Raw genomic sequence first — 56754 nt, 5'->3', positions numbered from 1 at the left:
GCCTGCCCAACGTGCTCGCCCGGCTGACGCCCGACGTCACCGTCATCGCCCCGAGCGACCGCACCGACCTCATCCCCGGCCTGCTCCTCGCACACCAGTCCGGCACGTTCCCGACGCTCGCCGGCATCATCCTCACGGGCGGCTACCCCATCCCCGAGACGATCTCGCGCCTCTCGGCCGGCGTGCAGCAGGACCTCCCCATCGCGCTGACCGACGACGGCACGTTCCGCACCGCCGAGCGCCTCATGCAGGTGCGCGGGCCGATGACGAAGGGCTCGCGCAACAAGATCGAGACGGCCCGCCGGCTCTTCGCCGAGAGCGTCGACCAGGCGGCGCTGCTCCGGGCCGTCGACGTGTCGGCGAGCGAGGTGCGCACCCCGCTGATGTTCGAGTTCCAGCTCATGGAGCGGGCCCGCTCGGACCGTCGGCACATCGTGCTCCCGGAGAGCCAGGACGACCGCATCCTCGAGGCGGCCGACGTGCTGCTGCGGCGCGGGGTCGCCGACCTCACGCTCCTCGGCGACGAGACGACGGTCCGCGCGCGCGGCTCGGCCCTCGGGCTCGACCTCGACGCGGCCACCGTCGTCTCCCCCACCGACCCCGAGCTCGTCGAGCGCTTCGCGCAGACGTATGCCGCCGCGCGGGCCCACAGGGGCATGACCCTCGAGCGCGCCCGCGAGGTCGTCGTCGACGTCTCCTACTTCGGCACGATGATGGTCCACCTCGGGCTCGCCGACGGCATGGTCTCGGGCGCCGTGCACACGACGGCGCACACCATCCGGCCGGCGCTCGAGTTCGTCAAGACGGCCGACGGCGTCAAGACCGTCTCGAGCGTCTTCCTCATGTGCCTCGCCGACCGGGTGCTCGTCTACGGCGACTGCGCCGTGATCCCCGACCCGACGTCCGAGCAGCTCGCCGACATCGCCGTGTCCTCCGCCCAGACCGCCCGGCAGTTCGGCATCGAGCCGCGGGTCGCGATGCTCTCCTACTCCACCGGCAGCAGCGGCTCCGGCGCCGACGTCGAGAAGGTGCGCGAGGCGACCGCGCTCGTCGCCGAGCGCGCTCCCGACCTCGCCCTCGTCGGGCCGATCCAGTACGACGCCGCCATCGACCCCGTCGTCGGCCGGGCGAAGATGCCCGACTCGGCCGTCGCCGGCCACGCCACGGTCTTCGTCTTCCCCGACCTCAACACCGGCAACAACACCTACAAGGCGGTGCAGCGCAGCGCGCACGCGGTGGCGGTCGGGCCGGTGCTCCAGGGCCTGCGCAAGCCGGTCAACGACCTCTCGCGCGGGGCGCTCGTCGACGACATCGTCAACACCGTCGCCATCACCGCCGTGCAGGCGCAGGGCGGCGCCCCCGCTGCGGAGGACTCCCGTGACTGACGACCACGTGGCCGAGGGCGCGACCACGCCGGTGCTCGTGCTCAACGCCGGGTCGTCGTCGCTGAAGTACCAGCTCGTCGTCCCCGAGTCGGGCGCGGTGCTGGCCAAGGGGCTCGTCGAGCGCATCGGCGAGGCCGGCAGCGACGTCGCCGACCACGCCGCCGCGATGCAGGCCATGGCGGGCCGGCTGCGGACCGACGGCGTCGACCTCGACGACGTGCGCCTCCGGGCCGTCGGGCACCGGGTCGTGCACGGCGGCCCCGACTTCTCCGCACCGGTCGTCATCGACGACGGCGTGCTGGCGCGCGTGCACGAGCTGAGCGGGCTCGCGCCGCTCCACAACCCGGCCGCCGCCGTCGGCATCGAGGCCGCGCGCGCCCGGTTCGGCGTGCCCCACGTCGCGGTCTTCGACACCGCCTTCTTCGCCTCGCTGCCCGAGGCTGCGTCGACGTATGCCGTGCCCCGCGACCTCGCGCGCCGGCACGCGATCCGCCGCTACGGCTTCCACGGCACCTCGCACGAGTTCGTCTCCCGGGCCACGGCCGACCTGCTCGGCCGTCCGCTCGAGCAGCTGCGGCAGGTCGTGCTCCACCTCGGCAACGGCTGCTCCGCCTCGGCCGTGCGCGGCGGGGTCGCCGTCGACACCTCGATGGGGCTCACCCCGCTCGAGGGCCTCGTCATGGGCACCCGCTCGGGCGACGTCGACCCCGGGCTGCACGCCTACCTCGCCCGCGAGGCCGGGCTCTCTCTCGACGAGATCGACACGGTGCTCAACAAGCGCTCGGGCCTGCTCGGCCTGAGCGGCGTCAACGACTTCCGCGAGCTCGAGCAGCGGCTGGCCGCGGGCGACACCGACGCGCGTCTCGCCTTCGACGTGGCCGTGCACCGGCTCAAGCACTACGTCGGCGCCTACCTCGCGGTGCTCGGCGGGATCGACGCCCTCGTCTTCACCGCCGGGGTGGGCGAGAACAGCGTCTCGCTGCGCGCCGCCGTCACGGAGGGTCTCGAAGAGCTCGGCATCACGGTCGACCGGGCGCGCAACGCGGCCCGGTCGACCGCGGCCCGCGTCATCTCCCCCGACGGCGCGCGCGTCGTCGTCGCGGTCGTGCCGACGAACGAGGAGCTCGCCATCGCGCGGCAGACGGCGCAGCTCGTCGGCTGAGGGCGACTACCCCCGACGCGACTCGAGGTGCTCCCTCAGCGACGTCGGGCGACGTCCCGTCAGCCGCTCCACGGCGTCGCTGACCCCGTCGAGCTCACCGGCGGCGACCGCCGTGTACGTCGAGACCCAGGCGTCCACCTGCCAGTCGGGTGCCCCGTAGGCCGCGCGCGAGGCGTACGCCTCCTCGATCGTCTCGTCGTGGAAGGTGACCGGGCGGCCCGTCACCTCGCCGACGACCTGCGCCATCTCCGCGAAGGTCAGTGCCTCCGGGCCGGTCAGGTCGTAGGTCGCGCCGGCGTGGGCGGCGGGGTCGAGCAGCACGGCGACCGCCACCCGGGCGATGTCGTCGTGCGAGACGACCGCGGCGCGTCCCGCTCCCGCCGGGCCCCGGACGACGCCGTCGTCGCCGACCATCTGGTCGATGAACTCGAGGTAGAGGTTGTCGCGCAGGAACGTCCAGGCCAGGCCCGACGCGCGCAGGTGCGCCTCGGTGGCGGCGTGGTCGCGGGCGAGGGTGAAGGTCGCCTCGGGCGAGGCACCGAAGAACGAGACGTAGACGACGTGGCGCACGCCGGCCGCGGCGGCGGCGTCGACGAAGGAGCGGTGCTCCTCGAGGCGGTCCTCGCTCTCGGCGGCCGAGACCATGAAGAGCGTCCCGACACCCTCGAGCGCCGCCCGCGACGCCTCGCCGTCGCGGTAGGTGCAGGCCGCGGCGACCGCGCCGGGCAGCTCGGGAGCCCGGGCCAGGTCGCGCACGAGGAGGCGCTGGGCCACGCCCCGCCCGGCGAGGTCGCGCGCGACGAGACCGCCCAGCCAGCCCGTCGAGCCCGTCACGGCGAGGGTCGGTGGGTTCGCGGTGTCGTCGGCCATGACCCGACCCTACGCACCCGCCCGGGACCCGGCCGACGAACACGGCCGACGAACACGGCCGACGCGAAGGACGACGCGAAGGACGACGCAAGGGACGACGCTGGGGCGGCCGGTGACGCACGCGGGGCCCGACCCGGCATACGGTGTGCTCGTGACCGACAACCCTGCCGCCCCCTCCGGCGCGCCCGCCGACGACCGGCCCACCCCGGCGACCCGCCCTTCCGACGACACGGAGCTGCCCGGCATCGAGGCGGCCGCCGTGCCGCCCGGCATCAGGGTGGCGGCCGACTGGGCGTGGCGCCTGCTGCTCATCGGCGCCGCCGTCTACCTGCTCTCGATGGCCGTGCGCTCGGTCTCCGAGATCATCGTGCCCATCGCGATCGCCATCCTCCTCGCGGCGCTGCTGCACCCCGTGACGGCCTGGCTGCACCGCCGGATGCCGGCGGGCGGTGCGGCGGGGCTCACCGTGCTCGGCACCATCGTGCTCGTCAGCGCCCTCTTCACGCTCGTCGGCTCGCAGTTCAGCAGCGGCTTCTCCGACCTGACGAGCCAGGTGGCCGCCGGCCTCGAGCGGATCCGCGACTGGGTGCGCACGACGTTCAAGATCACCGACGCGCAGTTCAACGAGTACTTCGACACGCTCCGCGACAAGGTGAGCAGCTCGGGCAACCTCGGCGACACCGCGACCTCGGTCGGCCTCACGGCCACGCACTTCGTCGCGGGCCTGTTCATCGCGCTCTTCTCGCTCTTCTTCTTCCTCTACGAGGGCCAGCGCATCTGGAGCTGGATCGTGCGGCTCTTCCCGAGCGCCACGCGTCCGCGCGTGAACTCCTCGGGCTTCATCGCCTGGCACCAGCTGTCGGCGTTCGTGCGGGCCACGATGATCGTCGCCTTCGTCGACGCCGTCGGCATCTCGGTCGGCGCAGCCATCCTCAAGGTGCCGTTCGCCTTCGCCATCGCGATCCTCGTCTTCCTCCTCGCGTTCATCCCCATCGTCGGAGCGCTGCTCTCGGGGGCCGTGGCGGTGCTGCTCGCGCTCGTCGCGCACGGGCCCGGTGTCGCGCTCATCATGCTGGCCGTCGTCATCGGCGTGCAGCAGCTCGAGTCGCACGTGCTCCAGCCGTTCCTGCTCGGCAAGGCCGTCAGCGTGCACCCGCTCGCCGTCATCCTCGCCATCGCGACGGGCTCGATCGTCGCCGGCATCGTCGGCGCGCTCGTCGCCGTGCCGTTCGCGGCGGTGCTGAACGCCGTGGGCAAGCACCTCTTCAGCGACGAGTCGCGAGCCGACCTCGATCGCGAGCTGACCGCGTCCGCCGACGACGGCGGGGCGCCAGCGCAGGCCTGACCCCGGGTGGCGTGCCCGGCTCGGGCCCGCCGCCGCACGTCCGAGTGCCCAGCTCCCCACGTCGGGGGCTGGGCACTGCGCTGTCCGGGCTCGGCCTCCGGGTTCGGTGCTCTTCCGGGGTCGGTGCTTCCGGTCGGGCGGTCGAGGGGGAACGGCAGAGGGCGGGAACGGCAGAGGGCGGGAACGGCAGAGGGGGCGACCCGCTCGCGCGGATCGCCCCCTCTGTCGAACGGTTCGCTACTGCGAGACGGCCCTGCGGGCGAAGAGGGCCCGGTCGTCCAGCTCCTCGGCCTCGTCGGCGAACTCGGGGGTGTCGAAGACGTCGGCCGGGATGCCGCTGTCGGTCCAGCGCGGCTCGGCCTTGGCCTTCATCGTGTAGGTCGGGCGGGGCACCGGGACGGGGCTCCAGCTGCCCTCGCGCACGGCCGCGTCGTCCTCGACGGCCGCGGGAGCCGCGACGGGCACCTCGCCCGTCATCGCCGCCTGGACGTCGAAGACGCCGGCAGCGGGCTCACGACGCTCGGGGGCGGCGGCGGTGGGAGCGGCGGCGACCGCGCTGCGGATGACCTGCGTCGCATCGATCGACGGCTCGAGCTCCCAGTCGGCAGCGGCGTGCTCGTGCGCGTCCTCGTCGACGTGGCGACCGCGGGCCCGCTGCCCACGGCCGGCGTCGGCGGCTCGGCGACGGTCGGCCTGCGCCTCGGCGCGGAGCCAGAAGAGGACGGCGCCCACCGTGACGAGGGCGAACGGGACCGAGACCCAGAGCAGCACGCCGGTGACGGCGAGGACGAGCGACACCGGCACCCAGGCGAGCGACGCGAGCAGCAGCGCCGCGCGCAGGCGGCGCTGCGCGAGCGAGACCCGGCGAGCGGCCCGCGCACCCGGGCGGGTCGCACCGGGGCGCTCCTGCCGCTGGGCGCGGGGCGTGGTCGAGGGCATACGGTCCACCTCGGCGTGGGGGGCGTGGCCGGCCGCGACCGGCTCGGGGCGGCGCGCCACGAGGGGCGAGCTGCGACGCGAGGACCCGGCCGGCACGGCCCGCTTCACGTCGACGGTGGGGCGGGCGGTGCGCGCGGGCTGGACGGCATACGAGTGCGGGCGCGGTGGGCGCAGCTCGGTCGACGGCAGCAGGGGCCGCTTCTCGAGCACGCGCATCGCCTCGGTGAAGCCGTCGACGGACCGCGTGGCGGCGGCCTCCTCGCGGCGGCGCACCCAGTGCTGCACGAGGTATGCAGCCCAGATCGCCACGATCACGACGAAGATGAGGCTGCTGACTGGCACGGGCACCACCGTAGGTCCCGGCCGCGACGCGACCCCGCACATTCGAGGCGTGTCGCGCAAGAGGCTGGTGTTACGACTGTGACAAGCGGGCCAGCACCGACGATCCGGCCAGGTCCTCGACGGTCAGCGCGAACGACCGGTGGTCGCGCCACGCACCGTCGATGTGCAGGTAGCGCTCGCGAATTCCCTCGTCCCGCAAGCCCAGTCGCTCGACGACGCGCAGCGAGCGCTCGTTGTCGAGCCGGATGTTGACCTCGACCCGGTGCAGCCCACCCGCCCCGAACGCGTGGTCGAGGGCGAGCGCGAGGGCCCGTGTCGCGATCCCCCGCCCCGTCGCGCCGGCGTCGAGCCAGTAGCCCGCGGCCCCCGACTGCTGGGCGGCCCGGACGATCCCGAAGAGGTGCACCTGGCCGACGATGCGCCCGCCGACCTCGATGCACCACGGCATGGCCCGGTCGGCGCGCGCCTCGACGTCGAGGTCGCGAACGAACTGGCGGAACGACACCGGGGCGCGCGCGGCCGAGCCCGGCGGCAGCGTCGGCTCCCACGGGCGCACGTGGTCGGCGTTCTCGCCGCGCACGCGCTGCCACTCGCGCTCGTCGTCGACCCGGAGCGGGCGCAGCACGATGGCGGGCTCGGCGGAGGAGTCGCGCAGCACCACGGGCCAGCGCGCCTGGCCGTCGCGGTGCGGCCGCCACGGCATCCTCACCGCTCGCCTCCCGCCACGAGCCGCTCACGGCACACGCGGTGCTCGCGGTGTTCGGGGCGCGTCACCTCGGTCGCCACCTCAGTGGTCGCTGCCGGGGACCTGGTCGAGCGCGTGCCCGAGCACCGGCTCGAGCACGTCGAGCGCGTCGGCCACCCCGCCACGCGAACCGGGCAGGTTGGCCACCAGGGTGCGGCCCGCGAGACCGACCAGGCCCCGCGACAGCATGGCCGTGGGCACGCCCTTGGCGACGCCGGCCGCCCGGATCGCCTCGGCCACGCCGGGCACGAGCCTGTCGAGCAGGGGCGAGGTCTGCTCCGGGGTCACGTCGGTGGGCGTGAGCCCCGTGCCCCCGGTCGTCAGCACGAGCTCGGGCTCGCCCGCGAGCACCTCGCGCAGGGCCCGGCCGAGCTCGTCGCCGTCGGGCACGACGACGGGGCCGGTCACCTCGAAGCCCCAGGCCCGCAGGCGCTCGACGAGCACCGGCCCCGAGCGGTCCGGGTAGACGCCTGCCGCGGCCCGGGTCGAGGCCGTGACCACGACGGCCCGACGGCCCGTTCCGAACGCCTCACTCATGCCAGTCCCCCGATCGCCCGCCGGACTTCGCGGTGACCCGCACGTCGGTGATGCGGCCGTGCTTGTCGACGGCCTTGACCATGTCGACGAGCGCGAGCGCCGCGACCGAGACGGCCGTCAGGGCCTCCATCTCGATGCCGGTGCGGTCGGCGGTGCGCACGGTCGCCGTGATGTCGACGCCGTCGTCGGCCACGACGACGTCGACCTCGACGCCGTGCACGGCGATGGGGTGGGCGAGCGGGATGAGCTCCGGCGTCCGCTTGACCGCCTGGATGCCGGCGATCCGGGCCACGGCGAGCGCGTCACCCTTGGGCACCGCGCCCGAGCGGAGGGCCGAGACCGCCTCGGCCGACAGGAGCACGCGCCCGGCGGCGCTCGCCTCGCGGGCCGTCACCGCCTTGGCCGACACGTCGACCATGTGGGCGCTGCCGTCGGCCCGGACGTGGGTGAGCCCCGAGGCGGGGGTGGGGTCGGGGGCGGCCATCCTCAGGCCTCCTGGTCGAGCACGAGCACGTCGACGACCTCGCCCGCGACGAGCTCGGTGACGTCCTCGGGCACGACGAAGAGGGCGTTGGCGCGGGACAGGTCGGCCACGAAGTGCGAGCCCTGGCCCGCGACGGGCACGGCCACGAGGGTGCCCTCGGCCGAGCGCGACACGACGGCCCGGCCGAACTGGCGCCGCCCCTCGAAGGACTCGACACCCGAGATGAGGGTGGCGGGCCGGAGCCGTCGCTTCTCCGGCGACAGGCGCATGAGGCGGCGCAGGGCCGGGCGCACGAAGACCTCGAAGGAGACGAAGGAGGAGACGGGGTTGCCCGGCAGGGCGAAGATCGGCACGCGCCGGCCGCCCGGCCCGGTGAGGAGCCCGTAGCCCTGCGGCTTGCCCGGCTGCATGGCCACCTTGACGAAGTCGATGCCCTCGCCCTTGAGTGCGCTCTTGACCACGTCGTAGGCGCCCATCGACACCCCGCCGCTCGTGATCACGGCGTCGGCCTCGGCGACGACCTCGTCGAGCACCTCGAGGAGCTCGTCCTCCGAGTCACCCACGGCGGCGCGGATCTCGGCCGAGGCACCCGCGCCGACGGCGGCCGCCCAGAGCATGAACGAGTTCGAGTCGTGGATCTGGCCGGGCCCCAGGGGCTTCCCCGGCTCGACGAGCTCGGCGCCGGTCGAGAGTACGACGACGTGGGGCCGACGGTGCACCTCGACGCCGGCGTGCCCGCAGGCGGCGAGCAGCGCGATGGTGCGGGGACCGACGACCTCCCCCGCCGAGACGATGACCGTGCCGGTGGTGACGTCCTCGCCGCGAGGCCGGACGTAGCGGCCGGGCCGGGTGGCGGCGCGGCACTCGACCTCGCCGGTCGCCGCGCCGTCGGTGTCCTCGACGGCGATGACGGCGTCGGCGCCGGCGGGCATGGGCGCGCCGGTCATGATCCGGGCCGCCTCACCGGGCTGCACCGTGAAGGTCGGGTCACCGCCGGCCGCGACCTCCCCGACGATGCGCAGGCGCACCGGCGAGCCGTCCGCGCCCTCGAGCGAGGCGGCCTGCACGGCATACCCGTCCATCGACGAGTTGTCGAAGTGCGGCAGGTCGACCTTCGCGCGGACGTCCCGCGCCACGACGAGACCGAGCGCCTCGGTGAGCGGCGTGAGCTGGGTCGGCGACGGCTGGAGCGTCGAGAGGATGGCCTTGAGGTGCTCGTCGACGGTCCGCAGGCCGGTGCCCGTGGCGGGCGGGGCGACCGGCGTGGGCAGCTCGCCGAGCACCGCGTCGTCGAGCACGCGCCGGTAGCCGTCGATGAGGACCTCGCCGACGCACCGCACGTTGCGGCCGAAGACGGGGTCGCCGATGACCCGCAGGCTCGTGCACTCCTTCATCGAGGGCACGCCGTGCGGGAAGCGCTTCTCGAAGTTCGGCACGAAGCGGTAGGCGGAGTCGAGGTCGACGAAGGGCTCGGGACCGTCACCCGCGGCGACGACGTGGAAGCTCTCGTCGAGGGAGAAGAAGTCGGAGCGGATGACGAGCAGGTCGTTGGTCGTCTTGACCGGCCGGAACCGCGAGCGCGGCACGAGGATCGCCTCGCTGCCCTCGAAGACCTCGATGGCCGTGCCCATGGCCGACTCCATCTGGATCACCTCGGGCGAGGCGGGGTCGGCCGGGTCGACGTTCTTGCGGTTGACGATGATCGGCAGCCCGAGCACGCCCTGCATCTCGGTCATCCGCTCGCGCAGCACCCGCAGGTCGATCCAGATGTTGTTCGCGTTGAAGGTGTCGTGGCGCTTGATGTCGCGGAAGAAGCGCTCCTCGCCCTCGGCCACCATCGCCGTGTCGCGCAGCACGATGCGACCGTCGGCCTTGCGCACCGCGAGGTGACCGCCCTTGCGGTCGCTCTTCGTGCGCTTGCAGACCTCGGCGACGAACGGCAGGCCGTGCGCCACCATCCACGCGGCCACCTCGGGATCGCAGGTGGCGCCGAGGTTGTCGGAGTTGGAGAGGAACGCGTAGCGGATCCCCTTCTCCAGCAAGGCGTCGAGCACGCCCGAGGTGACGAGCGAGACGTAGATGTCGCCATGGCCGGGCGGGCACCACTCGAGCTCGGGGTCGGCCGGCCACTGCACCGGGGTGAGGTCCTCCGGGCAGAGCTTCGGCTCCGCGTTCTGGATGAAGTCGAGCGGCAGCCCCTCGACCGGCAGGTCGGGGTACTTCGAGAGGATCTCGAGCGACTCCTCCGACGTGCGGAAGGAGTTCATCAGCACGAGGGGCAGCTCGACGTCCCACCGCTCGCGCAGCGCGAGCACCTGCTGGGCGATGATGTCGAGGAAGGTCAGCCCGTCCTTGACCTCGAGCGCCGACTTCGCGCCCGTCATGCCCATGCCGGTGCCGAGCCCGCCGTTGAGCTTGATGATCGCGGTCTGCGACAGGGCGGTCCGTGCCTCCTCGTCGGAGACGCTCACCTCGCGCAGCCGCTGGACCTCGCGCAGCGGCTCGATGGAGTCCTCGGGGATGGTGCCCTGGGCGCCGCCCTTGAGCTGCTCGTAGTAGTGCTCGAAGACCCGGATCGCCTCGGGACCGAGGCCCCGCTGGCGCATCAGGTCGACGGACGCGCGGAGCCCCTGGTCAGTCATGGGGCTCACCCTACGATGGCTGGCATGTGCGTCAGCCCCGAGCGTGCAATCCCGAGACCGTGAGCGACGCGACCAAGCGTGACCTGCGTCACGCCGCCCGCGCCCGCCGCCTCGCGCTCACGGCGGGCCTCGACGACGGCGCCCGGGAGGCGGCGGCCGCCGCCCTCGCCGCGGCCGTGCTGCGCTTCGTGCCGGACCCGTCGCGGGTGGCCGTCTACGAGTCCCTGCCCGACGAGCCCCCGACCGGCCGCCTCGTCGAGGCGCTCCTCGCGGCCGGGCACGTGGTCATCGTGCCCGTCACGCTCGACGACTTCAGCCTCGAGTGGAGGTATGCCGTGCCGGGCGCGGTCGGCGACCGCGCCACCGTGACCCGCCGGGGTGGGGCTCCCGCCCCGGCCGAGCGCGCCGGGTGGCTGGGCGTCGACGCCCTCGCCGCCTGCGACCTCGTGGTCACTCCGGGCCTCTCGGTCGACCGCCACGGCACGCGCCTCGGGCAGGGCGGGGGCTGCTACGACCGGGCCCTGCGCCACCGCGACCCGGCCGCGCCGGTCGTGACGCTGCTGCACGAGGGCGAGCAGAGCGAGCTCGACCTACCGAGCGACCCGCACGACGTGTCGGTCGACGGCTACGTGACGACGACCGGCCGGGTCGTGCGGCTGCGCTGAGGAGCCGGCCGGACGGCATACCTGCTCGGGCGGCCCGGCCCCGCGTCAGGACGTGGACGAGCTGGCCGGCGGCACGAGCGTCAGCTCGTCCTCCGTGGCCTCGCCCACCGCGGTCGCCGTGAACGGCCACGGGAAGCTCTCGTTCGCCGCCCACGCGTCGATCTGGTCGGAGTAGTGGTCGTCGTAGGCGTGCCCCGACTGACCCGTCGCGTTGACCCAGCGGGAGGCGTCGAGGTTGCCGAGGTCGACGACCATCCGCATCGACGGGCCCGTCGTCACGCCGTAGCCGGGCTGCGAGGCGTTCCAGCCGTTGGCGTTGACGATGGAGCTGCCGCCGCCGAGCTCGATGCCGCCGCGGTTGAAGAGGTCCTGAACGGCGCCGGGCACGCCGTCACCGCCCATCACCTGGTGCTTGAGGTCGAGCTGGTGCAGCCGGCCCCAGCGCCAGGTCGCGGGCACCTTGCCGAGCTCGCGGGCGAGGTCGAGACGCGCCTCGACGAGGGCCCGCTTGACGATCTCGCCGGAGCCCTCGGTGAGGCCGGGCGTCGTCTTGTCGTCCCACCAGTCGTTCTTCGGGTCCTTGAGCAGCTGCTCCATCACGACCATCCAGCGGCTGCCGCCGTCGGGGGCGATGTCCGGCGGCAGCTCGTCGAAGGTGAACTCGAGCAGGTGCTTCCAGACCGCGTTGTAGTACGCCGCCGCCGCCGAGTCGCGCGACTTGTCGTTCGGCTGGTCACCGGTCCACCCCTTGAGGAGGCGCTGCGCCTGGGCCGTGAAGTCGTCGACCTGCACGGCGAGCAGGCGCTTGACGAGGCCCGGCGCGTAGGTGTTCGTCGTGTCGCCCTGGATCCGCGACATCGTCTCCGGCGAGACCTTCGGGGTCGCGGCGAGCAGGTTGCGGATGCGCTGGGCGCGGAAGCCGTAGTCCCACTCGGACGTGAGGAACGGCGTCGAGCTCGACGTGACCGCCTGGTTCGCCGTGACGATGAAGCCCTCGGCGGGGTCGAAGCTGTGCGGCAGGTCCTCGAAGGGCACGAAGCCCTTCCAGTCCCACTGCGAGTCCCACCCGGGCGACGGCCAGAAGCCGGGGGGCGCCGCGGGGGTCGCCGACCGGCGGACCGGGATCTGCCCCGGGGCCTGGTAGCCGATGTGGCCGGCCGTGTCGGCGTAGACGAGGTTCTGGGCCGGCACGGTGAAGAGCGCGGCCGCCTTGCGGAACTCGGTCCAGTCACGGGCCTTGTCGAGGGCGAAGATCGCGTCGGCGGTCGTGCCCGGTGTCAGCGCCGTCCAGGCCAGCGACACGGCATACCGGTTGGTCTGCGGGGCCCCGCGCACGACGGTGCGGTCACCCGCCTCCTCGATGCCGCGCACGACGTCGGAGAGGATCGGCCCGTGCACGGTCGACCGGACGGTCAGCCGCACGTCGGGGCCGCCCGCGACCTTGATGACCTCCTCGCGCGAGGTGAGCGGCACGCTCTCGCCGTCGCGGAGGTAGGTCTCACCGGTGACCTGCTCGAGGTAGAAGTCGGTGACGTCGGGGCCGAGGTTCGTCATGCCCCACGCGATGCGGTCGTTGTGGCCGATGACGACCCCGGGCAGGCCGGAGAAGGTGTAGCCCGACACCCGGAAGGGGCAGGCCGCGCTCACCTGGCGGCACTGGAGGTTCACCTGCGTCCAGATGCCGGGGATGGTCAGCCCGAGGTGGGGGTCGTTGGCGAGCAACGGCTTGCCCGTCGTCGTGCGTGAGCCGGAGACGACCCACGAGTTCGAGCCGATGTCGTCGCCGCGGCCCAGCGTCACGGGCACGGCGGCGAGCGCCGCGAGCGTGGAGTCGACGGCGTCGCGGCCGCCGCCGGAGCGCACCGCCGTGGCCGCCGTCAGCGCGCTCGGCGCAGGGCCGGCCGCCTGGTCGCGCGGGCCGCTGTCGGAGGCGGGCTGCCAGTCCCGGTCGGAGAGGATCGGCGCGTTCCGGTCGGCGGGGTACTGCGGGTAGAGCAGGCCGATCTGCTTGACCGAGCGGTTGCTCCGCGAGAGCCGGGCCCGGGCGAGCTCGTCGTTGTAGTCGCCGCGCAGGTCCCACGCCATGGCCTTGAGCCACGCGAGCGAGTCGACCGGCGACCACGGCTCGACGCGGTAGTTGGGGTTGCGGCGGGCGAGCACGGTGTACTCGAGCGACATCTTCTCCGGCGACTCCACCGTCTTGATGTAGGCGTTGACGCCGTCGGCGTAGGCCTGCAGGTACTGCCGCGTCTCCGGGGCGAGCTTGGGCAGCTCGGCCTCGGCGACCCGGCGCCAGCCCATGGCCCGGATCACCTTGTCCTTCTCGATGCCGGCGTCGCCGACGAGCTCCGACAGGCGCCCGGCCGTGATGTGCCGGCGCAGGTCCATCTCGAAGAACCGGTCCTGCGCGCTGACGAAGCCCTGCGCCCGGAAGAGGTCCTTGGCGTTGTCGGCCGTGATCGTCGGCACGCCGCGCGCGTCGCGCTGCACCGAGACCGAGCTCGTGAGGCCCTCGATCTCCAGCTGGCCCGCGGTCTGCGGGAACGACTGGCGCACCACGCCGATCGCGAGGATCCCCACCCCGACCACCGCCATGACGACGAGGACGGCGAGGAGCAGGAGGATCCGACGGGCGCGCTTCAACCGTGACACGCCCTGAGCCTAGGCCACGAGGTCGGGCATCCCGGGCAGCCTCGGCCGGTGTCCACCGCGCCGCCGAGCCGGTGCGACCGCGCCGCGGACCGGTCGTCGGCGCGATCGGGCGGGATGGTTGGATTGGCCGAGACCGGAGGAGCCGCCCGTGACCGCACTCGCGTCCATCACGTCGACGAGCATGACTCTCGACGACCTGACGCGCGTGCTCCTCATCGGCTCGCTGGTGCTCCTCGTCGCGGTCGCCGCCGTGCGGCTCTCGGTCCGCTCGGGCCTGCCGTCGCTGCTCATCTACCTCGGCATCGGCCTCGCGCTCGGCAACGCCGGCGCGGGCATCCAGTTCGACGACGCCTCGACGACGCGGGTGCTCGGCTACGCCGCCCTCGTGCTCATCCTCGCCGAGGGTGGCCTCACGACCTCGTGGGGCAACATCAAGCGGTCGGTCGCGCCGGCCGCACTGCTCTCGACGCTCGGGGTCGTCGTGTCGGTGCTCGTCGTCGCCGTCGCCGCGCACGCGTTCCTGCCGCTGTCGTGGACCATCTCGCTCCTCATCGGCGCCATCGTCTCCTCGACCGACGCCGCGGCCGTCTTCGCGGTGCTGCGCAACGTCGCGCTCCCCCGCCGCATCTCCGGCATGCTCGAGGCGGAGTCCGGCTTCAACGACGCGCCCGTCGTCATCCTCGTCGTCGCGTTCGCCGCGCAGGGCCTGCCGGGCGGCGAGGCCCACCCGTGGTGGGTGCTCCTCTTCGAGACCGGGGTCGAGCTCGCGGGCGGCGCGCTCGTCGGCGTCTCCGTCGGCTGGCTCGGCGGCCAGCTGCTCAAGCGCGTCGCGGGCGCGTCCTCCGCCCTCTTCTCCATCGGGGTCGTCGCGCTGACGGTGCTGGCGTATGCCGTCGGCGCGGCCGTCCACGTCTCGGGCTTCCTCGCGACCTACCTCTCCGCCCTCGTGCTCGGCAACATGGGACTGCCCAACCGCGCCGCCTTCCAGAGCTTCGGCAACGCCCTGGGGTGGATCGCCCAGATCGGGCTCTTCGTGCTGCTCGGCCTGCTCGCCGACCCGACCCGGCTCGGCGAGATGTTCGTCAAGGCGGTCGTCATCGGGCTCGTCCTGCTGCTCGTCGCCCGCCCGCTCTCGGTGGTCGCGTCGGTGTCGTGGTTCCGCATCCCCTGGCGCGAACAGGTCTTCCTGTCGTGGGCCGGCCTCCGCGGCGCGGTCCCCGTCGTGCTCGCCACCGTGCCCCTCGTCACGGGCACGCCCGACACCGAGTGGATCTTCGACCTCGTCTTCGTCCTCGTCGTCGTCTTCACGATCATCCAGGGCCCGACCCTGCCGTGGGTCGCGAAGCGCCTCGGGCTCACCGAGCAGGTGCACTCCGTCGACGTCGACCTCGAGTCGACCTCGCTCATGGCGATCAGCGCCGACGTCATCCAGGTGACGGTGGGGGCGGAGTCGCGCCTCCACGGCGTCGCCGTCTTCGAGCTGCGCCTGCCCAAGGGCGCCAACGTCACCCTCGTCGTGCGGGGCGGCGAGGGCTTCGTGCCCGAGCCCCACACGACGATCCGCCACGGCGACCAGCTGCTCGTCGTGACGACCTCGAAGGTCAAGGCCCGCACCGAGCGCCGGATCCGCGAGATCAGCCAGGGTGGGCGTCTCGCCGGCTGGCCGTAGACTGGCGGACGGCCCGTTTCGCGGGCCCCTCTGCCACGCCCCACCCGTCCGCTCCGAACGCCCGAGGTTCACCAGTGCCGACCTACTCCTACGCGTGCCCCGAGTGCGGTCACGCCTTCGACATCCGCCAGTCGTTCACCGACGACGCCCTGACGGTGTGCCCGGAGTGCGGGACCCCGCGGCTGCGCAAGGTGATCCACCCGGTCGGCATCGCCTTCAAGGGCTCCGGTTTCTACAAGACCGACTCGCGCGCGTCGACGAAGGGGGCGGGCAGCACGACGCCGTCCGAGAAGTCGTCCGGCAGCGACGCGGGCGCCGCCAAGGAGTCGACCAAGGAGTCGGCGAAGGGCTCGACGTCCGGCACGTCGACGTCCTCGGGCACGTCGGGCTCCTCGACGTCGTCGTCGGGCTCGTCGGGCAGCACGTCGTCCACAGCCCCCTGAGGCTCCGCGAGGTTGTCCCCAGCCGCGGCCGTATGCCGTCCGGCGGGGAGGGCGACCGCCCTAGGCTCGGGGCATGACGACTTCCCCGACGCCGCCCACCGCGACCCCGCCATCTCCCGTCGACGCGGGCGTGGACCCGACCGGATCCACAGCCGGTGCCACGGACGGGCCGCGCGCCGAGATCGGCGTCATCGGCGGCTCGGGCCTCTACGAGTTCCTCGACGACTACGAGACGGTCGAGGTCGACACGCCCTTCGGGCGTCCCAGCGACCCGCTCGTCATCGGTGAGGTCGAGGGGCGCTCGGTCGCGTTCGTCGCCCGGCACGGCAAGGGCCACCGCTTCGCGCCGCACCGCGTCAACTACCGCGCCAACCTCTGGGCCCTGCGCGCCGTGGGCGTCCGGCAGGTGCTCTCGCCGTGCGCCGTCGGCTCGCTCCGCCCCGAGCACGGTCCCGGCACCGTCGTCGTGCCCGACCAGGTCGTCGACCGCACGTGGGGACGGGCGCACACGTTCTACGAGCAGGAGGGGCCGGTCGTGCACGTCGGCTTCGCCGACCCGTACTGCCCCAACGGGCGCCAGGTCGCGGTCGACGCGGGGCGCCTCTCGCCGCTCCCCGTGGTGGCCGACGGAACCCTCGTCGTCGTCAACGGGCCACGGTTCTCCTCGCGCGCCGAGTCCCTCATGCACCAGCAGGCGGGGTTCGGCATCGTCGGCATGACGACGATGCCCGAGGCCGCCCTGGCCCGCGAGCTCGCCCTCTGCTTCACGACGATCGCCGTCGTCACCGACCACGACGCGGGTGTCGAGGGCGGGGACGCCGTGAGCCACGACGAGGTGCTGCGGGTCTTCGCCACGAACGTCGAGCACCTCACCGGCATCCTCCGCGACGCCATCGGCCAGCTGCCGGCCCACGAGCCGGACGAGCTCGCCACCTGCCCGTGCCGCCGCGCGCTCGACGGGCTCGAGCTGCCGCTCACCCTGCCCTGATGCCCGGGGAGCGGCCGCCCGCCCCACGCCCCCCGTCCACGCGGGCGCGCCGGCGTGGGCTCGCCGGAGGAACACGGCGCAGCGGCGCGACGGAGCGGGCCGGGCGAACCGGACGAGCTGGACGGGCTGGACGGGCTGACCGGGCTGACGGGCGTGCCGGACGAGCCGCGCGCGGCTGGCACGGTGGGCGCCGCGCCGGGCGCCGGCCCGACGGGCCGCGCCGGCGGCAGGCGAGGCGAGCCCTCGTGCGCCGGTGGGTCGCCGCCGTCCTCGCCGCCGCCGGAACGCTGGTCGCCGTGGCCAGCCTGCGACCGCCCGCCACAGCCGGCACGGGGGTCGCGACCGTCGTCGTGGCACGAGACGTGGCGGCCGGGGCCGTCATCGGGCGCGACGACGTCGAGCTGGCGCCACGCCCGGTCGGCTCACGACCGGAGACGGCCCTCGACTCGGTCGACGCCGCGGTCGGTCGGGTGGCGGCCGGCCCGCTCGCCACCCACGAGGTCGTCACGGCCTCGCGCCTGCTCGGCCCCGACCTGCTCGCGGGCCAGCCCGCCGACCTCGTCGCCCTCGGCGTGCCCGTGCTCGACACCGCCTCGGTCGGGGTGCGGCCCGGCAGTCGGGTCGACCTCTACGCGACCGGCAGCGGTGACCGGGTGGCGGCCGACGTGGCGGTCCTCACCGTGCAGCAGGGCACCGAGTCCGGCGGCCTCGCGTCCGCCGCGCCACCGCGGATCACCGTCGCCCTCGACCCGGCTCGCGCTGCCGCGGTCGCGCGCAGCCTCAGCGCGCTCGACGCCGGCCAGACCCTCGTCGTCGCGCTCCGGCGCAACGGCTCACCGGGGCAGTAGTCTCGTCCCGTCGGGTCCCGTCCCATGCGGCACACCCGCACCAGGACCATCGGTCCGCGCAGCACACGTCGGCACCCGGGTCGCGGGGGCCCAGGAAGGGGATCTCATGCTCAAGGGTTTCAAGGACTTCCTCATGCGGGGCAACGTCGTCGACCTCGCGGTCGCCGTCGTCATCGGCACCGCGTTCGCCAAGGTCGTCGAGGCCTTCGTCACGGTCATCATGGACCTCATCGGCAAGATCGGCGGCAAGCCGGACTTCTCCTCGTTCAAGCCCGAAGGCGTCAGCGTCGGCCTCTTCCTCACCCAGCTCGTCACGTTCGTCATCGTGGCCGCGGCCGTCTACTTCATCGTCGTCGTGCCGATGAACCGCTTGGCCGCCCTCCGCAAGAAGGGCGTCGAGCCCGAGCCCGAGGCCCCCTCGGAGGAGGTCATCCTGCTCACCGAGATCCGCGACAGCCTGCGGGCCCGCTGACCTGCGCATCGACGACGGGGCGGGGACCGATCGGTCCCCGCCCCGTCGTCGTCGGGCCCGTCACGCTCGATGCCGCCCTGAGCGGGTCGAGGTGATCCGGGGCGCCGGGGCGCGACGGCAGACCTCGACCCACGACGCCGGCGAACGATGGCGGTTCAGCGGTCGCTGACGGGACCGCCGTAGGCCTGGGGACGCTCGTAGTCACCGAGGAGCTCGGCGAGGGCGAGCGGCCGGGCCGCCTCCTCGTGCCGGCCGGCCCGCTGCAGGGTGCGGCCGAGCAGCAGGTGGGCGTAGGCCTCGGTCGGCGACTCCTCGATGATGCGGGTCAGCGTCGCCTCCGCCCGGCCGAACTGGGCCGAGTGGAAGTAGGCGCGCGCGAGGAGCAGCCGCAGGTCGGTCGTGCCGTGGAGCAGGGTCTCGCCCGACTCGGGCGACTCCACCTCGTCGACGAGCTCGGCCAGCGCCGTGGCGGCGGCCAGGTGGTCGCCCCGCTCGAAGAGACCCTGAGCCATCGAGAGGCGCAGCGAGAACGGAGTCGTGGTGTTCATGCGCCCTCCAACGCCGCCGCGGGTCACGGCATTCCGGTGGGCCTCGCCACCCCACCGGTCACTCGTAGTGCGGCGGGCGCTGCTCCTCGAGCCACCGGTCACCGACGCCGGAGCCCGACGGGCGCTCGCCCCAGCCGAGGTCGAGCTCGTCGCTGTTGCGGCGCAGCGCGCCCCCGGGCTCGGCGGCACCGGGCTCCGAGGCGTCCGGCGCCGACGCGGCCTCGCCGGTTCCCTTGCGGAAGACCCTGCGGCGCTTGCGCTTCGGCTTCGGAGCAGCCGCATGAGCCGACGTCGCCGCCGCGCCGGCAGACCGCGATGACGCCTGGTCCGCGCCGGCTGTCGCACCGCCGGCCTTCGTGTGGTGCGCCGTGTCGTCCACCCCGGCGCCCGGCTTGCCGCCGGCCGTGCCGTCCGCGCCGCCGGATGCCGGGGCGTCCTCGGGCTCCGGCGCTGCCGGGGGCGATGCCGTGCGGGCGACCGTGACGAGCCGGGCGATCTCGCGTGCCGGGTCACGGAAGATGTCGGTGCTCCACACCCGCTCGTGCACCCAGCCGAGCCGGGCGAGCTGCTCCGGGCGCAGTCGGTCACGGTCGCGCGTGCTCGGCAGGGCGGCATACCTCACCCCGTCGGTCTCGACGGCGACGAGCGCCCGACCGCGGTGGTAGGGGTCCTCGATGGCGAGGTCGATGCGCTGGTCGGCGGTGCCGTAGTCCTCGTGCACGGTGAGCCCCTCCCGGCGCAGGCGCTCGGCGAGGTCGTGGCGCAGCGGGTCGTGCGACACCGTCGCCGTGGCGAAGAGGGTGCCCTCGTGGCCGCTGTCGCCCCGGCTCTCGGCGTAGGCGAGGAAGTCGCGCAGCATCGTCGCGCCCCGGGCCTTGAGGCGCTCGGGGTCGAGGTCGCTCGCGCGCAGGGCCGAGACGACCGTCATTCGGGCTCGGGCGCGCGTGATGGCCACGTTGAGCCGGCGCTCGCCGCCCTCGATGTTGAGCGGACCGAAGCGGTGGAGCACCCGGCCGTGGGGCGTCTTGCCGTAGCCGATGGACAGGATGATCGCGTCGCGCTCGTCGCCCTGCACGCGCTCGAGGTTCTTGACGAAGAAGCGCTCGTCGCGGGTGTCGTCGAAGAAGGCGGCGACGTCCGGTGCCGTGCGCAGGGCCGCGGTCACGGCGTCGTCGATGCGGTCGGCGTGCTTGATCCCGAGCGTGATGACGCCGAGGGACTCCTCGGGCCTCGTGCGGGCGTGCTCGAGCACGAGCTCGACGACCCGGGCGACCTCGCCGTCGGTCGTCTCGATGGTGTCGACCCCGGGCTGCACGACGGCCTGGCCGTCGACGGGCTCGAAGGTGACCGCCGACTCGATGGAGGTGCCGGGGAACGTCGTGAGGCGACCGTCGTAGACGGCGCGGTTGGCGAACGCGATGAGTCGCTCGTCGCGGCTGCGGTAGTGCCACGTCAGGTCGCGGGTCGGCAGGGCTGCCGCGAGCACGTCGAGCACCGACTCGAAGCCCTCGGTGAGCACCTCGTCGGCCTCGGCCGGCTGCGCACCGTCGTCGTCGGAGACGACGGTGAAGAAGTTGGTCGGCGGCAGCTGCCGCTCGTCACCGGCCACGACGACCTGGCGCCCGCGGGCGATGGCGGCGATGGCCTGGGCCGGCTGCACCTGCGAGGCCTCGTCGAAGATGACGACGTCGAACCAGCGCCCGGGCGGCAGGGCCGAGGCGACGACGAGCGGGCTCATGGCCCAGCAGGGCTTGATCGCCGTGAGCGTGGCCGCGGCCTGGGGCATGAGATCGCGAAGCGGCTTGTGCCGGCGGGCCTTTCCGGCTTCGGAGCGCACGAGCGCCTCGTGGGCGGGGTGGTCGGAGAGCACCTCGCGCACGTTGCGGGCGACCGCGGCGCGCACGCGCTCGACGGTCGCCGCGAGGTGCGCGTGGTCGGCCTCGGCGAACTCGGCGGCGTCGCGGCGCAGCCCGGCTCCGTCGTGCGCGCCGTAGGCGGGGTCGCGCACCGTGATCTCCTGCACGAGCGAGGCCCACCAGACGTGGTCGACCTCGGCCGTCACGTGGTCGGTGGCCACGCCGCGCCGGGCCAGGTCGTCGACGACCCCGCCGAGGCCGGCACTGCGCACGTCGTCGAGCGCGGCCGTCACGTGGGGCAGCACGGCGATCCGCTCGGGTCGGCTCGCAAGGTCGGCCAGGCGCTCGCGCAGCTCGCGCAGGGGCAGGACGACGAGGCGCTCGGAGGCGGGGCCGGTCTGCAGCCGGTCGTCGAGCCACTCGAGGTCTGCCGTCAGGGCGCCGAGGCGCGCGAGGCCCTCGTCGAGCCGGGGCGAGATCTCCGGGCGTCCGCCGCCGCCGACGAGGGCGAACCAGTGGTCGCGCTGCTCGCTCGCCGAGACGAGCTCGCCGTGGAGGTCGGCGGGCGGGCGGCCGGGGCGCAGCAGCCGCTTGGTCTGGCGGCGCACCCGCCACCGGGCGAGCCAGCCCATGTCGATGTCGCGGTTCTGCCGCCAGTCGCGGGTGCCCGTCGCGGCGATGTGCTCCTTGAGCGGGATGTCGAAGACCTCGGGGCGGAACACCTCGAGGGTCTCGCGCACCCGTGACATCGTCTCGAAGGCCGCTTTCCAGTCTTCGAGCGAGTTCGCTTCCGGCACATGCGATTCCGAGAGGATGCGGTTGAGCTCACCAGCAGCCTCGTCGAGGCCGCCCGTGCTGTGGCGGGTCGTGATGTCGAGCGCCTTGGCGGCATCGTCGGGCGTGAGGATCCGCGCGCCGAACCACGGGTCGTCACCGTCGCGGGTCCAGGCCCCGAGGCCGGCGGCGTCGCGCAGCCGGCGACCGAGCTCGACGGCCCGGGCGCGGGTCATGCCCGTCAGGTCGCCGCCGGTCAGGCGCACGGCCGACGTGGGCGCCGGCGTGCGGGTGGCCAGCTCGACGAGCGCCTCCTGCACCTCGTGGGCCGAGACCCCCCAGGGCTGGCGCTGCTCGTGGAGCGCCTTGAGGTGGGCCGTCAGCCGGCCCCGTCGCTCGCGGAGGGTGCCCGTCGTGCGGTCGACGTCGGTGGCGCCGTCCTGCACGGCCGCGTCGAGGCTGCGGGCGAACTGCTGGGCGGTGGCGCGCTTGTTCGTCGTGCCGTCGTAGGCGTCGAGCACGAGGTCACCGAGGCCGAGGCGATCGAGCCGCCCGAGCACGGCGTCGATGGCCGCCCGCTTCTCGGCGACGAAGAGCGTCGACTTGCCCTCCGCGGCGAGCGAGGCGATGAGGTTGACGATCGTCTGCGACTTGCCGGTGCCGGGAGGGCCCTTGATGACGAGGTGGGCACCCGCCCGCACGGCGTCGATGGCGGCGTGCTGCGAGGAGTCGGCGTCGAGCACGAGGTGCTCGTGCTCGGGGTCCGGGTCGGCCTCGGCGTCGGGCAGGCGCATCCGCACGGCCGCGAGGGCCGACTCGTCGCCGGCGAGGGCGGCGACGACGTCGTGGTCGGCGAGGGACGCGCCCTGCAGCGCGAGGTCGGCCACCATCGGCAGCTTGGCGTAGGAGAAGGTGCCGAGCACGAGCCGCGGCGTGATGTCGAACTCCGGCACCCGCGCGCAGGCGGACTCGAGCGCGGCGTAGACGGGGTAGGGGTCGAAGCCGTTCGTCGCCGTCGCGAGGTCGGCGAGCGCCTCGCCGTCGAGCTCGATGCCCTGCTCGGACCGGAGGTACTCGCGCAGCACCGGGTTGAACTCGACCTCGGGGCCGAGGTCGATCTCGAAGTCCTCCTGGGCCGCGCCGGTCGGGCGCAGCACGCACGAGCGGAGCAGCACGGGCGAGGCCGGCGGCCGCGCCGCGCGGGGCACCGACCACGTCGCCATGCCGATCGCCACGAAGCCGGCCGCGATGCCGCGCTCCTCGCGCAGCTCGAGCGCCTTGGAGCGGATCGCCCGCGCCCGGCGCCGGGCCTCCTCGAAGGCGGCCGGCTCGCGGACGAGGTCCGACAGGCGGGTGCGCCGCCCGGCGAGCAGCATCGAGACGCCGCCCGGGTGCGCCGTCGTGAGGTCGAGCGTGCCGGAGGGGAGGTCGCGGTACCAGAGCAGCGTGTTGCGGCCGCCGAGGTCGACGAGGGTGCGCTGCCAGGTCCGCACCGCGGCGGCCACGCGGTCGGCCCGCGGGTCACCCGTGCCCGACTCGGCCTGACGGGCAGGGTCGGTCCTGGGGGCTTCGGTCATTCCTGCAGGCTAACGAACGTTGCTGACCGTGGAGGACACCGACAGCCCCAGCGCACCGGCAAACCGCGCAGCGCTCCCCGCAGGGACCCGCCGACTCTTCGCCGATCGACCCTCGGGTCACGCGGGCACCGGCACCCAGTAGCGCCGCACCGGCCCGTGCTCCTCGTCCCGGACCTGCTCGAGCACGCCGCCCACGAGGCGAGCCCGCGTCGCCGGGCCGACGGGCGCACCCCGTAGCCGATCTGCCCGACGCGGTCGTCGAAGACGTGGCACGCCGTGGCTAGGCTCGCGCGGTGCCGACCTTCCGCCTCGCGACCCTCGTGCCGGCGTCCGCCGAGGACTGCTTCGACCTCTCGCTGTCGGTCGACGCGCACGTCGCGTCGATGGGCCGCTCCGACGAGCAGGCCGTGCGCCGCCCCGCCGGCGGGCTCCTCGGCCCGGGCGACGAGGTGACGTGGCGCGCGCGCCACTTCGGGCTCCCGTTCACGATGACGTCGGCGATCACGGCCTTCGACCGGCCGGTCCGCTTCGTCGACGAGCAGCAGCGCGGCCCGTTCGCCGCCTGGTGGCACGAGCACACCTTCACCGCCGGCGACTCGGGCACCACCTTGATGACCGACACGATCAGGTATGCCGCCCCGCTCGGCCCCCTGGGCAGGCTCGCCGAGCGCGCCGTCCTCGACCGCTACCTGCCGCGCCTCCTCGCCGAGCGCAACGAGTGGCTTCGCCGCGAGCTGTCCACCTGACGCCGACGCGTCGCAGCCCCACGCGGTGGGGTTGGATGGTGCGGTGAGCTCGTGGAGCGGGGTGGCGCAGGCGTACGAACGGTCGTTCGCCACCCTGTGCGGCGGCACGGTCGAGCGGCTGCTCGACGACACCCGCTCGGTGGCGGTGCGCGGGGGCCGTCACCTCGACGTCGGCTCGGGGACCGGTGACCTCGCGGCGCGCGCCGCGGCGGACGGGCGCACCGTCGTCGCGGTCGACGCAGACCCGGGCATGGGCGCGCTGACCGAGCGCGTCGTGCCGGGCCGAGCGGTCCGGGCTGCCCTGCCCGCACTCCCCTTCGGCGACGGCTGCTTCGACGCGGTGACGGCCAACTTCGTCGTCAACCACGTCGGCGACCCGCGGGCCGCCACGCGCGAGCTGGCCCGCGTCATGCGCCCCGGGGGCCGCGTCGCGGTGACGTCGTGGACGGCCAGCCCGCCCACGTGGTCGGAGCTGACGACGTACGCCTTCGACGCGGCGGGCGTCGTCGTGTCACCCGGTGGCCGGTTGCCACCGGAGCTCGACTTCGACCGTTCGGTGGAGGGCCTGGCGGGCGTCGCCGAGGACGCCGGCCTCACGGTGCTCGACGCCCGTGAGCTGGCCTGGGACTGGGCCGTCACCGTCGACGACCTCTGGGCCGGCATCGCCGGCGGTGTCGCCACCGCGGGACAGGCGTACCTGGCACAGACGTCGGCCGTGCAGGCGGCGGCCGAGCAGCACTTCCGGAGGGCGGCGTCGGAGCGGGCCGAGGGTGGGCTGCTGCACCTGCCGAGCACGGCGGCATACGTCCTCTGCGGCACCTGACGACGGGAAGCGAGCGCTCAGAGGGGGCGCTGCACGGAGATCTGCACCGTCGCCGGGTCGCCCGGGGCGATGAGCACGTAGCCCTCCCAGCGGTCGCCGGTCGTGTCGGCGCGGGAGCACCACCGCGAGCCGGGCCCGACGACGGGGTCGACCATGCTCGCGGCGGCGTCGCCGGGGATCGACGCGACGACGCGGGCGCCACCGAGTCCGGCCTCGTCGCAGACGGCCTCAGCCGAGGCGCGGTCGGCGCGAACGACGAAGAGGAAGCTCTCGGCCTTCATAGCGGGTGCCTGGGTCTCCACCCGCTGCACCTCGGCGCCGTCGGGGAGGCGCAGGCCGGCCAGCTCGAGGGCGTCGGGAGGGGTGTGCGCGACGAGCCGGGCGCCGCTCGCGCCGGTGGCACCGGGAGGCGGGTCGAAGGCGACCCAGCCGTAGCCCCCGGCGGACGGCACCGGGGTCGAGTTGCCCCCCGCGCCGGGCGACGCGCCCGAGCCGCAGCCGGCGAGCAGTGCCGCCCCGACGCACGCGATCACGACCCCGCCCCTGCCCCGACGCCTCATGGGCCCATCATGCCGCCGGGCGCGACTCAGCGGCGGGCGATCGTCAGGGTCCGTGTGCCGCGCAGGTGCAGGTCGGCCCGGGCGAGGAGCGCGTGCGGGCCGGTGTCGTCGAGGAGGGCGGCCAGGGCGACCGCGTCGTCGGCGTCGAGGCGGCCGTCGAGGCCGTGGGCGAGCCGGTCGAACCAGGCCCGGGCGTAGCGCCCGGCGAGCGGGTGCGTGGGCGACGGCTCGTCGACGACGACCTCGTGCTGCCCGACGACGGTCCAGCCTGCGTCCGCGAGCAGCGCGGGCCACGGCGAGCCGATGAGCGGCACGCTGGTCGCGTGCTCGCCCGCGAGCACGTCGAGCATCCGGTCCTCGAGGCCCGAGCGGCCGACGCCGAGGTCGTCGGGCAGGAAGCGCAGGGGCTCGTCGAACTCCCACACGGCCACCACTCCCCCGCTGCGGGTGTGCTCGCGCAGCCCGGAGAGCACCCGCACCGGGTCGGCGAGGTGGTGGAGCGACATCGAGGCCCACGTGAGGTCGACGTCGAACAGGGCCGGCCAGCCGGAGTCGAGGTCGGCCACGAGCGGGCGCACCCGGTCGCCGACGCCGCGCGCGGCGGCTGCGGCGGCGAGGCGGGCCAGGGACGGCTCCGACACGTCGACGGCCACCACCTCGGCCGTCGGCAGCCGCCGGGCAAGACCGAGCGAGCCGGTGCCCGTGCCGGCGCCGAGGTCGACGACGTGGAGGCGGGTCGGGGCGACGCCGCGGTCGGCGGTGAGGGCCGCCACCGTGCGGTCCAGGGCGGAGTCCCAGGCGTCGGCGAGCACCTCGCCGTCGAGGTCGAGGAGGTCCTCGAGGGGGCCGGTGTCGTCGACGCCGTCATGCGAGTGGGCGTGGCTGTGGTCGTGGTGGTCGCGCTCGCCCGGCGAGGGTGTGTGACGGTGCTGGCTCATGACGCCACGGTAGATCGGTTTTGCGCCAAACGCATACACTCTTGCGCATGCAGCAAGACGTGGAGTTCGAGGCGGTCATCCGCGCGCGGATCCGGGGGCTGCGGCTCGCCCGGGGCTGGTCGCTCGACGTGCTGGCCGCGCGCTGCGCGATGAGCCCGTCGACGCTGAGCCGCCTCGAGACCGGCCACCGACGCATCGCCATCGACCAGCTCGTGCCCATCGCCCGCGCGCTCGGCACGACGATCGACGAGCTCGTCGAGGTGGCGCGCGACGACGACGTCGTCATCAAGCCGCGGCGCAACGCCGCCCACGGCCACACGACGTGGCTGCTCACCCGCGAGGACGCCCCGAACGGCCTCGTCGTCGCCAAGATGCGCATCACGGCGAAGACGCGTCGCGGCTCGCTCGGCGTGCACCCGGGCCACGAGTGGTTCACCGTGCTCTCGGGGACGGCACGCCTCCACCTCGGCGACCGCGTCGTGCTCGTCGAGGAGGGCGAGTCGGCGCAGTTCTCGACGATGGAGCCGCACGCGATCACCGCGCCCGACGGCCCCGTCGAGATCATCGTCGTGCTCGACCGGGAGGGTCGCCGCACCCACCTCGACGCCTGAGGCGAGCGCCGGACCGGTGCCGCCTCGTGCGGCTGGTCCGGCGCCCGACGCCTCAGCTGCCGGTGGCGACCGCCTGCAGGGAGCCGCCCTTGAAGCGGCGCACCTCCTGCGGCCAGCCGCAGCCCTCCGCCACCCGCCCGGCCCACATCCGCGCCGCCTCGTCGTCGGGCACGTCGACGATGGTCAGTCCGCCGAGCCACTCCTTGGTCTCGACGTAGGGCCCGTCGGTCACGACGAGCTCGCCGCTCGTGGCGTCCGCGCTCGCCGCCTCCTCGAGCTCCTCGACGAGCCCACCGGCATAGACCAGGACGCCCTGCTCCTGCATGTCGCGCACCACGGCCGTGGACGGCTCGACCCGGCTGCCGAACCACGCCTCGTCGTGGTCGCCGACCCACTGCTGGTTGAAGTAGATGAGGTACTGAGGCATCCCTGCTCCTCTTCGTCGGGCAGGCCCGGTGCCTGCCGCTACCCACGCTACGAACAGGAGCCGGCGGATCGGACACCTGACGCGCAGGAGATCTGGTCCACGTTCCGCGCGACACATCACGTGCGCTCGGTCGGCGCCGCGCGCCCTTGGCGCAGTCCGGGACCGTTCACTTCGTGTGTCGGCGTGGCCCGGCGCCCTGCGCGAGCCGGGACCGGCGGTCCAGTAACCTGTCCCCGCCGCCCTCGTAGCTCAGGGGATAGAGCACCGCTCTCCTAAAGCGGGTGTCGCAGGTTCGAATCCTGCCGGGGGCACAACCGCGGCATCGGCCGATGCCCGACGGCCCGCACGGGATGGACCTGCGGATGAAGCGACGGATGAGGCTGCGTCTGGTGGGGTGATCACCACACCTGATGCAGGTTCATCGGCAGCATCATCGGTCCGGCCATCGAGCGCGCCGCCGACGCCGCCCCGCCGACGCCCCCCTTCCCGCGTCAGGAGGACCGCGGGCACCACGCCGCGACGCCGTCGCGCTCGCACGGCTGCGTCACCGGCACCGCGGCCCCGTCGACCCGCCGCGTCACGGCGCGGTCGCCGAGCGGCGAGGCCAGCCGCAGCTCCACCGCCGCGCTCCGGCCGTCGGTGCCGACGCCTGCACAGTCGCGCCCCGGCGGCTCGGCGAAGCCCGTCACCTGATCGACCGACACGGTCGACGCCGTCTCCGAGGCCGTGACCGCGACCTGCCCGACGCAGATGCCGTCCCGGCCCCACGGGAACACCACCATGACCACCGCCGGGTCGCCGCCCTCACCGAGCAGCTGCACGCCGACCGGCGCCAGCGACACGCGGGCGGGCTCGTCGCGCAGCGGCCCGACCCCGGCGCGCCCGAGCAGCACCCCGACGAGGCCGGTGAGCCCGACGACCCCCACGACCACGGCGGCCACCACCGTCACCAGCCTCCGGCGCATGCCTCCCCCGTCCGCCGACCGCCCTCCTCGCCCCACGGTCCCGCCCCCGACGGCGGTGCGTCAACAGCCCACGTCACCCCACCTCCCGGTGCCACCATCGAGGGAGACGACCACCGAGGGAGGGCACCCATGACCGAGCACCCCGACCACGGCTTCCTCACCGAGCCGGAGGTCACGCCCGAGGTCCGGGCGTCCTACGACAGCGACGTCGCCGACCACGGCTACGTCATGAACCTCAGCCGCGTCTGGGCGCACTCCCCCGCCGCGCACGACCGGCTCTTCGAGCTGCTCGCCGACCTCGCGCGCCTCGGCGGGCTCACCTTCCGCCAGCGCGGCATCCTCGTCTCGGCGATGGCCTCGACCGCCGGCGACTCCTACTGCGCCCTCGCGTGGGGCGGCCGGCTCGCCACCGAGGCCGGCGACGCCGTCGCGGGCTCGGTCCTGCACCACGACGACGCGGGCCTCGAGCCCGCCGACGCCGCCCTCGCCGCCTGGGCGCGCGCCGTCACGCGCGACGCCAACGCGACGACCGCCGAGGACCTCGAGCCGTTGCGCGCCGCCGGGTTCGACGACCGGCAGATCTTCGCGATCACGGCGTTCGTCGCGCTGCGGCGCGCGTTCTCGCTCGTCAACGACGCCCTCGGCGTCCGCCCCGACCGCCAGCTGCGCGACGACGCCTCCCCGACGGTGCGCGAGGCCGTGTCGTTCGGGCGCGCGCCCGCCGACCGCCCCTCCTGACGCCGTCCGCCAGGCCGATCACGTATGCCGCCGGGCCCGCTCCGCGCGACCGGGCCCCACCCGCGGTGGGGAGGTGTCAGACGCTCTGCGTGGCGACGCCGCGCAGCAGCGCGAGGTAGTCGTCGGTGGGCCGCGCACCGGTCACGGCCGCATACCCGTTCGCGATCATGAACGGAGTCGCGGTGACGCCGAGCGACCTCGCCTGCTGCTCGTCGGCGCGCACATGGTCGGCGTACTCGTCCGAGGCGAGCACGGCGGAGACCCGTCGCTCGTCGAGGCCGCACTCCGCGGCCAGGCGCTGCAGCACCTCGTGGTCGTCGAGGGCGAGCCCCTCGCCGAAGTGTGCGGCGTGGAAGCGCTCGGTCGCGGCGCCCCGGAGGGCCGGGCCACCCATCTCGCCCGCGAGGGCGCACAGCCGGTGCGCGTCGAAGGTGTTCGCGCGCACGGCGCGGTCCCAGTCGAAGACGAGGTCGTCGGCCTCGGCGAGCTCGCTCGCCCGGGCGTTCATCAGGTGCCCGGCCCCGGCGTCGCCACCATGGCGCACCGAGAGGTGCTCGCGCACGGGCACGCCCCCACCCACCGCCACGTCGGGGTCGAGCTCGAACGACCGGAGCCGCACCGTGACGTCACTGGGCCGCTCGAAGCCGTGCACCGCGGCCTCGACGCGCCGCTTGACGATCCACGAGTACGGGCAGGTGAGGTCGCCCCAGAGGTCGAGCTCGATGACGGTCGTGGACTCGGCAGCAGGCTGGTCGGTCATCGACTCAGTCAACCACGCACCGTTTCGCGGCCCACACAGCGCTGCGCCCCCACCGGTCACCGGTGGGGGCGCAGCGCGAAGGCCTGGTGGAGCGACCGCTCAGATGCGGCCGTACGACGAGGGCGTCGTCCAGATGGAGTGGTTGCCCGTCGTCGTGCCGGGACGCTGCGCGTCGATCATCCGGCCGGGGCTGACGTAGATGCCCACGTGGTAGATCGGGGAACCGAAGAAGACGAGGTCGCCGGGGCGCGGGTCGCTGACCGGGGTGGCGGCGCGGGCCTGCGCAGAGGCCGTGCGCGGGATCGAGATGCCGGCCTGGCGGTAGACGTAGGAGGTGAAGCCCGAGCAGTCGAAGCCGTTGGGCGTCGTGCCGCCGTAGACGTAGGGAACGCCGGAGTAGGCCTGCGCGATGCCGACGATGCCCGAGGCGCTCGGCGCGGGGGCGTTGAGCGCGGCGCGGCTCGACGAGCGCGAGGCCCGCGAGCTGGAGCTGGAGGAGCTCGAGCTGGACGAGGACGAGCTGGACGAGCTCGTGTCGCGGGAGGCCGCGGCCTCGCGGGCGGCGGCGCGCTCGGCCGCACGCTCGGCGGCGGCCTTCTCGGCCTTGGCCTGCGCGCGCTCGCGCTTGACCTTGACGTCCTCGATGACGACCGGCTTGACCTTGGCCTTGAGGGCCGGCTTGGCGTAGCCGATCGCGGACAGGGCGCTGGGGGCGGTGACCGTGCCGGCGGCCGGGCCGACGGCCGCGGCACCGGAGACGCTGACGCCGGCCACGGGGCTGTTCGAGCCGTCGGCGGCGCTGGCGCTGGCCGGGTTGGCGAACGTCGCGACGAGGCCACCCGAGGCGGCCACGATCGCCGCACCCTTGACGGCGGGCTGCGCCGACTCCCGGGCGATCGTCTTCAGCTCGGAGATCGCGTTGAAGCGACCGGGGGCGCGATGACGCCCGGGAACGTTCTGAGCCACAGATTGACCTCTCGACGCCTACGAGGTGAGCTGTCGGGTTCGGGCTTGAGGTACTACCCGGCCTTCGCTCGGACCGGCAACGGTCCGTGGAGGGCTTCACCCCGAGGGCGTCTCACGACGCCCGGAGAACGGTGGGTCCCCCGCTCCTGCCATTGGTGTTCGAACTGGGCCCCTGGTCGATGGCAGGACTCGGCGGTCCGACCCGGGGCGCCCACTCGACGGGGAGAGCAAGCCCGCCAACCGTACCCAATGGTCACGGTCCTGTCACTTTCCGTCCACAGGTCTCCCGGGCGGGTCGCGAGCGGGTGGGGCGCGGGTGCAGCGCCCCCTCGGCGGCCGGTCCGGCCGAGGCTCAGGCGGCCTGGCAGAAGACGTGGACCGCGACGTCCGCCGGCAGCGAGACACCGGTCGAGGGCTCGCTGCCCTCACGCACGGCCACGACGCGCGAGCCGTCGCGCACCACCTCGACGCGGGCTCCAGGCACGACGCCGGCGCTCGTCAGCAGCGCCAGGGCCTCGGGATCGACCTGCACGGGCTCGCCGATGCGGCGGATCGTCACGACCGACGGGGCGTCGCCGACGGCCGCGGTCAGGGTGCGCAGGCCGGTGAGGAAGTCCTCGTCCTGGCGCACGCCGAGCTCGTCGAGGCCGGGGATCGGGTTGCCGTAGGGCGACTCGAGCCCCTCGCCGATGAGGCCGAGGATCTTGCGCTCGACCTTCTCCGACATGACGTGCTCCCAGCGGCACGCCTCGTCGTGCGCGTACTCCCACTCGAGGCCGATGACGTCGACGAGGAGGCGCTCGGCGAGCCGGTGCTTGCGCATGACCCGGGTGGCGAGCAGCCGGCCGTGGTCGGACAGCTCGAGGTGCCGGTCGCCCGACACGGCCACGAGGCCGTCGCGCTCCATACGGGCCACCGTCTGCGACACGGTCGGGCCCGAGTGGCCGAGGCGCTCGGCGATGCGCGCGCGCAGCGGCACGATCCCCTCCTCCTCGAGCTCGTAGATCGTGCGCAGGTACATCTCGGTGGTGTCGATCAGGTCCGTCACGGTCATACCTTCTCAGAATCAGGGAGCCTCGGGCGCCGCGCGCGCACGCCCGCCCCGCCCACGGCGGGTGGGGTCGTGCCGCGGCACCCAGAGGCGCAGCCAGCCGGCGCCGACGACCGCGCCGGCGCCGAGCACGACGGCCGACGCGCCGAGGGTCATGACGGCACTCAGCCCTGACAACACCAACGGGCCCGCCGCCCTTCCCAGGTCGGCGCAGAGCCGCCAGCCGCCGAGGAACTGGGCCCGGCCGTCCGCGGGCGACGCGTCCGCTCCCAGCGTCATGATGAGCCCCGCCCCGAGCCCGTTGCCGATGCCGAGCACCGTCGCCGCCGCCGTCACCGCGACGAGGCTCGTCGCGAGCGGCAGCAGCGCCATGCCGAGGCCGAGCACGAGCATGCTCGGCACCGCGGCGGCGACCCGGCCGTAGCGGTCCATCAGCCAGCCCGAGGGGTAGAAGAGCGCCATGTCGATGGCCCCGGCCACGCCGAAGACGAGCGAGGTCTGCGCCGGGGAGAAGCCGACCGACTCGGCCCAGAGCGGCACGAGGGCCTCGCGGATCGCGCGCGCCCCGGCCACGCACATGGCGCCCGTGCCGAGGGTGAGCAGGACGTGCCGGTGCGCGAGCAGCACCGAGGCCACGCTGCGCGGCGCGGACCGCAGGGCACCCTCGTCGTGGCGGGCGGTGATGTCGGGCGCGAGGAGCACGAGCGTGAAGGCCGCGGCGCTCGCGACGACCCCGATGGCATACGCCGACCCGATGCCCCACCGCCCGATGACGAGGGAGCCGATGAAGGGGCCGACGAAGTAGCCGATGCGGTGCACCCCGCCGAGCGTCGAGAGGGCGCGGGCGCGCAGCGCGACGGGCACCGCCTCGGTGAGGTAGGCCTGCCGGGCCAGCCCGAAGAGCGAGCCGGCGAGCCCGATGACGAGCACGCCGGCGAAGAGCTGCACGAGCCCGCCGGCGAGGGCCGCGAGCAGCATGCCGACGGCCTCGATGACCGCGGCAGCGAGCAGCGCGCGGCGCTCGCCGATGCGCGCGGCGAGCGCGCCGGAGGGGAGGTCGCCGAGCAGCTGACCGACGCCCATCATCGCGACGAGGAGCGCGGCGACCCCGACCGATGCGCCGAGCTCGCGGGCCGAGACAGCCACGATCGGCGACACCGCGCCGGCGCCCGTCGAGCCGAGCAGCGTGGGGCCGTATGCCGACAGCGCGATCGCGCGCAGCCGTCCGCCCGGCTCGGGCGGGGTCTCCCCTGAAATCTCGGTCACGCCACAGGACCCTAACGATTGGGTTTCTCGGGTGGCCGCCCCCGCGCCCCGGCGGAAGCATTGCTCCGTGGCCGGGACTCAGAGCACGAGCAGCCCCAGGGCGGTCGAGGTGGCGTTGGCGGCGAGGACCGCGCACGCCAGCGTCACCACGCCCTCGCGCCCGCGCACCCGCCACGCCCAGCGCAGCAGCGCGGTCTCGACGGCGACGACGACGGCCTCGCCGGCCAGCAGGTGCCACGCGGACCCGAAGGCGGTCGACGCCGCGAAGAGCAGCGGCTGGGTCAGCACGTTGACGAGGGCAGCCCCGGCGACCGCCACGCGCCGGCTCGCCCAGCCGGCGAGCCGGGCGGGCACGACGAGCAGGGGCAGCTCGGCCGCGAGCGTCAGTGCGAGCGCCGTGAGCGCGCGAGGGATCATCGCGTGACGTCCGTCGCCGCGCCGCCGTCGCCTCCTGCGCGCACCGTCACGCTCCTCGTGCTCGGGGCCGTCGCGGCGGCCCTCGCCGCGGCGCTGGGGTCGCCGATGGCCACGGCCGTCATCGGCCTCATCCTCTTCGGCATCCTGCACAACCTCCTCGAGATCCGCTACGTCGTCGGCCGCTTCCCGGGCGTGCTCGGCCGGCCCTTCCTCGACCTGCTCGTCGGCCTCATCACCGGCATCGTCGTGTGCCGGCTGCTCGTCGGCGTCGTCGGCCGGCCCGCGCAGCTCGCCGAGGTCGTGCTCGGCTACGCCATCCTCGCGCTCGCGGCGCAGCGCGGCCTGCGGGGCCGGCGCCGGCACGCGGCCTGGCTCGTCATCGCCGTGGCGGCCCTCGCGTCGCTGTCGTTCCCGGCCTACCACTTCGTCGTGCTGACCCACCTGCACAACGTCGTGCCGCTCGTCTTCCTGTGGGAGTGGTCGCGCCGGATCGCCTCGCGCCGCTGGCGCCGCTCGTTCCGCGCCGTGCAGCTGCTCTGGGTCCTCGTCGTGCCGGCCGTTCTCCTGAGCGGGCTGCTCGACGGCTCCCTCGGCACCGACCCCGGCATCGTGCGCAGCGTCGTCGGGGACGGCCAGTCGGTGCTCGCCGCGAGCGCGCCGCCCGGTGAGGCCGCCACGGTCCTCGGCATGCGGGTGCTCGCGGTCTTCGCCTTCATGCAGACGATGCACTACGTCGTGTGGGTCGCCCTCATGCCCCGCGTCGCCCCGGACGCGTCGGCAGCCTTCGAGGCGCGGGCGCCGTGGCTGACCGGCCCGCGCCTCTGGGCGGCCGGCTTCGTGGCGGCCGCCCTCTTCGCCGTGCTCTTCGGGCTCGACTTCACCCAGGGCAAGGCCGTGTATGCCGCGCTCGCGAGCTACCACGCCTACCTCGAGCTGCCCGTGCTGCTCGCCCTGCTCGCCGGTGGGGCGGCCTGGAGCCAGGCACCGGCGTCGTCCGGTGGCCGCGCAGCCGGGACCCCGACCGGGTCGGGGCGGGACGGGGCCGCACCCGTCGGCGGAGGCGGAGGCGGCGGAGGGGGCTCGCAGGGCCTCGACCTGCGGCCCGAGACCGCACCGGCGGTCACGCTCGATCCCGAGCTGGGTCCGTGACGCCCCCCGCGGACGCCGCCGCGCCACCGGAGTACGCGTGGGGTCCGATGCTCGTCGTGGCGCTCGCCGTCGTCGCCGTGGTCGCGCTCGTCGTGGTGGTGGGCCGGATCCGCCGCTCCCGGGCCGCGGAGCGAGACCGGCCGGAAAAACCCTTGCCGCCCGATTCCGGCGCGACGTAACGTCGAGCCATCGACCCAGAAGGGAGGTGATCCGAGAAGTGATTTCTTCCGGAACGTGTGAGGTGGCCACGCGATAGTCGCGTCCCCACCCACATCCCAGGATGAAGCAGGGCAGTCCGACCACGTCGGACTGCCCTGTTCCCTTGTCCGGTGCGGGGCGGGGCCGTCAGGGCTGCAGACGCTGGCGGGTCCAGGCGTCGGGGTCGGCCAGGGTGCCCTCGCCGGTGCGGCGGAAGACGATCCGGTCGTGCAGGCGGTTGCTCCGCCCGGCCCAGAACTCGACCTCGTCGCAGACGACCCGCCAGCCGCCCCAGAAGTCGGGCACCGGCACGTCGTGGTCGCTGCCGGTGTCGGGGAAGCGCTCGAGGGCCTCCTGCCAGCGGCGCTCGAGCTCGGCCCGGTCGGCCGCCGGCCGGGACTGGTCGGACGCCCACGCCGAGAGGCGCGAGCCGTAGGGCCGGGAGTCGAAGTAGGCCTCGACCTCGTCGCGGCCGACGAGCTCGGCCCGGCCGCGGAAGCGGATCGCCCGGTAGATGGCCGGCCAGGTGAGGGCCGCGGCGACGCGCGGGTCGGCCTGCAGCTCACGGCTCTTGGCCGACTCGAGGTTCGTCACGAAGCCCGGGCCGCGCTCGTCGAAGAAGCGCATGAGCACCGTGCGCACGTCCGGCGCCCCCGATTCGTCCACGGTCGCCACCGAGATGGCGGTCGGCTCGGGCACGTCGTCGCGCTCGTCGGCGGCGGCCAGGGCCGCGTCGATCCAGGCCTGCGCCTGCAGGAAGGGCGACGCGGCGAGGTCGGACTCGACGAGGCCGTCGCCGCGGTAGTCGACGCGGCGCACGGCCGCCAGTCCCGCGGAGGGTGAGGTGTCCATGCCCCCAGACTAGGGTTGGCCGCAGGAGGCCCGCGTGGGCGTCAGGCCACGGCGCGCGCGGACCCGTGCGACGAGCCCGGCACGACCGGGCCCGACCGGAGGAGTTCCCCGATGGCAGGCAAGGCCAGGATCGTCACCCAGGGCGTCAAGCTCGGCATCAAGTACGGCCCGCAGATCTGGGTCGCCACCCAGGCCCTGCGCGAGCCCGCCAAGGAGGCCGCCAACAAGGCGATCTCGAGCGAGCGGGCCCGCCGCCAGGCGATGGCGCACGCGACCTCGCTCGCCGACGGCAGCATCCTCAAGGTCTACCGCGGCGACCAGTCGCACTGGGTCGTCTTCAGCGGCGACGAGCCGGTGGGCGTGCACCCGCAGACCGACCTCCCGGCCGCGGCGCTCGTCGAGCGGGCCGACCTGACGAAGCGGATCCGCCCCGGCGACAAGGTGCGCGCGACCGACCGCGCCAAGGACGCCGCGACCGCCGCCCTGCGCCGCGGCAAGCCGAACCAGATCAACTGACCACGCCGGACGGCGCCGCGGTCTCAGTCCCGCACGTCGATGCCGAGCTCGGCCGCGAAGGCGTCGGCGAGGTCGATGACCTGCGGCCGGCTCAGCATCGCGCCGCGCATCCCGGTCAGCCCGACCGGCGCCCGCAGGGTGGCGCCGGAGAGGTCGAGACGGGCATACCGGCCCCGGCCGAACGCCGGCTGCACGAGCGTGCACCCCTCGAAGGTGAGGCCGTCGACCGTCGCCTCCTGCAGGTCGAGGTCGACGACGACGCAGTCGACGAACGCGACGTCCTTGAGCCGGGCCCCGCGCAGGTTGAGGAAGTCGACCTTGCCGCCGCGCACCGTGACGTCGCGCCAGCTCGAGCCCCACGCGGAGACGGCCGCGAGCCGGCACCCCTCGATGGTGGTCTCGACGAGGCTCGCCTCGACGAGGCTGACGGAGACCCCACCGACCCGCTGCCACTCGCTCTCGGACCAGCGCGACCCCTCGAGATGGGCGTCGTCGAGCGTGCCCCCGAGCAGCGAGCACTCGAGGAACGAGTGGCCCTCGGCGTGCGCCCCCGTGAAGTCGGTGCCCTCGAAACGGACGGCGTCGTGGTGCTCCTCCCGCGCGGCGAACGCGGCGTCACGAAACACGGTCTGGTCGGCGGCTGACGGCATACGCTCACTCTGGCAGTCACCGGTGACGCCCGCTCGTCCTCCCACGTCGTGCGCTCCGGCTGCTCGCACCCGACCGCGGTGGTAGCCGCCTGCACAGCGAGGACCGACATGGCCGACAGCACGCCCGACCCCGACTTCAAGCCCGGTCTGGAAGGCGTCATCGCCTTCGAGTCGACCATCGCGGAGCCCGACAAGGAGGGCGGCGCGCTGCGCTACCGCGGCGTCGACATCGACGACCTCGTCGGCCACGTCGACTTCGGCCACGTGTGGGGCCTGCTCGTCGACAACGCCTTCGAGCCGGGCCTGCCGCCGGCGGAGCCCTACCCCCTGCCGGTGCACACCGGCGACGTGCGCGTCGACGTCCAGTCCGCGCTCGCGATGCTCGCGCCGGCGTGGGGGTTCCGGCCGACGCTCGACGCCGACGCCGACGAGGTGCGCGACAACCTCGCCCGGGCCGCCGTCATGGCGCTGTCGTTCGTCGGGCAGTCGGCGCGCGGGCTCGACAAGCCGATGGTGCCGCAGCGCGAGGTCGACAAGGCGAGCACCATCACCGAGCGGTTCATGATCCGCTGGCGCGGCGAGCCCGACCCGAGGCACGTCGAGGCCGTCGACGCCTACTGGGTCTCGGCCGCCGAGCACGGCATGAACGCCTCGACGTTCACCGCGCGCGTCATCACCTCGACCGGCGCCGACGTGGCGGCCGCGCTCTCGGGCGCGGTCGGGGCGATGTCGGGGCCGCTCCACGGCGGGGCCCCCTCGCGCGTGCTGCACATGCTCGACGGCGTCGAGGAGCAGGGCGACGCCACGGCCTACGTCAAGGGCGTGCTCGACAAGGGCGAGCGCCTGATGGGCTTCGGGCACCGCGTCTACCGCGCCGAGGACCCGCGCGCCCGCGTGCTGCGCGCCGCCTGCGAGCGCCTCGGGGCGCCCCGGTTCGAGGCCGCCGCCGCGCTCGAGAAGGCGGCCCTGACGGAGCTGCACGCCCGGCGCCCCGACCGCGTGCTGGCCACGAACGTCGAGTTCTGGGCCGCCGTCATCCTCGACTTCGCGCAGGTGCCGGCCTCGATGTTCACGCCGATGTTCTCGTGCGCGCGGACGGCCGGCTGGTCGGCGCACATCCTCGAGCAGAAGCAGACCGGCCGGCTCATCCGGCCGTCGTCGCGCTACATCGGCGAGGGCCCGCGCCGGCCCCAGGACGTCGCGGGCTGGACCGACGACATCGGCCGCTGACGCGGACACGGCCGTGACGGCATCCAGGAGCGGGCGCACGCGCGTCACCTCTCGGCGGGCGCGCACGCCGCGTCGCGCGTAGCCTCGCTGGGAGGATCCAGGACACCAGGAGGCAACCGTGGCACAGGGACTGCGCGTGCGAAGGTCGGTGGCCTCCGTCGGGGCCGCGGCGCTGCTGGCGGGAGGCGTGCTCGCGGTGGGGCAGCCGCAGGTCGCGCAGGCGGTGCCGCGGCTGCAGGCGACCACGGTCGTCGCGGGGCTGCAGTACCCGTGGGACCTCACCTGGGTGGGCTCGCTCATGCTCTTCGACGAGCGCGGCGGGCGCGTCTGGTCCAAGCGCGAGGGCGCCGCCCCGAAGCGCGTCTCGATCACCGGCCTCCCGCCGCTCTACGTCAACAGCGAGGGCGGCCTGCTCGGCATGGTCGCCGACCCCGGGGCCTCGACCAACCGCCGCTTCTACACGTGCCAGGCCGTACGCCGCCCGTCGGGTGCGCCCCTCGACGTCCGGGTGCTGCGGTGGCGCCTCACGAGCGACACGACGGCGGTCTCGGACGGGGCGCCCGTCGTCACCGGCCTGCCGCTGACGAGCGGGCGGCACTCGGGCTGCCGCCTGCGCTTCGGCGGTGACGGCAAGCTCTACGTCGGCACGGGCGACGCGGCCACGGGCACGAACCCGCAGAACCTCGCCTCGCTCGGGGGCAAGGTGCTGCGCGTCAACGGCGACGGCTCCATCCCGAAGGACAACCCCTTCTACTCCCGCGGCGGCAACGCCCGCTACGTGTGGAACTACGGCCACCGCAACATCCAGGGCCTCGCGCTGCGCCCCGGCACCTCCGAGCTGTGGTCGGCGGAGCACGGCTCGGACCGCGACGACGAGATCAACCTCTCGGTGCGGGGCGGCAACTACGGCTGGAACCCCGTGCCCGGCTACGACGAGTCGACCCCGATGACCGACCTGCGCACGTTCCCGACCGCGCGCCGGGCGATGTGGTCCTCGGGCTACCCCACCGTCGCCACGAGCGGCGCGACCTTCCTCAAGGGGGCGGCCTGGGGCGAGTGGCAGGGCGCCCTCGCCGTCGGGCTGCTCAAGGGCGAGGGCATCGACGTCATGCGGTTCGCCCCGTCGCCGACGACGACCGCCGTCGCGTCCGTGACCCGGCTGCCGGCTGCGCAGGGCTACGGCCGCATCCGCGCCGTGCAGCTCGGCCCCGACGGCTCGCTGTGGTTCACGACCTCGAACGGCAGCAACGACAAGATCGTGCGGCTCCGGCCCACCGCCACGGCGCCGAGGAAGACGGCGGGCACGCTCGTGTCACCGGTCGGCGTGACGGCCGTGCGCACCGGCAGCCAGGTGACGACCTTCGTGCGCTCCACCGGCGACACGGTCCGCTTCCGCCGCAGCACCAACGACGGGGCGACCTGGGGGGCGTGGGCGTCGGCCGGCGTGACCTCGACCGACGCGCCGACCGCGACGAGCTCGAGGCCGGGACGCGTCGACCTCTTCACCCGCACGGCGTCGCGCCAGCTCGTGCACACGTGGTTCGTCAACGGGGTGCGGCAGGGCTCGGTCGCCATCGGCGGCAGCGTCATCGCCCAGCACGCCGCGTCGCTCGGCGACGGCACCATCGACGTCTTCGGCATCGCCGTGACGGGCTCGGCCTGGCGCAAGCACTTCGACGGCCGCCGGTGGAGCGGGTGGAAGCCCATGGGCGGCGTCTTCACCTCCGGGCTGTCCGCGTCGGCCAACCCGGTCGGCCGCGGCATCCTCGTGACCGGCCGCGGCACGAACGGCGCGACCTACGAGCGGGTCTTCTACCCGACGACGGCCACGAAGGGCTGGGTGCGCCGCCTCGACAGCCTCTCGATCTGGTCGGACCGGGCCCTCGGCGACGCCTGGCCCGGGCGTCCGTTGCTCGCGGCCGGCGTCGGCGTCGACGGGCACGCGGTGGTGCAGCGGGGCAGCATCCTGATCGGGCTCCCCCAGGCCTTCACCTCGGCGCCCGACCTCGTCTCGCGGTCGAACGGCACGTTCCTGCTCTTCGGGCGCACGTCCGACGGCCACCTGCGCGTCTACGACGGCAAGCCCGGCGCCTACCGCACGACCGACCTCGGCGGCGTCGTCCGCTGACCCGGAGGGATGCCGCTGCTCGAGGAAAGCACGTCTCCTGCGCGTCCTCGCGTCGCTTCTCCCGGAAGCGGACGGCCGTCGGCAGGTGCGTGCAGGGCCCCTGTGGACCACCGCACCGGACGCTCGGCCACCCGGCGCGACACGTCCACGGGACGAGAAATGGTGTCCGAGGGGTGGGCAGCTGGGATTCAATGGCCGTCGTGACCGACGCACCCACGACCCCGCCCATCACGATCCCGGCCGAGCTGCTGCCCGCCGACGGGCGCTTCGGCTCCGGCCCGTCGAAGGTGCGCCCCGAGCAGATCGACCACCTCGTGTCGCTCGGGCGCACGGTGCTCGGCACCTCGCACCGCCAGGCACCGGTCAAGGCGCTCGTCGGCGACGTGCGCCAGGGGCTGCGCGACCTCTTCGGCCTGCCCGAGGGCTACGAGATCGTGCTCGGCAACGGCGGCTCCACCGCCTTCTGGGACATCGCCGCCTTCGGCCTCGTGCGCGAGCGCGCGCAGCACCTCGCGTTCGGCGAGTTCTCCAGCAAGTTCGCCTCCGTCACCAAGGCGGCACCCTTCCTCGGCGACCCGACGGTCGTCACGGCCGACCCCGGCACCCTCGCGGCCCCCTTCGCCGAGGCCGGCGTCGACGTCTACGCGTGGCCGCACAACGAGACCTCGACCGGGGTGATGGCCCCGGTGCAACGGGTCGCGGGCGCCGACGACGACGCCCTCGTGGTCGTCGACGCCACCTCCGGCGCGGGCGGCCTGCCCGTCGACATCACGCAGACCGACGTCTACTACTTCGCACCGCAGAAGTGCTTCGCCTCCGACGGCGGCCTGTGGATCGCCGCCTTCTCCCCCGCCGCGCTCGACCGGGTCGCGGCGATCGCCGCGACCGACCGCTGGGTGCCCGACTTCTTCAGCCTGCCGACCGCGATCGAGAACTCGCTGAAGAACCAGACCTACAACACGCCGGCCCTCAGCACGCTCGCGCTGCTCGATGCGCAGCTGCGCTGGATGCTCGGCAACGGCGGCCTCGACTGGGCGGTCGCCCGCACCGCCGACTCCTCGAGCCGGCTCTACGACTGGGCCGAGCGCACGAGCTGGACCACGCCGTTCGTGGCCGATCCCGCCGCCCGCTCGCAGGTCGTCGGCACCGTCGACCTCGACGACGCCATCGACGCCGCCGCGGTCGCCGCGGTGCTGCGGGCCAACGGCGTCGTCGACGTCGAGCCCTACCGCAAGCTCGGGCGCAACCAGCTGCGCGTGGCGATGTTCCCCGCGGTCGAGCCCGAGGACGTCACGCGCCTCACGCAGTCCGTCGACCACGTCGTCGCGGCGCTCGGCTGACCGACCTCCTGCCGGGGCGCCGCCGCCGTGTGGCTGGGCGGGTCGCGTGACCTCCCACGTCCTGCCTCGTTGAGCCGTGCAGACCCGCCGACGGCGACGGGCCAGGCAGCGAGGAGTCCCCATGGTCCGCACCCGCAGCACGGGCGGCGCCCACCGCGCCCCGCGGCGCACGTTCACCGTCGTGCCCGCCGGTGGCACGGCACGCCGGGTCGCCGCCGCCCTGCCCGTCATCGCGCTGGCCTCCGCCGGGGTCGCCTTCGCCGCCACCCGTGACGCCGCCCCGGTCGGCCGCGCCACGTCGGCGCTCACCGTGCCCGCCACGGCGATCGACGGGGGCAGTCCCGCCTACCCCGAGGCCGGCCCCGCGCCCGCGCCGATGCAGCTGCCGCCCGTCTACCAGACCTTCACCCCCGACGACCCCCGCGTGGCCGTCGCCTCGCGCACCGTGGCGCCCGTGACCGCGCTGGCCGCGAACGCCCCCGTGCGGCTCGACGCGAACGGCATACCGGCTCTCGCCCTCGCCGCCTACCGTCGGGCGGCCGGCGTGCTCGGCGGCGCCGACCCCGGCTGCGGGATCGACTGGGCGCTCCTCGGCGCCGTCGGGCGCGTGGAGAGCAACCACGCGCGTTTCGGCGGCAGCACCCTCGACGCGCGCGGGATCGCCCGGCCGCGCATCATCGGCATCCCGCTCGACGGCTCGCGCGGCACGGCCCGCATCCGCGACACCGACGGGGGCGCGCTCGATCGTGACCGCGTCTTCGACCGCGCCGTCGGGCCGATGCAGTTCATCCCCACCTCGTGGCGGCTCGCCGGTCGCGACGGGGACGGCGACGGGGTGGCCGACCCGCAGAGCCTCACCGACGCCGTCACCGGCGCGGGCGTGCTGCTCTGCTCCGGCGGGACCGACCTGCGCCGGCCGGGAGCGGCCTACCGGGCCGTGCTGCGCTACAACCACTCCGACGCCTACGTGCGCACCGTGCTCTCGATCGCCGACGCCTACCGCCGCGGCGTCACGGTCGTGCCGCGCAGCGCCCTCCCCGCCGCGCGCCCGGCGCCGGGCACCGGGTCGGCCACGCCCGACGGCTCCGGGTTCGCGTATGCCGTCCCGACCGTCCCGACCGTCCCGCGGCCCGCCTCGTCCGCGTCGTCCCCGGGCGCCCAGGCCACGCCGAGCCCGGCGTCGACGCCGACCTCGCCGTCACCCGAGCCGTCCCGACCCACCTCGAGCCCCACGCAGCCCACGCCGCGCCCGACCGACCCGGCTCCCCCGCCGAGGCCTTCGACGCCGGCGACGGGCCGGCCCGTCCTGCCCCTCCCGAGCGTGCCGGGGGTGCCGCTGCCGTCGGTCACCGTGCCGGTTCCGGTGCCGACGCTGCCGGCTCCCGTGCCGACCGTACCGGCTGCGATCACCCGGCTGCTCGCGCTGCCGCACCTGCCCCGGCTCCCGGGCGACCCGGCACACCTCGTGCGGGTGCTCGACCCGCTGAACGCCGCGCTCGTCTGCGTGCTCGACGCGAAGGTGGTCCGCTGCCCCGGCGGCGGGCTGCTCGGCTGAGGCCGGGCCCCGGCGCTCGGCCTCACACCCCGGCGCTCGGCCTCGTCCCCGGTCTCAGGCCCCGGCGCCCGGTCTCAGGCCCCGGCGCCCGCGACGGGCGGCGCCGACGCGTCCTCGGACTCGCCTCCGCCCTCGCGCCGCAGGTACTCCTCGATGTTCTCGACGTCGTCACGGTTGCGCTGGACGACCGTGAGCAGGTCGGACATCGAGCTGACCTCCTCGACCTGCTCCTTGATGAACCACTGCATGAACTGGTCGGAGGCGAAGTCGTGCTCCTCGCGGGCGACGGCCGTCAGCGCGTTGATCTGGTCGGTGACCCGCTTCTCCTGCGCGAGGGCGAGCCGCACGGGCTCGACGATGTCGGCGAAGGAGTTGGTCGGGGCGTCGACGCCCGGGATCGCGACGACCGAGTCGGTGTCGAGGAGGTACTGGACCATCATCATGGCGTGGTCGCGCTCCTCGAGCGCCTGGCGGTAGAAGAGGCCCGCCATCTGCGGCAGGGTGAGGTTGTCGTAGTAGACGGCGATGGCGACGTACTGCTGGTGGGCGGCGTACTCGTGGCCGATCTGCTCGTTGAGCAGGTCGACGAACCTCTGGGCTGCCATGGTGGATCCTCCGCGCTGGGCTCGACGGGGTGCGTGCGCGCCCATCCTAGGCAGCCAGTCGCCCGGGGAGCAGGGCGCGGTCAGCGGTTCACGAGGGCGGCGACGACCGCGATGGCGACGAAGAGGACGAGGGCCGCCACCGTGATGCGGTGGCGGAACTTGAAGTTCACTTCGTCACCTCGGGCGCGGCCGGCACCGCCGAGGCGAGCTGGATCCGCAGGCGGGGGTGGCGCTGGGTCTGGAAGGTCACCGCGACATTCTGCCGACGCGAGACCCAGAGGGCCACCGCGACGAGGCTGAGGCCGACGGCGATCGTGCCGATGGCGATGGTCCAGCGCGGGCCCCACACGTCACCGATCCAGCCGATCATCGGCGCGCCGATCGGGGTGCCACCCATGAAGATCGCCATGTAGAGGGCCATGACGCGCCCGCGCATGATCGGGTCGACGCTCACCTGGACCATGGCGTTGGCCGTCGTCAGCGCGGTGAGGGCCGAGAGGCCGGTCGGCACGAGGAAGACGGCGAAGAGCAGGTAGCTCGGCGCCGTCGCCAGCAGCGCGGTCGAGATCGTGAAGCCCACGAGGGCGGCGAGCAGCACCCGCATCCGGGGCCGCGCGCGGCGGGCCGAGAGCAGCGCGGCGGTGAGCGAGCCGACCGCCATGATCGAGCCGAGCAGGCCGTACTCCCCGGCGCCCTTGTCGAAGACCTTCGTGGCCATCAGTGCCATCGTCAGCTGAAAGTTCATGCCGAAGGTCCCGAGCACGAAGACGAGCGCCATGATGAGCACGAGGTCGGGACGGCCCTTGACGTAGCGCAGCCCCTCCCGGATCTGGCCCTTGCCGCGCGCCCGTGGCGAGGGCGTCAGCAGGCGGGCATCCATCCGCAGCAGCGCCACGAGCACGAAGACGAAGGTCGCCGCGTTGACGAAGAGGGCCGGCGCGATGCCGAACCCGGCGATGACGAGCCCCGCGACGGCCGGGCCGACGAGCCGGCCGAGGTTGAACGACGCGCTGTTGAGGGCGACGGCGTTCGGCAGGTGCGCGGTGTCGACCATCTCGGAGACGAAGGTCTGGCGGGCCGGGTTGTCGACGGCCGTCGCGACGCCCTGGAGGAAGGCGAGCGCGTAGACGTGCCACAGCTCGACGACCCCGGTCGCCGTCAGCACCGCGAGCAGCAGGGCCGTGACGAGCAGGGCGGTCTGCGTCAGGAAGAGGATGCGCCGCTTCGGGAAGCGGTCGACGAGCATGCCGGCGAACGGCGCGAGGATGAGGAAGGGCAGGAACTGCAGCCCGGTCACGATGCCGAGCGAGGTGGCCGAGTGGTCGGTGAGGACCGTCAGCACGAGCCAGTCCTGGGCCACGCGGCCCATCCACGTGCCGACGTTGGAGACGATGGCGCCGGACGCGTAGATCCGGTAGTTCGGGATCGAGAGGGAGTGGAAGGTCGGGCTCACTTCGTCGCCACCTTCCCCAGCACGGCGGCAGCCCGCTGGAGCAGCTCGCGCTCGTCGTCGCTCAGCGTCTCGAAGCGCTCGAGCAGCCACTCGTCGCGGTGCCGACGGATGCGCCGCAGCGCCTTGCGCCCCTCGGCGGTCAGCGACAGGATCACCTGCCGGCCGTCGGTGGGGTCGTCGGCGCGCGAGACGTAGCCGGCCTCGACGAGCGCGCTCGTCGTGCGCTTCATGCTCGGCGCGGAGACCCGCTCGATGTCGGCGAGCTCGCTGTTCGTGCGCGGCGTGCCGTCGAGGCGCGCGAGCACCGAGAAGTGGTGCGGCGGCAGCTCACGGTCGGACTCGAACCGGACGCGCCGCGAGATGCGCATGCAGGCGAGTCGGATGTCGTTCGAGAGCGAGACGAGCTCGGCTCGGCTCAGCGGGGCGGTCGGGGTCTCGGCAGTCAAGAGCGGATCCTCGGAAGTGCAGTCTGGTGATGCTTAGCCTAACTCATTACCTCGGCTAAGCATTCCCGGTGCCTCACCTGCTGGGACGCCGCACGCAGCGAAGGCCCCCTCCGGCGCGGAGGGGGCCTTCACGGCATACGGGCTCGGGACGGTCAGGTGATGATCGACTCGAGCGGGGCCTTGAGGAAGTACACGACGAAGAACGCGGCGACGATCCACATGAGCGGGTGCAGCTCGCGCGTCTTGCCGCGGGCCATCTTGACGAGCACCCACGCGATGAAGCCCGCACCGATCCCGACGGTGATGTTGTAGGTGAACGGCATCAGCACGATGGTGAGGAACGCCGGGAGGGCGATCTCCATGTCGTCCCAGTCGATGTTCTTGACCTGGGTCATCATGAGGAAGCCGACGATGACGAGCGCGGGGGCCGCAGCCTCCGACGGCACGACCGCGAAGAGCGGCGCGAGGAAGGTCGCGAGCAGGAAGAGCACGCCGGTGACGACGGACGCGAGGCCGGTGCGCGCCCCCTCCTCGACGCCGGAGGCCGACTCGATGTAGGACGTGTTGCTGCTGACGCCACCCGCGCCACCGGCGATGGCAGCCACCGAGTCGACGACGAGGATGCGGTCGGTGTGCGGCGGGTTGCCGTCCTCGTCGAGCAGCTTGGCCTCGGTGCCGATGGCGACGACCGTGCCCATGGTGTCGAAGAAGTCGGCGAGCAGGAGCGAGAAGACGAACATGACGGCCGTGACGATGCCGATCTTCTCGAAGGAGCCGAAGAGGCTGAACTGGCCGAGGATGCCGAGGTCGGGGGTGTTCGTCACCGTCTCGGGCAGCTTCGGCACCGTGAGCGACCACGCCGACGGGTTCGTCAGGACGCCCTTGTCGTCGAAGACGCGCGGCCCGATCTTGAAGACCGCCTCGAGCACCATGGCGAGCACGGTCGCCGCGACGATGCCGATGAGGATGGCGCCCTTGACCTTGCGGATGAGCAGCACGGCGATGAAGAAGACGCCGGCGACGAAGACGAGGGTCGGCCAGCCGTCGAGGCTGCCGGCGATGCCGAGCTCGCTCGGGGTCGTGCCGGGCGAGCTGGGCCGGCGCGCGAAGCCGGCGTCGATGACGCCGATGTAGGCGATGAAGAGGCCGATGCCGACCGAGATGGCCACCTTGAGCGGCGCCGGGATCGCCTTGAAGACGGCCTTGCGGAAGCCGGTGAGCACGAGCACGAGGATGATGACGCCCTCGATGACGACGAGGCCCATGAGGTCGGCGAAGGTGATCTTGTCGGCCTGGTGGGTGATCACCATGCCGGTGATGAGCCCGTTGATGCCGAGGCCCGCGGCCAGGGCGATCGGGAAGTTCGCGACGAGCCCCATGAGGATCGACATGAGGCCGGCGATGACGGCGGTGCCCACCGCGACGAGCAGCTTGCTCTGCACGAGGTCGGTGGTGCCGCCGATCATCGTGCCCGAGCCGTCGACCACCCCCGAGAGGATGATCGGGTTGAGCACGACGATGTAGACCATCGTGAAGAAGGTGACGATGCCGCCCCGGACCTCGCGAGCGACGGTCGACCCGCGCTCGGAGATCCGGAAGAAGCCGTCGAGCCCGCCGGTGGTGCGGGTGGTGCGCGTATCCGTCGACATGGCGCACACCCTAGTGGGGGCTCGTTTCGCGCGTGTGACGAGACCCTAGGCTGTCGGGGTGACCGACGAGACCACCCCCGACGAGACGGCGACGCGCGCCGGCACGCCCGCCGGCCCGACCCCGCCGATCGCCCCCCTCCACGTGCCGATGCTGCGCATCGTCGAGGCCGGGCTCGGGGTGTGGGTGCTCGCGCTGATCGTCACCCTCGTCGTCCCCGCGCTGCACGAGGGCGACCGCAGCTGGTGGCCCTGGACGTGCGTGGCCGGCTTCGTCCTCGGCAGCATCGGCTGGGCGTACGTGCGCCGCGGTCGCGGCAACGCCCGCGACGCCGCCTGAGCCCACCCGCCCGAGCAGGTATGCCGGTCGGCCGGGTCGCCGGGCCGGGCCGGTCGCGTCAGTCGGTGACCGGGTCGTCCGAGGACTGCGGGTCGGTCGGCTCGGCGTCGCTCTGCTTGGCGTCGGTCTGCTCGGCGTCGGTCTGCGCGGCGTCGGGCTGCGCGGCGTCGGGCTGCGCGGCGTCGGGCTCGGTGGCCCGGGACGCCCGCTCCGCGGGCTCGAGGTCGACCGCGAACTCGTCGACGATCGGGTCGCCGACCGGGGTCGGCTCGGGGTGGTCCATGTCGGTCTCGGAGTGCGCGCCGCAGCCGTGGTCGAGCGAGACGACCCGGCCGTCGGACGGGCTCCACTCGTTGGCGCAGACCCCGAAGGTGGCCCGCAGGGCGCCGGCCATCGGCAGGAAGTAGCCGCACGTCGTGCACTGCGCGGTCGCCTTGGTCGCGACCTCGGAGGTCGGCCCGTTGTCACCGTCGTACCAGCGGGTGGCCGCGGCCTCCCGGCCCTCGGCCGAGAGCACGCGGGGACGCCCGAGGCCCAGCTCGAAGAGGGCCATCCGGTCGACCTCCTCCTCGCCCGTGGCCTCGAAGCCGGCCTCGAGGAAGGGGTCGTCGGGGCGGAACGGCAGCACGTCACCCGCGCCGAGGTCGCCGGGGGCGAGCCGGTCGGCATACGGGAGCCACTCGGGGGCGAGCACGGCGTCGGGGCCGGGGAGCAGGTTGGTCTCGCAGACCGTGGCGACCTTGGCGCGGGGCACGCGGGCGACGCTGACGCCCCACCGCCAGCCCGTGTAGCCCGCCGAGGTGCACTCGAACCAGTGCATGCCGAGGCGCTCCTCGAGCAGGTCCATGCCGAGGTGCCCGCCCACGGTGCCGGGCTCGGCGATCTCCTCGAGCACGCCGCGGGCGAGGTCGGCGGCAGCCAGCAGCACCGCGTCGGTCTTGGGGGTGGTGACGGTCATCGGGTCACTTCTCCAGCTCGTCGGCGAGGCCGCGGAGGGCCCGGGCCACGTTCGCGGCGAGCTTGCGGTCGGGACGGCGGCCGGCGCGGTAGCCCTCGCCGACACCGTCGAGCAGCTGGACGACGTCCTCGATGATGACGACGAGCTCCTCGGGCGTCCGGCGCTCACGGGCCGACATGTTCGCGGCGACCGACGCGACCGGGTCGAGCAGCTTGACCGAGAGCGCCTGCGCGCCCTTGCGGCCCTCGACGATGCCGAACTCGACGCGCGCGCCCTTCTTCAGGGTCGTGACGCCCTCGGGGAGGGCGTTCGCGTGCAGGAAGACGTCCGCGCCGGAGTCCTCGGCGATGAAGCCGAAGCCCTTGTCGGCGTCGAAGAACCTGACCTTGCCAGTCGGCACAGTCCACCTCGTCCAGTGATCGTCGGTCGCGCGTGTGACGGCACGACTCGATGGCGCTCTCTGCGCTCGTCCTTCCAGCCTAACGGCTCGGCGCAAACCCATTGGCGCGCCGAGCGCAGCCGCAGCCGTGGACGTGGCCGGCGGCACCGGCGGCGGCGGGTCGTCGCGGTCAGCCGGGCGTGATGCCCCACGTGCCGGTCCACTCGGCGCCGGGCTCGAGCAGGACGACCCCCGCCCCCGAGTTGAACGCGTCGGCCGGGCAGCTCATCGGCTCGACGGCGATGCCGACGGCGTCCTTGCGGTCCGCCGCGATCGCCGTGAAGACCTGCAGCCAGCCGAAGGACGCATCGGCCCAGAGCGTCGCGGCCCGGTCGGCGGCCCGCACCGTCGCGCGCCAGAGCCCGTCCGCGTCGCGCTCGACGTCGGTGTAGGCGGTGTCGAGCCGCACGTCGCCGACGCGGTGGGCGATGCGGAAGTCGTAGGGCTCCCCCTCGACCGGGCGGTCGGCGACGGGCAGCAGCCGCTCGTCGACCTCGACCCAGGAGGCGGCCGGGATGCGCAGCTCGACGTCGGGCAGCAGGGTCTCGCCGATCGCGAGGTAGGGGTGGGCGCCGTAGCCGAAGGGCGCCGTCGTCGGCCCGACGTTGCGGGCGGCGGTCGTCACGACGAGGCCCGAGTCGTCGAGCAGGTAGGTCGTGCGCAGGTCGAGGAAGTGGTCCCAGCCCGGCTGCGGGTGCAGCCGGTAGCCGACGGTGACGCGGTCGTCCGCGTGGTCGACGAGCTCCCAGAGCGCCCAGCGCACGAGGCCGTGGCTCGCGTTGTGCAGGGGCACCTCGGTGACGGGCAGCTGGTGCTCGACGCCGTCCGCGGTGTAGCGCCCGTCGCGGATCCGGTTGGGCCAGGGCATGAGCTGCTGCCCCCGGCCCGAGCGGCACGCCTCGTCGGCGGCGTAGCCGGCCACGACGTCGACCCCGTCGCGGGTCATGGTCCGCAGGCCGCCCCCCACCTCGACGACGGTGACCTCGAACGGACCGTGCCCGATCGTCCACTGCTCCCCGGTCGGCAGCGCCGGGGCGGGCTCGGCCGCAGGGGCCGGCGAGAGCGCGCTCATGGGGGTCACGCTAGCGCCGTCGGGGGCGGCGCGAGTCGGGCCACCGGCATCCGGGCAGTAGGTTGGGAGGATGGCCACCCCGAGCCGGAGCCTCGCCGACGACATCCGCGGTCGCAGCGACGCAGAGCTCATCGACCTCGTGCTCGCGCGCCCCGATCTCGCGCGCCCGGCGCCGGCCGACCTGACGAGCCTCGCAGCCCGGGCCGGCACCCGCGCGAGCGTGCAGCGCGCCGTCGAGGCGCTCGACCGCGGCCACCTCCAGGTGCTCGAGGCCGTCGTCGTGGCGGGCGACGCCGCGGCTCGGCCGGAGCTGCTGCGCCTGCTCGGCACCGACGACGCCGCGACCGTCGAGGAGATCCTCGGGGACCTCCGTCGCTGCGCCCTGCTCTGGAACGGGCCCGACGGCGACCACGTCGTGCGCACCGTGCCCGAGGTGCTCGGCACCTCGATGGCGGGCCTCGGCGCGCCGATGCGCGAGCTGCGACCGTCGTCGCCCCCGGAGCACGCCGACCCCGAGCGCATCCGGGCCGCGCTCGCCGAGGCCCCCGACGACTCGCGGGCCATGCTCGAGCGGATGACGTGGGGCCCGGCCTTCGGCGTGCTGCCCACGGCCGCCCCCGCGCGCACGACCGCCCGGTGGCTGCTCGAGCGCCACCTGCTCGTGCCCGTCTCCGCCGACCGTGTCGCGCTCCCCCGCGAGGTCGGCCTCGTGCTGCGCGACGGGCGGCTGCACCGCACCGTCGAGCTCACCCCGCCAGCCGTCGCGACGCGGCCGGTCAGCCTCGTCGACGCCGCGGCCGGCGGCGCCGCGAGCGAGTGCCTGACGCACGTCGACGAGCTCGCCGCCGCGTGGGGGGCCGACCCGCCGCGGGTGCTGCGGGCCGGTGGCCTCGCCGTCCGCGACCTGCGCACCACCGCGTCGGCGCTCGACCTCGACTCCGTGCACGCCGCCTTCGTCGTCGAGATCACGTATGCCGCCGGGCTCGTCGCCGACGACGGCGAGGTCGTGCCGGTGTGGGCTCCCACGTCGGAGATCGACGAGTGGAGCTCGAGCGAGGCCGGGCACCGCTGGGCCGCCCTCGCGCTGGCCTGGTTCGGCTCGACGCGCGCGCCGCACCTCGTCGGGCACCGGAGCACCGGCACCGGCCCGGCCAACGCCCTCGGCCCCGACGCGCAGTGGCCGGCCATCCGGTCGATCCGCCGCGAGGTGCTGCGCGAGCTGGCCTCGATCGAGCCCGGCCACGCCCCCGACCCGGCGTCGTTGCGCGCGCGCCTCGCGTGGCGCCGGCCGAACCGGTCCGCGGCCGTGCTCGAGGAGGCCGTCGAGGCGGTGCTCCGCGAGGCGGAGTGGCTGGGCGTCACCGGCCGCGGCGCGCTCTCGGAGGCGGGCCGGGCGGTGCTCGGCGCCCCGGACTCGCCCGACGAGGTCGCGGCCGCCATGTCGGCGCACCTGCCCTCCCCCGTCGACCACATCCTCGTGCAGGCCGACCTCACCGCCGTGGCCCCCGGGCCGCTCGTCGGCGGGCTCGGCTCGTTCATGCGCCTCGCCGCCGACGTCGAGTCGCGCGGCGGCGCCACCGTCTACCGCTTCACGCCCGAGTCGGTGCGGCGCGCGCTCGACGCGGGCTGGACGGCCGCGGACTTCACCGACACGGTGCGCCGGTCGAGCCGCACCCCCGTGCCGCAGCCGCTCGAGTACCTCGTGCTCGACGTGGCCCGCAAGCACGGCCAGACCCGCATCGGCGGAGCCACGGCCTACGTCCGCTCCGACGACGAGGCGGTGCTCGACACGATGCTCGCCTCTCGCGACCTCGCCCCGCTCCGGCTGCGGCGCCTCGCCCCGACCGTGCTCGTGTCGTCGGCCGACCCGCGCGTGCTCGTCGACCTGCTGCGCGACAACGGGTTCGCCCCGGTGCACGAGGGCCAGGACGGCTCGGTCGTGCACGCCGAGACGCCGCGCCGGCGGGCCGGCGCGCGCCGCCGCGGCCCCGGGCCCGTCGTCTCCCCCGTCGACCGCCCGTCGACGCAGGCCCTCGTCGACGGGCTGCGGGCCGCCGAGGCGACGGCCGACCAGCGCCGGGCCGACGACGACGCGAGGCCCGGGCCGCGCATCCAGACGATGGACCCCGTCGTCACCCTGTCGCTGCTGCGCGACGCCGTGGCCGACCGGCACGGCGTGTGGATCGGCTACTCCGACGGCCACGGCGCGACGAGCCGCCACCTCATCCACCCCCAGAAGGTCGAGGGCGGGCGGGTGCGGGCCACCGACGAGTCCGGCCACGAGAAGTCCTACTCGGTGCACCGGATCACCGGGGCCACCGTCGAGGGCTGACCACTCGTCGACTGGCCACTCCTCGTCACCCCAAACCGTCGAGTGGCCACCTTTGGTGGGTTGCCGAGAGTCGAGAGGCCACACCATGCGGCTGACGCCGGTCGCGAGAGCTGGCCTCTCGACGGCTGGTGGCCGCGAATCCTGGCCTTTCGACGGTGAGCGGGGCGCGAACTCTGGCCTTTCGACGGTGGGCAGGCGCGAACGTTGGCCTTTCGACGGTCAGGAGGCGCCGGCGAGCGCCCGCACGACGTTGCTCGGCGACGGCCGCCCGAGCTGCCCGGCCATCCAGACCGACGTCTCGACGAGCGCGTCGAGGTCGACGCCGGTCTCGACGCCCGCGCCGTGCAGGGCCCAGACGAGGTCCTCGGTGGCGAGGTTGCCGGTGGCCGACTTCGCGTAGGGGCAGCCGCCGAGACCGCCGGCGGCCGCGTCGACGACCGACACCCCGTCGCGCAGGGCCGCCATCGTGTTGGCGAGCGCCTGGCCGTAGGTGTCGTGGAAGTGCACCGCGACCCGGTCGGTGCCGATGCCGCGGGCGGCGAGCGCCTCGAGCAGCCGGTGCACGTGGCCGGTCGTGCCGACGCCGATGGTGTCGCCGAGGCTCAGCTCGTGGCAGCCGAGGTCCATCAGCCGCTCGGCCGTGTCGACGACCTGCGCGATCGGCACAGGGCCCTCCCACGGGTCGCCGAAGCACATCGAGACGTAGGCGCGCACCCACGTCCCGCCCTCGAGGGCGCGCGTCACGACCGGCTCGAACATCGCGTACTGCTCGGCGACCGAGCGGTTGAGGTTCTTCTGCGCAAAGGTCTCGGTGGCCGAGCCGAAGATCGCGATCGCCGAGAGGCCGAGCTCCTCGGCTCGGTCGAGACCGCGCTCGTTGGGCACGAGGGCGGGACGGCGGCGGCCGAGCCCGTCGGCGCCGAGCGCCCCGAGCACCTCCTCGGCATCACCCATCTGCGGCACCCACGTCGCGGGCACGAACGAGGTCGTCTCGATGGTGCCGAGGCCGGCCGCCTCGAGACGCCGGATGAACTCCACCTTCGTGGCGGCGGGCACGACGGTCTTCTCGTTCTGCAGGCCGTCGCGCGGGCCGACCTCGTAGATCGTCACCTTCGGGGGCAGCCCCGATGCCGCCTCGACCTGTGGGGATCGCATGCGCCCATACTGTCACCACGGCACGAGCCGTCCCCGCCGCCGGTTCGATGTGTTCCGCGGTCCCGGGTGACCGTGGAATACATCGCACCGAGGGCAGGGTTGAGCACTGACGATGAATGACGGACCCCTGATCGTCCAGAGCGACAAGACCCTCCTCCTCGAGGTCGACCACCCGAACGCCGAGGCCGCGCGACGCGCCATCGCCCCGTTCGCCGAGCTCGAGCGCGCCCCCGAGCACGTGCACACCTACCGCATCACGCCCCTCGGCCTGTGGAACGCTCGCGCGGCCGGGCACGACGCCGAGCAGGTCGTCGACGCCCTGCTCAGCCACAGCAGGTATGCCGTCCCCAACGCCCTGCTCGTCGACGTGGCCGACACGATGGACCGCTACGGCCGGCTCACCCTCGAGAAGGAGGGGCTCGCCGACTCCGAGGAGGGCACCCGCCTCGTGCTGCGCACGACCGACCGGCCGGTGCTCGAGGAGGTGCTGCGGCACAAGAAGATCAAGCCGCTGACGGGCGAGCGCATCGACGACCTCGCGGTGCTCGTGCACCCGAGCGAGCGCGGCACCCTCAAGCAGGAGCTGCTCAAGGTCGGCTGGCCGGCCGAGGACCTCGCCGGCTACGTCGACGGCGAGGCGCACCCCATCGAGCTCCAGCAGGACGGCTGGCACCTGCGGCCCTACCAGCAGCACGCCGTCGACGGTTTCTGGCACGGCGGCAGCGGCGTCGTCGTGCTGCCCTGCGGCGCCGGCAAGACCCTCGTCGGCGCGGGAGCGATGGCGGCCGCCAAGGCCACGACGCTCATCCTCGTGACGAACACGGTGAGCGCGCGGCAGTGGAAGGACGAGCTGCTCAAGCGGACCACGCTGACCGAGGACGAGATCGGCGAGTACTCCGGTGCCCGCAAGGAGATCCGGCCCGTCACGATCGCGACCTACCAGGTGCTGACGACGCGTCGGAAGGGCACCTACACCCACCTCGACCTGCTCGACGCCCGGGACTGGGGCCTCGTCGTCTACGACGAGGTGCACCTGCTCCCGGCCCCGATCTTCCGCATGACGGCCGACCTGCAGGCGCGCCGCCGGCTCGGGCTCACCGCGACGCTCGTGCGCGAGGACGGCCGCGAGGCCGACGTCTTCAGCCTCATCGGCCCGAAGCGCTTCGACGCGCCGTGGAAGGACATCGAGGCGCAGGGCTACATCGCCCCGGCCGACTGCGTCGAGGTGCGCGTCAGCCTCCCCGAGGGCCAGCGGATGGCGTATGCCGTGAGCGAGCCCGACGAGCGCTACCGCCTCGCGTCGTGCTCCGACGCGAAGCTCCCCGTCGTCGAGGCGCTCGCGAAGCGGCACGAGGGCGAGCCGACGCTCGTCATCGGCCAGTACCTCGACCAGCTGCACGAGGTCGCCGACCGGCTCGGCGCCGACGTCATCACGGGCGAGACGACGGTCAAGGAGCGCCAGCGCCTCTACGACGCGTTCCGCACCGGCGAGATCACGACCCTCGTCGTCAGCAAGGTCGCGAACTTCTCCATCGACCTGCCCGAGGCGAGCGTCGCGATCCAGATCAGCGGCACCTTCGGCTCGCGCCAGGAGGAGGCCCAGCGCCTCGGCCGGGTGCTGCGGCCCAAGGGCGACGGTCGCACGGCGCACTTCTACACGATCGTCTCGCGCGACACCGTCGACGCCGACTTCGCCGCGCACCGCCAGCGCTTCCTCGCCGAGCAGGGCTACGCCTACCGGATCGTCGACGCCGACGACCTCTGAGGGCCGCCCGCCGAGCGGGCGGCCGTCCCACTGGGTGGCCGAATTAGGTCAGGAGAGCCTCACCTAATTACCATCGAGCGCGTGGGCAAGCTCAAGGCCAAGGACGTGGCGAAGCTCAAGCCGAAGTCCAAGTGCTGCAAGGACAGCCCGCGGTGCACGAGGTGCCCCGTGGTGATCAAGCGTCTCTGCGCGCAGGACTGCGCCTCGATGTGCGGCAAGGACTTCAAGAAGGCGCTCGCCAAGGCCCGCCGCCGCTGAGCCGACGGGCGGGGAGCGCTGGCCTGACGCGCGACGTCGCGGACGGCACACGGGATCGGTCGGCGGTTCCCAGCCAACTCCCAGCGAACGCCCTGACACTGTGAGGGTGGACACCCAGACCGCATCGGCCCCCGAGGCCCGCCTGCTCGTCGTCGAGGACGAGCCCAACATCCGCGAGCTGCTCGCGACGTCGTTGCGCTTCGCCGGGTTCGAGGTCGACACGGCCGGCGACGGCACAACGGCCCTCGCCATGGCCGCGGAGTCCGAGCCCGACCTCGTCGTGCTCGACGTCATGCTGCCCGACGTCGACGGCTTCGAGGTGACCCGCCGCCTGCGCGACCGCGGCCGGCAGCAGCCCATCGTGTTCGTCACGGCGCGCGACGCGACCGGCGACAAGATCCAGGGGCTCACGGTCGGCGGCGACGACTACGTCACCAAGCCGTTCAGCCTCGAGGAGGTCATCGCGCGCATCCGGGCCGTGCTGCGGCGCACGCGCGGCCAGGTCGACGAGGGCGCCACCCTGCGCTTCCACGACCTCGAGCTCAACGAGGACTCCCACGAGGTGCGCCGCGGCGGCCGGGTCATCGACCTGTCCCCCACCGAGTTCAAGCTGCTGCGCTACCTGCTGCTCAACCCCAACCGGGTGCTGTCCAAGCTGCAGATCCTCGACCACGTGTGGGACTACGACTTCCGCGGCGAGTCCGGCATCGTCGAGTCCTACATCTCCTACCTGCGCCGCAAGATCGACGCGGACGGGCCCTCGCTCATCCACACCAAGCGCGGCGTGGGCTACGTTCTGCGCGTGCCTCCCGAGCTGACCACCCCCTGACCGGGCGTCCGACGTGACGGACGAGACCGCCGAGCGCCGCGGCGCGCACCGGACCGTGGGCCAGCGCCTGCGGGCGGTGCCGCTACGGTGGCGCCTGCTCGGGGTGACCCTCGGGCTCATCGCCGTGGCGCTCGCGCTGACGACGCTCGTCGTCAGCGCGCTGCTGCGCAGCTACCTGCTCAACCAGGCCGAGAGCGAGCTCGGCGTCTACGCCGCGAGCATCTCCTCCATCGACGCACGCGAGCTGGCCGAGGCGGGCACGCGGCTGCCCTCCGGCTTCACGGCGCGCACGACCGACGTGCGCACGGGCTCCACCGTCTCGATCTTCGAGGCCGTCACGGAGTCGGACCGGGCCCGCATCCCGGCGCTGCGCGCGACCTCGCCGCAGGTGGTCGACCGGCGCCCGTTCCGCGTCGACTCGACGAGCGGGCAGGGCCAGTGGCTCGCCCTCGCGCAGCTCAACGAGGGCGGCACCCTCGTCGTCGTGACGGCGCTGCCGCTGCGGCCGCTCGACAGCACGGTCAACCGGTTCCTGCTCTATGCCGGCGCGATCGGTGCCATCGCGCTGCTCGTGAGCGCGGCGCTCGGGTGGTACCTCGTCGGGCGCACCTTCCGGCCGCTGACCCG

54 protein-coding genes, 1 tRNA gene and 1 riboswitch (2 of these 56 running past the window's edge) are annotated in these 56754 nt (G+C 74.1%); of the genes, 27 read left to right on the top strand and 28 right to left on the bottom strand.

Translation table 11 applies throughout. The features are described from left to right. Together pta and ABD979_RS05630 are read left to right on the top strand one after the other, a co-directional pair. Nucleotides 1-1385: the 3' portion of a phosphate acetyltransferase gene (gene pta / locus ABD979_RS05635; RefSeq protein ID WP_345506470.1), read on the top strand. 721 nt of this gene lie to the left of the window's left edge; 1385 of the gene's 2106 nt are visible here — the last part of the coding sequence; the start codon falls outside the window, past its left edge; the stop codon is at nt 1383-1385. Next, entirely contained in the window at nt 1378-2547 is a 1170-nt protein-coding gene (locus ABD979_RS05630; protein WP_345506469.1) for an acetate/propionate family kinase, read from the top strand. The genes pta and ABD979_RS05630 overlap by 8 nt, the downstream gene beginning before the upstream one ends. Nucleotides 2548-2553: 6 nt before the next feature. On the opposite strand, the gene ABD979_RS05625 is transcribed toward ABD979_RS05630, so the two are convergent. Next, on the bottom strand, nt 2554-3417 hold the full coding sequence (locus ABD979_RS05625) for an SDR family oxidoreductase (protein WP_345506468.1): 864 nt from the start codon (nt 3415-3417) through the stop codon (nt 2554-2556). A gap of 151 nt (nt 3418-3568) precedes the next feature. Here ABD979_RS05625 and ABD979_RS05620 point away from each other — a divergent pair, with 151 nt between their 5' ends. Continuing rightward, on the top strand, nt 3569-4762 hold the full coding sequence (locus ABD979_RS05620; protein ID WP_345506467.1) for an AI-2E family transporter: 1194 nt from the start codon (nt 3569-3571) through the stop codon (nt 4760-4762). 237 nt (nt 4763-4999) lie between these two features. On the opposite strand, the gene ABD979_RS05615 is transcribed toward ABD979_RS05620, so the two are convergent. The 5 genes from ABD979_RS05615 to glp form a co-directional block, all read right to left on the bottom strand. Continuing rightward, nucleotides 5000-6043 carry a hypothetical protein gene (locus ABD979_RS05615; protein WP_345506466.1) on the bottom strand — a complete coding sequence of 348 codons (1044 nt, stop codon included), beginning with the start codon at nt 6041-6043 and terminating at the stop codon, nt 5000-5002. Nucleotides 6044-6113: 70 nt separating this feature from the next. After that, the gene (locus ABD979_RS05610; protein ID WP_345506465.1) at nt 6114-6746 is read right to left on the bottom strand and encodes a GNAT family N-acetyltransferase; all 633 of its coding nucleotides are present in this window, start codon (nt 6744-6746) and stop codon (nt 6114-6116) included. Between the two features lie 84 nt (nt 6747-6830). Continuing rightward, the gene (locus tag ABD979_RS05605) at nt 6831-7325 is read right to left on the bottom strand and encodes a MogA/MoaB family molybdenum cofactor biosynthesis protein (RefSeq protein ID WP_345506464.1); all 495 of its coding nucleotides are present in this window, start codon (nt 7323-7325) and stop codon (nt 6831-6833) included. Next, nucleotides 7318-7809: a cyclic pyranopterin monophosphate synthase MoaC gene (gene moaC, locus ABD979_RS05600; protein WP_345506463.1), complete on the bottom strand. Its 492-nt coding sequence runs from the start codon at nt 7807-7809 to the stop codon at nt 7318-7320. The genes ABD979_RS05605 and moaC overlap by 8 nt, the downstream gene beginning before the upstream one ends. Nucleotides 7810-7811: 2 nt before the next feature. After that, nucleotides 7812-10451 carry a molybdotransferase-like divisome protein Glp gene (glp, locus tag ABD979_RS05595; protein WP_345506462.1) on the bottom strand — a complete coding sequence of 880 codons (2640 nt, stop codon included), beginning with the start codon at nt 10449-10451 and terminating at the stop codon, nt 7812-7814. 59 nt (nt 10452-10510) lie between these two features. On the opposite strand from glp, the gene ABD979_RS05590 reads away from it, so the two are divergent. Further along, complete coding sequence (locus ABD979_RS05590) at nt 10511-11116, top strand: 5-formyltetrahydrofolate cyclo-ligase (RefSeq protein WP_345506461.1); 606 nt, start codon at nt 10511-10513, stop codon at nt 11114-11116. A 45-nt stretch (nt 11117-11161) separates the two neighbouring features. On the opposite strand, the gene ABD979_RS05585 is transcribed toward ABD979_RS05590, so the two are convergent. Continuing rightward, on the bottom strand, nt 11162-13768 hold the full coding sequence (locus ABD979_RS05585) for a penicillin acylase family protein (RefSeq protein WP_425583916.1): 2607 nt from the start codon (nt 13766-13768) through the stop codon (nt 11162-11164). Nucleotides 13769-13916: 148 nt separating this feature from the next. Between ABD979_RS05585 and ABD979_RS05580 the strand changes: the two genes are divergently transcribed. From ABD979_RS05580 to mscL, 5 genes are all read left to right on the top strand, one after another. Then, nucleotides 13917-15437 carry a potassium/proton antiporter gene (locus tag ABD979_RS05580; RefSeq protein WP_345506460.1) on the top strand — a complete coding sequence of 507 codons (1521 nt, stop codon included), beginning with the start codon at nt 13917-13919 and terminating at the stop codon, nt 15435-15437. A 74-nt stretch (nt 15438-15511) separates the two neighbouring features. Then, nucleotides 15512-15880, top strand: a complete 369-nt coding sequence (locus ABD979_RS05575) for an FmdB family zinc ribbon protein (protein WP_345506459.1) — start codon at nt 15512-15514, stop codon at nt 15878-15880. Between the two features lie 73 nt (nt 15881-15953). Further along, a complete protein-coding gene (locus ABD979_RS05570) occupies nt 15954-16868 on the top strand; it encodes an S-methyl-5'-thioadenosine phosphorylase (protein ID WP_345506458.1) in 915 nt (304 codons plus the stop codon). Between the two features lie 245 nt (nt 16869-17113). Next, entirely contained in the window at nt 17114-17716 is a 603-nt protein-coding gene (locus ABD979_RS05565) for an SAF domain-containing protein (RefSeq protein WP_345506457.1), read from the top strand. A gap of 106 nt (nt 17717-17822) precedes the next feature. After that, nucleotides 17823-18188, top strand: coding sequence for a large conductance mechanosensitive channel protein MscL (gene mscL, locus ABD979_RS05560; RefSeq protein WP_345506456.1), 366 nt, complete (start codon nt 17823-17825; stop codon nt 18186-18188). Nucleotides 18189-18343: 155 nt separating this feature from the next. On the opposite strand, the gene ABD979_RS05555 is transcribed toward mscL, so the two are convergent. Beyond that, nucleotides 18344-18736, bottom strand: coding sequence for a tetratricopeptide repeat protein (locus ABD979_RS05555; protein ID WP_345506455.1), 393 nt, complete (start codon nt 18734-18736; stop codon nt 18344-18346). A gap of 58 nt (nt 18737-18794) precedes the next feature. Continuing rightward, nucleotides 18795-22943 carry an AAA domain-containing protein gene (locus ABD979_RS05550; protein WP_345506454.1) on the bottom strand — a complete coding sequence of 1383 codons (4149 nt, stop codon included), beginning with the start codon at nt 22941-22943 and terminating at the stop codon, nt 18795-18797. A gap of 293 nt (nt 22944-23236) precedes the next feature. Here ABD979_RS05550 and ABD979_RS05545 point away from each other — a divergent pair, with 293 nt between their 5' ends. Continuing rightward, a complete protein-coding gene (locus tag ABD979_RS05545) occupies nt 23237-23689 on the top strand; it encodes an SRPBCC family protein (RefSeq protein ID WP_345506453.1) in 453 nt (150 codons plus the stop codon). A gap of 43 nt (nt 23690-23732) precedes the next feature. Beyond that, the gene (locus ABD979_RS05540) at nt 23733-24512 is read left to right on the top strand and encodes a class I SAM-dependent methyltransferase (RefSeq protein ID WP_345506452.1); all 780 of its coding nucleotides are present in this window, start codon (nt 23733-23735) and stop codon (nt 24510-24512) included. Between the two features lie 17 nt (nt 24513-24529). On the opposite strand, the gene ABD979_RS05535 is transcribed toward ABD979_RS05540, so the two are convergent. Both ABD979_RS05535 and ABD979_RS05530 read right to left on the bottom strand, forming a co-directional pair. Continuing rightward, complete coding sequence (locus ABD979_RS05535; protein ID WP_345506451.1) at nt 24530-25072, bottom strand: hypothetical protein; 543 nt, start codon at nt 25070-25072, stop codon at nt 24530-24532. 26 nt (nt 25073-25098) lie between these two features. Beyond that, nucleotides 25099-26010 carry a class I SAM-dependent methyltransferase gene (locus tag ABD979_RS05530; protein WP_345506450.1) on the bottom strand — a complete coding sequence of 304 codons (912 nt, stop codon included), beginning with the start codon at nt 26008-26010 and terminating at the stop codon, nt 25099-25101. A gap of 47 nt (nt 26011-26057) precedes the next feature. Here ABD979_RS05530 and ABD979_RS05525 point away from each other — a divergent pair, with 47 nt between their 5' ends. After that, complete coding sequence (locus tag ABD979_RS05525) at nt 26058-26621, top strand: helix-turn-helix domain-containing protein (RefSeq protein ID WP_345506449.1); 564 nt, start codon at nt 26058-26060, stop codon at nt 26619-26621. Between the two features lie 52 nt (nt 26622-26673). Here ABD979_RS05525 and ABD979_RS05520 read toward each other — a convergent pair whose 3' ends face one another. Beyond that, nucleotides 26674-27048, bottom strand: a complete 375-nt coding sequence (locus ABD979_RS05520) for a YciI family protein (protein WP_345506448.1) — start codon at nt 27046-27048, stop codon at nt 26674-26676. Nucleotides 27049-27286: 238 nt separating this feature from the next. On the opposite strand from ABD979_RS05520, the gene ABD979_RS05515 reads away from it, so the two are divergent. Then, a tRNA-Arg gene (locus tag ABD979_RS05515) sits at nt 27287-27359 on the top strand. Nucleotides 27360-27539: 180 nt separating this feature from the next. On the opposite strand, the gene ABD979_RS05510 is transcribed toward ABD979_RS05515, so the two are convergent. Next, a complete protein-coding gene (locus ABD979_RS05510) occupies nt 27540-28013 on the bottom strand; it encodes a hypothetical protein (protein ID WP_345506447.1) in 474 nt (157 codons plus the stop codon). 129 nt (nt 28014-28142) lie between these two features. Between ABD979_RS05510 and ABD979_RS05505 the strand changes: the two genes are divergently transcribed. Beyond that, nucleotides 28143-28751, top strand: a complete 609-nt coding sequence (locus ABD979_RS05505; protein WP_345506446.1) for a carboxymuconolactone decarboxylase family protein — start codon at nt 28143-28145, stop codon at nt 28749-28751. A 76-nt stretch (nt 28752-28827) separates the two neighbouring features. Here the strand turns inward: ABD979_RS05505 and ABD979_RS05500 are convergent, their stop codons facing one another. The 5 genes from ABD979_RS05500 to ABD979_RS05480 form a co-directional block, all read right to left on the bottom strand. Further along, complete coding sequence (locus ABD979_RS05500; protein ID WP_345506445.1) at nt 28828-29511, bottom strand: DsbA family oxidoreductase; 684 nt, start codon at nt 29509-29511, stop codon at nt 28828-28830. A 99-nt stretch (nt 29512-29610) separates the two neighbouring features. Beyond that, complete coding sequence (locus ABD979_RS05495; RefSeq protein WP_345506444.1) at nt 29611-30477, bottom strand: C40 family peptidase; 867 nt, start codon at nt 30475-30477, stop codon at nt 29611-29613. After that, nucleotides 30478-30658: riboswitch (cyclic di-AMP (ydaO/yuaA leader) on the bottom strand. A gap of 171 nt (nt 30659-30829) precedes the next feature. Next, entirely contained in the window at nt 30830-31525 is a 696-nt protein-coding gene (locus tag ABD979_RS05490) for an iron-dependent transcriptional repressor DtxR (protein ID WP_345506443.1), read from the bottom strand. Nucleotides 31526-31543: 18 nt separating this feature from the next. Continuing rightward, nucleotides 31544-32794, bottom strand: a complete 1251-nt coding sequence (locus ABD979_RS05485; protein ID WP_345506442.1) for an MFS transporter — start codon at nt 32792-32794, stop codon at nt 31544-31546. A 78-nt stretch (nt 32795-32872) separates the two neighbouring features. Then, the gene (locus ABD979_RS05480; RefSeq protein WP_345506441.1) at nt 32873-33211 is read right to left on the bottom strand and encodes a hypothetical protein; all 339 of its coding nucleotides are present in this window, start codon (nt 33209-33211) and stop codon (nt 32873-32875) included. 3 nt (nt 33212-33214) lie between these two features. On the opposite strand from ABD979_RS05480, the gene ABD979_RS05475 reads away from it, so the two are divergent. Together ABD979_RS05475 and ABD979_RS05470 are read left to right on the top strand one after the other, a co-directional pair. Beyond that, a complete protein-coding gene (locus tag ABD979_RS05475; protein ID WP_345506440.1) occupies nt 33215-34360 on the top strand; it encodes a hypothetical protein in 1146 nt (381 codons plus the stop codon). Nucleotides 34361-34416: 56 nt separating this feature from the next. Continuing rightward, nucleotides 34417-34539, top strand: coding sequence for a hypothetical protein (locus ABD979_RS05470; RefSeq protein WP_345506439.1), 123 nt, complete (start codon nt 34417-34419; stop codon nt 34537-34539). Between the two features lie 166 nt (nt 34540-34705). Here ABD979_RS05470 and pdxH read toward each other — a convergent pair whose 3' ends face one another. After that, a complete protein-coding gene (pdxH, locus tag ABD979_RS05465) occupies nt 34706-35410 on the bottom strand; it encodes a pyridoxamine 5'-phosphate oxidase (RefSeq protein WP_345506438.1) in 705 nt (234 codons plus the stop codon). A 111-nt stretch (nt 35411-35521) separates the two neighbouring features. Here pdxH and ABD979_RS05460 point away from each other — a divergent pair, with 111 nt between their 5' ends. Continuing rightward, complete coding sequence (locus tag ABD979_RS05460) at nt 35522-35926, top strand: hypothetical protein (RefSeq protein WP_345506437.1); 405 nt, start codon at nt 35522-35524, stop codon at nt 35924-35926. A gap of 23 nt (nt 35927-35949) precedes the next feature. Here the strand turns inward: ABD979_RS05460 and ABD979_RS05455 are convergent, their stop codons facing one another. After that, a complete protein-coding gene (locus ABD979_RS05455; protein WP_345506436.1) occupies nt 35950-36576 on the bottom strand; it encodes a pentapeptide repeat-containing protein in 627 nt (208 codons plus the stop codon). Nucleotides 36577-36684: 108 nt separating this feature from the next. Between ABD979_RS05455 and ABD979_RS05450 the strand changes: the two genes are divergently transcribed. The 4 genes from ABD979_RS05450 to ABD979_RS05435 all read left to right on the top strand — a co-directional run bounded on the left by ABD979_RS05450 (nt 36685) and on the right by ABD979_RS05435 (nt 42829). After that, nucleotides 36685-37806: a citrate synthase 2 gene (locus ABD979_RS05450; RefSeq protein ID WP_345506435.1), complete on the top strand. Its 1122-nt coding sequence runs from the start codon at nt 36685-36687 to the stop codon at nt 37804-37806. Nucleotides 37807-37924: 118 nt separating this feature from the next. Next, complete coding sequence (locus ABD979_RS05445) at nt 37925-39934, top strand: PQQ-dependent sugar dehydrogenase (RefSeq protein WP_345506434.1); 2010 nt, start codon at nt 37925-37927, stop codon at nt 39932-39934. Between the two features lie 200 nt (nt 39935-40134). Continuing rightward, on the top strand, nt 40135-41274 hold the full coding sequence (serC, locus tag ABD979_RS05440) for a phosphoserine transaminase (protein ID WP_345506433.1): 1140 nt from the start codon (nt 40135-40137) through the stop codon (nt 41272-41274). Between the two features lie 121 nt (nt 41275-41395). Then, the gene (locus ABD979_RS05435) at nt 41396-42829 is read left to right on the top strand and encodes a lytic transglycosylase domain-containing protein (protein ID WP_345506432.1); all 1434 of its coding nucleotides are present in this window, start codon (nt 41396-41398) and stop codon (nt 42827-42829) included. Nucleotides 42830-42903: 74 nt separating this feature from the next. Here ABD979_RS05435 and ABD979_RS05430 read toward each other — a convergent pair whose 3' ends face one another. The 4 genes from ABD979_RS05430 to ABD979_RS05415 form a co-directional block, all read right to left on the bottom strand. Further along, nucleotides 42904-43434, bottom strand: a complete 531-nt coding sequence (locus tag ABD979_RS05430; protein ID WP_345506431.1) for a ferritin — start codon at nt 43432-43434, stop codon at nt 42904-42906. 166 nt (nt 43435-43600) lie between these two features. Further along, a complete protein-coding gene (locus ABD979_RS05425; protein WP_345506430.1) occupies nt 43601-44887 on the bottom strand; it encodes an MFS transporter in 1287 nt (428 codons plus the stop codon). Further along, on the bottom strand, nt 44884-45333 hold the full coding sequence (locus ABD979_RS05420; RefSeq protein ID WP_345506429.1) for a MarR family winged helix-turn-helix transcriptional regulator: 450 nt from the start codon (nt 45331-45333) through the stop codon (nt 44884-44886). Before ABD979_RS05420 ends, ABD979_RS05425 begins: the two co-directional genes overlap by 4 nt. A 152-nt stretch (nt 45334-45485) precedes the next feature. Further along, nucleotides 45486-46982, bottom strand: coding sequence for an NCS2 family permease (locus tag ABD979_RS05415; protein ID WP_345506428.1), 1497 nt, complete (start codon nt 46980-46982; stop codon nt 45486-45488). Between the two features lie 58 nt (nt 46983-47040). Here ABD979_RS05415 and ABD979_RS05410 point away from each other — a divergent pair, with 58 nt between their 5' ends. Further along, entirely contained in the window at nt 47041-47319 is a 279-nt protein-coding gene (locus tag ABD979_RS05410) for a DUF2530 domain-containing protein (protein ID WP_345506427.1), read from the top strand. A 58-nt stretch (nt 47320-47377) separates the two neighbouring features. Here the strand turns inward: ABD979_RS05410 and ABD979_RS05405 are convergent, their stop codons facing one another. The 3 genes from ABD979_RS05405 to ABD979_RS05395 form a co-directional block, all read right to left on the bottom strand. Then, a complete protein-coding gene (locus ABD979_RS05405; RefSeq protein WP_345506426.1) occupies nt 47378-48277 on the bottom strand; it encodes a DUF3027 domain-containing protein in 900 nt (299 codons plus the stop codon). A 4-nt stretch (nt 48278-48281) separates the two neighbouring features. Continuing rightward, nucleotides 48282-48677: a cold-shock protein gene (locus tag ABD979_RS05400; protein WP_345506425.1), complete on the bottom strand. Its 396-nt coding sequence runs from the start codon at nt 48675-48677 to the stop codon at nt 48282-48284. 169 nt (nt 48678-48846) lie between these two features. Further along, entirely contained in the window at nt 48847-49788 is a 942-nt protein-coding gene (locus ABD979_RS05395; protein WP_345506424.1) for an aldose 1-epimerase family protein, read from the bottom strand. A 70-nt stretch (nt 49789-49858) separates the two neighbouring features. Here ABD979_RS05395 and ABD979_RS05390 point away from each other — a divergent pair, with 70 nt between their 5' ends. Continuing rightward, a complete protein-coding gene (locus ABD979_RS05390; protein ID WP_345506423.1) occupies nt 49859-52120 on the top strand; it encodes a helicase-associated domain-containing protein in 2262 nt (753 codons plus the stop codon). 219 nt (nt 52121-52339) lie between these two features. Here the strand turns inward: ABD979_RS05390 and ABD979_RS05385 are convergent, their stop codons facing one another. Next, nucleotides 52340-53275: a hydroxymethylglutaryl-CoA lyase gene (locus tag ABD979_RS05385; protein ID WP_345506422.1), complete on the bottom strand. Its 936-nt coding sequence runs from the start codon at nt 53273-53275 to the stop codon at nt 52340-52342. Between the two features lie 112 nt (nt 53276-53387). On the opposite strand from ABD979_RS05385, the gene ABD979_RS05380 reads away from it, so the two are divergent. The 4 genes from ABD979_RS05380 to ABD979_RS05365 all read left to right on the top strand — a co-directional run. Further along, nucleotides 53388-55040 carry a DNA repair helicase XPB gene (locus ABD979_RS05380; protein ID WP_345506421.1) on the top strand — a complete coding sequence of 551 codons (1653 nt, stop codon included), beginning with the start codon at nt 53388-53390 and terminating at the stop codon, nt 55038-55040. A gap of 81 nt (nt 55041-55121) precedes the next feature. After that, nucleotides 55122-55298 (top strand): hypothetical protein, encoded by a 177-nt coding sequence (locus ABD979_RS05375; protein WP_345506420.1) that lies wholly within the window; start codon nt 55122-55124, stop codon nt 55296-55298. Between the two features lie 106 nt (nt 55299-55404). Then, nucleotides 55405-56127, top strand: a complete 723-nt coding sequence (locus ABD979_RS05370; protein ID WP_345506419.1) for a response regulator transcription factor — start codon at nt 55405-55407, stop codon at nt 56125-56127. Between the two features lie 13 nt (nt 56128-56140). After that, nucleotides 56141-56754: the beginning of a sensor histidine kinase gene (locus ABD979_RS05365; protein WP_345506418.1), read on the top strand. 901 nt of this gene lie beyond the right edge of the window; 614 of the gene's 1515 nt are visible here — the first part of the coding sequence; its start codon is at nt 56141-56143; its stop codon lies beyond the right edge, outside the window.

The organism is Terrabacter aeriphilus, assembly GCF_039542985.1.
Taxonomy (GTDB): Bacteria; Actinomycetota; Actinomycetes; order Actinomycetales; family Dermatophilaceae; genus Terrabacter; species Terrabacter aeriphilus.
Note: the sequence above shows the minus strand (reverse complement) of the source record. Positions and strands in the feature narration are given on the sequence as shown.

Bases quoted from the DNA above. Each gene is read 5' to 3' on its own strand.
- ABD979_RS05625 (WP_345506468.1), bottom strand. From the start codon at position 3,417: ATGGCCGACGACACCGCGAACCCACCGACCCTCGCCGTGACGGGCTCG.
- ABD979_RS05610 (WP_345506465.1), bottom strand. From the start codon at position 6,746: ATGCCGTGGCGGCCGCACCGCGACGGCCAGGCGCGCTGGCCCGTGGTG.
- ABD979_RS05605 (WP_345506464.1), bottom strand. From the start codon at position 7,325: ATGAGTGAGGCGTTCGGAACGGGCCGTCGGGCCGTCGTGGTCACGGCC.
- moaC (WP_345506463.1), bottom strand. From the start codon at position 7,809: ATGGCCGCCCCCGACCCCACCCCCGCCTCGGGGCTCACCCACGTCCGG.
- glp (WP_345506462.1), bottom strand. From the start codon at position 10,451: ATGACTGACCAGGGGCTCCGCGCGTCCGTCGACCTGATGCGCCAGCGG.
- ABD979_RS05570 (WP_345506458.1), top strand. From the start codon at position 15,954: ATGACGACTTCCCCGACGCCGCCCACCGCGACCCCGCCATCTCCCGTC.
- mscL (WP_345506456.1), top strand. From the start codon at position 17,823: ATGCTCAAGGGTTTCAAGGACTTCCTCATGCGGGGCAACGTCGTCGAC.
- ABD979_RS05555 (WP_345506455.1), bottom strand. From the start codon at position 18,736: ATGAACACCACGACTCCGTTCTCGCTGCGCCTCTCGATGGCTCAGGGT.
- ABD979_RS05550 (WP_345506454.1), bottom strand. From the start codon at position 22,943: ATGACCGAAGCCCCCAGGACCGACCCTGCCCGTCAGGCCGAGTCGGGC.
- ABD979_RS05535 (WP_345506451.1), bottom strand. From the start codon at position 25,072: ATGAGGCGTCGGGGCAGGGGCGGGGTCGTGATCGCGTGCGTCGGGGCG.
- ABD979_RS05530 (WP_345506450.1), bottom strand. From the start codon at position 26,010: ATGAGCCAGCACCGTCACACACCCTCGCCGGGCGAGCGCGACCACCAC.
- ABD979_RS05525 (WP_345506449.1), top strand. From the start codon at position 26,058: ATGCAGCAAGACGTGGAGTTCGAGGCGGTCATCCGCGCGCGGATCCGG.
- ABD979_RS05520 (WP_345506448.1), bottom strand. From the start codon at position 27,048: ATGCCTCAGTACCTCATCTACTTCAACCAGCAGTGGGTCGGCGACCAC.
- ABD979_RS05510 (WP_345506447.1), bottom strand. From the start codon at position 28,013: ATGCGCCGGAGGCTGGTGACGGTGGTGGCCGCCGTGGTCGTGGGGGTC.
- ABD979_RS05505 (WP_345506446.1), top strand. From the start codon at position 28,143: ATGACCGAGCACCCCGACCACGGCTTCCTCACCGAGCCGGAGGTCACG.
- ABD979_RS05500 (WP_345506445.1), bottom strand. From the start codon at position 29,511: ATGACCGACCAGCCTGCTGCCGAGTCCACGACCGTCATCGAGCTCGAC.
- ABD979_RS05480 (WP_345506441.1), bottom strand. From the start codon at position 33,211: ATGATCCCTCGCGCGCTCACGGCGCTCGCACTGACGCTCGCGGCCGAG.
- pdxH (WP_345506438.1), bottom strand. From the start codon at position 35,410: ATGGACACCTCACCCTCCGCGGGACTGGCGGCCGTGCGCCGCGTCGAC.
- ABD979_RS05460 (WP_345506437.1), top strand. From the start codon at position 35,522: ATGGCAGGCAAGGCCAGGATCGTCACCCAGGGCGTCAAGCTCGGCATC.
- ABD979_RS05455 (WP_345506436.1), bottom strand. From the start codon at position 36,576: ATGCCGTCAGCCGCCGACCAGACCGTGTTTCGTGACGCCGCGTTCGCC.
- ABD979_RS05450 (WP_345506435.1), top strand. From the start codon at position 36,685: ATGGCCGACAGCACGCCCGACCCCGACTTCAAGCCCGGTCTGGAAGGC.
- ABD979_RS05435 (WP_345506432.1), top strand. From the start codon at position 41,396: ATGGTCCGCACCCGCAGCACGGGCGGCGCCCACCGCGCCCCGCGGCGC.
- ABD979_RS05430 (WP_345506431.1), bottom strand. From the start codon at position 43,434: ATGGCAGCCCAGAGGTTCGTCGACCTGCTCAACGAGCAGATCGGCCAC.
- ABD979_RS05415 (WP_345506428.1), bottom strand. From the start codon at position 46,982: ATGTCGACGGATACGCGCACCACCCGCACCACCGGCGGGCTCGACGGC.
- ABD979_RS05405 (WP_345506426.1), bottom strand. From the start codon at position 48,277: ATGACCGTCACCACCCCCAAGACCGACGCGGTGCTGCTGGCTGCCGCC.
- ABD979_RS05395 (WP_345506424.1), bottom strand. From the start codon at position 49,788: ATGAGCGCGCTCTCGCCGGCCCCTGCGGCCGAGCCCGCCCCGGCGCTG.
- ABD979_RS05390 (WP_345506423.1), top strand. From the start codon at position 49,859: ATGGCCACCCCGAGCCGGAGCCTCGCCGACGACATCCGCGGTCGCAGC.
- ABD979_RS05385 (WP_345506422.1), bottom strand. From the start codon at position 53,275: ATGCGATCCCCACAGGTCGAGGCGGCATCGGGGCTGCCCCCGAAGGTG.
- ABD979_RS05380 (WP_345506421.1), top strand. From the start codon at position 53,388: ATGAATGACGGACCCCTGATCGTCCAGAGCGACAAGACCCTCCTCCTC.